The following is a 41,073-nucleotide window of genomic DNA, read 5'->3' as shown; positions in this document are numbered from 1 at the left end:
CCGACATGACGGAAGCCGGTGACCTCGTCGAGGTCACCGGCTTCTGCGGTGAGGGTGAGTGACGGGACTTGAACCAAATTTTGTTACCGAATTGACCTGCAAGGATGCCGGAGAAACGGGCATAACATCCCCGTTCGATGACGCTCAATGACGCTGGATGCTGTCGGATGAGGGTCCCTGTTCCCACGGGAACAGGGGGGGGCCGGGCCGTCCCAGCATGCAGGCACCTGAGTGCAGAGCGCCCTTACCGCGTATGGAATGGGAGCGGCGCCCCCGCCGTAGCGGAAGCGCCGCGAGACCCGTCGCCGGCAGCCTGGGAAGCGAGCCCGGCGACGGGTCGTCGGGGGTGCCCAGGCGTCGTGAGCCTGGACCCATGATCGGCCCCCACTTGGGGGGCGTCGACACCGGCTGTAGAAGTCCCGACGAGATACCCCGTACCGGTGCCACCCCGCCCGACGTGCGTTCGGTCGGGCCCCCGTATTCAAACATGTGTTCCCATCCCTCGGGGAGGGTGAGCCTCCGGTTCATGCCCGAGCCCAGCAAGATCAAACAAATTAGGGTCCGCCCTAATCCATTCTGATCTTGCCGTCGGGAGCGTGGACCCGTGCCACGCCCCACCTCACCCGACGACCGGGTCCTCGCCCGCCGCCGTCAGGTAGGGGAACAGATCCGCCGGGTACGCGAGCACCACAACCTCACCCAGCTCGAGGTGTGCGGTCGGTCGGGCATCGACGTCGCCAGCTACAGCCGCATCGAGCAGGGCCACGCCTCGCCCCTGCTCGACACCCTGATCCGCATCGCCGACGCCATCGGTGTCGACCTCGCCGAGCTCGTGCGCCCTCACGTGGAAGGCCCCGCCCATCCGCCACGGGGGGAGCGGACGAGCGGGGCCGGCTGAGGGGGCGGCAGTTACGCGGCCGCCACCAGAGTGCGGGTCACCAGCGCGCGGGCCTGGTCGGCGAGTTGCCCGTCCTCGAGCGTCATCCGCCCGGCCAGCACCCGCCGGTGCCCGTAGTAGGTGCCCTCGAGGTCGACGGCCCGGACCACGTCCAGCGACCAGGCGGTGGTGGGTACGTCTATGGTCCCCGGCTTGCGCACGGTCCGGGACCCGGCGCCCGTGCACGCCAGCCAGCAGCCCGAGCGCTGCTCGTGGGTCCCCTTCCACTCGCCGATAAACCCGTGCCGCGCACCGAGAGAGACAAGGTCGCCGGGCTCGTGGACGTTGCCCTCGACGGGGATCACGCCGAGCACCGCGGTGAGCCCGCCGTCCGTGGTGGTGTACGCCAGGACGCACTGCGAGCCGGTCTCCCAGTCGTGCAGCACCGGGAAGATGGTGACCCTGCCCTGGCCCTTGAGGTTCTGCGCCATCGTGCGTGTGCCTTCCTTCGGGTGGTGCGGGCTCCGTCCACACTCTACGGACGGAGCCCGCACCGGTCGGTCGGATCAGCCGCTGTAGTCGCGGCCGTCGTCGGAGTCGCCGGTCGGCGGGTTGGGCTCGCCGCCGTCGTCCTCGTCGCCGCCGACGGCCAGGGTGCTCGTGGTCCGGAGGGCATCCTTCAACGTCATGCCCCTCCTCCTTTACTGTCGTAGTGGCAGTTACTGCTGACCCGCCCCGGGGCTCGACCTGTCCAGGGATTCGCCCCCGGGGCGGGGGTGATGCAACCCGCCGCCCGGAGCAGCTGCTCCGGCGCGGGCGTTCAAAGGGACGGCGGGGCAGCAACGGAAGGGCCCGCAGCCGTAGGGGATGGGGCAGGCGTAGACCTCGACGCTGTAGCCGGTGGAGTCCACAGCGCGGCCGACGCTCATCCCGCCGAGCGCCGTGTGCAGCGAGGCGCCGCACCAGACGCACGCCCAGCCCTGCATCTGTGGGCGCGTCAGGTCGTCCAGTGACGGGATCGGACGGCCGGTCATCTGCTGGCCTCGACCAGTGCCCACACGCCGCGCCCGTCGGTCGTGAGCCCCGACTTCGTGGAGAGCCCGTCGACGATGCGCCAGCCCGGTCCGTGGCTGTGCAGCACGGTCAGCTGGTCCGGCCCTTCAGCGGTGATACGGATGCGGGTACCGGCAGTGGAGAGTTCCATCTCGATGGCCGGGGCGCCGCTCCCGAGGATGGCGATGTACAGCTCGTTCGCGACGGCCGGTGCGTCGGGGTGGGTCACGCGGCCGGCGGTCCACAGTCGGACGTGCGCGGCCTCAATGGCTTCCCCCTTGAAGGCTTTGCGCCACGTCTGTCCCGACTCGGGCATGCCTGTCCCCCAACCGCTCACGGTTTATGGATACGGCTAGTGCTTATCCGTATCTAGATTGTCGCGACGATTGGCGCTGGTCAAGCGGAAGGGGACAGTATGTGTATCCGGATTGACGTGATCGCGAGAGTGGGGGTGCCTCGGTGGCGCAGCCTGAGTACCTGCGGATCGCCGACGACCTGCGGCGCCGCATCACTGAGGGCGAGTGGGGGCCGGGCGACCAGATCCCCACGCTGCCCGAACTGCACACCGAGTACGGCGTGTCCGAGGCACCGGTGCGCGCAGCGCTGCGCATCCTCGCGAACGAGGGACTGATCGAGAGCAAGGCGCGGGCGGGTACCCGCGTGCGGCCGCGGCCGCCGGTCCACCGCCTGGCCGCCGACCGCTACCGCACCAAGCCCAACTCGACGCCGTCCACCCCGTACACCAGGGACCAGGGCATCGGCTGGTCCGAGTACCGGCTGGACAAGAAGTTCGAGCGGGTCGAGGCCGACGAGGAGCTGGCCGCGCTGTTCGAGTGCGAGGTGGGCGAGGAGCTCCTGGCCCGGCACTTCGTGTTCTACGACAACGACGAGCCCACCCAGATGTCGACGTCGTACGTGCGCTGGGCGGACGTCGCGGGCACCCCGGTCGCCGACCCCATCAACGAACCCTGGCCCGGCGGCACGCGCGCCCAGCTGGCGACGCTCGGCATCCGCGTCACCACCATCACCGAGTCGTTCACCGCGGCGATGCCCACAGAGCACGAGGCCGCCACCCTGCGCATAGGCGCGGGCGTGCCGGTGCTGCGGTACACCCGCCGGCACATCGCCGACACCGGCCGGGTCGTCGAGGTGGCTCACCCGATCGTGCGCCGCGGCGACAGCACGATCGTGGATTTCCGGATCGAACTGGACGACTGACCGGGCGCCATGACGGAACGGCCCCCACCGCCCGCGAGGGCGATGGGGGCCGTAGTGCGGTCAGCGGGCGAACAAGGAGATAGCCCCGGTGGCTGCGCCCGCTACACCGGCGAGGACGCCGATGGTGGGGAGCGGCCAGCGGGCCCGCTCGAGGGTGCGGATCCTGAGCTCGTGGTCGGAGATGTCAGCGCGGATGTCCTTGGTCTCGTCGAGGATGCCGTCGATCTTCGACTCGATGCGTCCGACCGTCTGAGCCAGGTCCCTCACCTCCTGATACATCTGGGCGCTGCTGATGTACACGCCCGGGTCCGGTGTCGTCACCTGCGGCTCACCGTCTCGGTGACGCCCGGGCCCTCCGTGCCGCCCGACGTGGCCACCGCGGTGAGCACCGTGAGCACGGACGCCCCGGCGCCGAGGGCCAGGCCCTCACCCCAGTTCGCGTGGATGATCCCGAGCGTGTCCAGCCCGAGGGAGCCGACGAGGACCTGCGCGAACGTCCGCACGCTGCGCTCGCCGGTGGCCTTCCAGAATGCCTTGGTGAACATGACCTACTCCTTCACTTCACGTCGAAGCCGTGCTTCTTACCGAGCCGCTTGGCCGAGTCGAGACCGGGGATCCCGTCGGCCGGCTGGCCCGGCTTGCGCCCGCGGTAGCCGCAGCGCTCCTGCCACGCGGAGGTGGCGTCCACCGTGTCCGTGCCGAAGTGCCCGTCGAGACGCCGCTTCGCGAGCAGCCCTTCGTCGACGAGGGCCGCCTCCCAGGTGCGCACTCCGGCGTAGGTGACGGGCGTGCCCTTCATCCCAGGGTTCGTGCGCGCGGCGTGCTGCAACTTGGACAGGTCGATGACCGGGCGCTTCGGCGGCGGCAGCGGCTGAGTGCTGCCGGGCGCCGGCCGTGCTCCGCCCAGGCGGACCCGGACCCGGTCCCGCATCGACGCCATGGTGAACCCGCGCGGGTCCACCTTCCCGGGCTGCCACTCCAGGTGCCCGAGCACCGACTGCTCGTTCCAGCCGTGGTAGCGGCACACGGCGGCCGCGGCCTTCTCGATCGCCTCGAGCTGGGCGGCCGGCCACGGGTCCTTGCCGTCGCCGAGGTTCTCGCACTCGAAGCCGTAGAAGTGCCGGTTGCCGTCGGTGTTCGCCTCGTCGTCGGCGGGGAACGTCTTCTCGGCGATGACGGCGCGCAGCACGTCGTCGTCGCCCAGGCCGGCGTGGTTCGCGCGGCCGTAGCCGACGAGGTGCACCTTGCCGTCCTTGGTGATGACGCCGTGGCACAGCGGTCCGGGCAGGCCGGCGTAGCCCTTGCGGCAGATGTCGACCGTCGCCTTGCTGCCCTTGGTCACGGTGTGATGGATCATCACCCCGTGCACCGGCCCCCACGGCCCCTTGCTGTTGCGGTTGTGGTCGCGCCAGTCGCCGACCTGCACGACCTCGAGGCCCTCCTGCAGGAGCGCGGCGAGGAAGCTGTTCGCGGACATGGGCGGCGCCATCAGTTCGCCTCCGATCCGGCGCGCGCGATCGCCGCGTTCGCCCAGAACATGACCTCTTCCAGCTTGGTGATCGCGACGCTCTTCTCGCGGCTGTCGGGGAGCAGCTCGTTGAGCTCGTCGGCCAGGAGCCGGCACTGCTGACGGACGCTGGTGTGGGCGTCGCGCTTGTCCTGCGTGGCGGCCGCGTGGAACGCGAACCGGTTCTCGATGTCTGCGGGTTGCACAGGTACCTCCCGGAAATGGGGAAGGCCCCGGCCGGGAGTGGCACGGGGCTGCGGGTGGTGCGGTGGGCTGGGTCAGAGGAATGCCAGGAACGCGGCCTTCTTGGCGCTGCCGGCGGGCGGCGTCACGGGGAGGGTGTTGAGGTTGTCGAACTCGGCGAAGTCGTTCGTGCCGTTGTTCCGCCGGGTCTCGAGGCGTAGCTCCACGGTGGTGCTGGCTGCGGCCCAGGCTGGGGTGGCGAGGGTGCGGCGGCTGGTCCAGGTGGTGCCGTCGGGGCTGGTCGCCCAGGTGACGGTGCCGCCGGCCTCGCTGATGCGGACGTAGGCGTGCGCGACCGGGTCATAGGTGATGGACACGGCGGTGCCGTCGAAGTAGTCGACGTTCGACTGGAATCTGATGGTGTTGGGGACGCGGTTGATCTGGACGCCGAGCTCGGTGCCCGCGACGGAGGACAGCAGCGACATCTGCGCGTACGCCTCGACGGTGGCGCCGCCCGCGGCGGGCGGGTAGATCCGCACGAACGCTGACGACCCGGCCAGCGTGTACGCGGCAGCCGACGCGTACGCCCCATAGTCCGGGTCGCACTGCACCCGGGCCCGGCCGCCCGTCTCCGAGTAGGTGCCGTAGTTGCCGGGCCACAAGGCGCCGTTGACCGTGTTGTCGTCGAAGTCGTCGACCAGGGTGGCGAGAGCAGGCATCGTCAGTACCCCTTGGCGTAGGCGACGACCCGCCACCGCTGGGCGGACGCGCTGTAGATGGCGCCGATGTAGTCGGTGGCACCGGAGGTGGTGGCGGACAGGGCGGTGATGTCCGTGCCGAACGCGAACCCGCCGGCGACGCCGGTCGTCAGGCTGAGGGTGCGGGCGGCGCCGGAGGCGACGACCTCCCACACCACCCGCTGCCCGTCGACCGGATTCGTCGGCACGCCGAGCGTCCGGTTCCCCGCCAGCGTGACCTTGAAGTGGCTGCCGCGGGAGGCGTCGGTGGCGATGGTCGCCGCGTCGGTGAGGGTGATCACCTGCGAGGGGGCGGTGATGCCCGGGGTGTGCAGCACGCTGATCGTGCCGGTGCCCGAGCCGACGATGCCCCGCCGGATGGTGGTGCCCGAGGGGTTGGCGGTGCCGGTGATGGCGGCGGTGTTGTCCGCGTAGATGCGGACGTTCTCCACGTGGTTGGGCTGGGAGGGCAGCGCGGTGTTGCCGTCGGCGTACAGCACCGCGCTGGCGCTGGCGTAGAACAGCCCGCAGCTGAGGATGCTGTTGTTGTAGGTGGGCGCGGCGAACGTGAACGCGGTCAGCCCGGTGACGCCGGCGCGCAGCTCGATGTAGTTGAGGCGGAAGGTGTTCCCGTTGCCCTGCTGGACGTCGATCAGCTTGTCGAACTGCTCGAGGTTGATGCCGCGCCAGTGTGTGTAGTTCACGGGGCCGACGCCGCTGAGGAGGATGCCGGTGCAGCCGGTGCCGTCGGCGATCGCCTCGCACATCTCGAGTTCGATCTGGTTCATGTTGCCGTTGGCGGTGGTCGACTCGATCTTGTAGGCGACGCCGTTGTTGCCGACCAGCTCGACGAAGCACCTCTCGAAAGTGAGGTCGCCGGGGTTGAAGTCGTTGTGCTCGGAGTACATGCGGACGCCGTTGCCGACGCCGCCGATCTCCACGTTTTCGAACACCGACCGGAACGGGCTGCCCAGGTTCAGGGCCCAGCCCGTGTGGCTGCCGTCCCACGGACCCGACACCTGGATGTTCCTGAAGGACGAGTTCCAGAACGACCGGTGCCCGGACGAGGCGCCGTTCGTGGTGGCCGAGGTGATGCCGTGGGTCGCGCCCTCGACGGTGATGCCCAGGTCGGACATGTAGACGCGGACCACCTTGGTCAGGTGGATCGCGGACGTCATGCCCGACGCCGCGTTCAGCATCGTGGCCCGGGCACCCTGCCCGCGCAGGATGATCCCGATCTCCACGTCGACGTCGTCCGTGCCCTCGATGCTGAGCGGCGCGGTCAGGTTGTAGTCCCCGACCGTCAGGAGGATCTCGCCACCGCCGTGGTCACGGGCGTCATTGAGCGCGGCCTGGATCTCCTCCTGGTCGGCGATGCCGTCGCACACGTACGTGGCCGCGGCCCGCACGTCGGCCGGTGCGGTGGCGGAGGCGACGACCCGCTGCACGGAGGTGTACCCGCCGCCCCCACCGCCGCCGCCCCCGCCGCCGTCGGCGTTGCGGGCGGCCATCCATGCCCGGCTCGTGCCGCCGGCGTCCGCCCACATCCCGGTGATCGAGTCGGGCCCGGAGAACGACGGGATGAAGCCGTTGCCGTCGGCGGTGATCGACGTGACGGGGTTGCTGCTCGCGTCGAGGAGGTCGGTGTACTGGGTGCCGCCGTCGGCGTCGGACCAGAACGTGATCACGGCGCCGGGGGCGACACCCCACAGACCATCGGACGGCTGGACGACGTAGTCGGCGAGGGTCGCGCCGAACAGGTACCTCATGTCACACCGCCCAAGTCATCGTCGTGGTGTACACGATCTGGCCGACGTTGACGCCGGGGTGCGTGTTGAGCCACAGCTGCCCGGCTCTCTCGTGGTTGCCGGGGTACAGCGTGACCATCCCGATCCGGTGGCCCGACAGGTACACCGGCTCGTGCATCTGCAAGTACGGGTGCCGGTGGGTCGACGGGATCAGCAGGGGCAGCCGGGAGTCCGAGGCCGCGGCGAGGTTGCTGACCTTGCGCTCGAAGTACGCGGTACGCAGGACGACCACGTCTCCGCGCCGCTCGAGGACGGACGAGCCCGTCGCCGTCCAGGAGCTGAGCGTGACGTCGACGCTAGCCGTGGCGGCCGTCCGGTAGATGACGACCCAGGCGGCACCGTCCCACATGCGGACCAGGCCGGTGTCCGTCTCGAGGCACATCTCACCGATGGCCGGCGCCGGGTTCCGGGTGGCCGACGTGCACGCCCGTACGCGGCTGCCGACCCACAGCTCCCGCCGCGTCACCGTCACCGACGCCGCGCCGTTGAGGACGGTGACTTCCGCGAGAGGGATCTCGTAGACGCCGGTGTCCCCGGTCGACTGCGTCAGCGCGGGCACGCCCGCGCCCGGCGCGCCGGTCTTGACGACGGCGCGTACGGTCCAGTCGGAGCGATCCAGGCGCAGCACGACCCGGTCGGTGCGGGTCTGCCCGGACGCGTTGGCGGAGATGGCCAGGGTGACGGCGCTGGTACCGGACGTCCAGGCGTGCCCGCGTACGGACGCGTAGACGTTCGCGCGGATCGTGACGTTGAGGCCGACGCCGGCGGCGACGACGGCCGCATCCGACGGGCTGCCGTCCACGCCGTCGTCGGAGAACCGGGCGGCGATCTTCTCGTACTCGACGTCCGTGACGGCACGCGAGTTGTGGGCCGGGGACGGCCAGGAGCTCTGAGCCATCACCACCTCCAGGTGCGGGGCGCGGTGTTGGGGAACATCAGGTGCCTCTCGTTTCGAGTCGGCCCAGGCGGCGGCCGAGCGTGCGGATGAGCCGCACGACCTGCGGGTCGGTGGTGGCGTCCTGCGAGCCGATGACCGAGGCGACCTGCTCGCCCTCGTCGGGGGTGGCGTGCAGGCTGATGGCGCGGACGACGTCGGTGACCTGCAGCCCGTGCGGGAGGGCGACGGCCACGCGATCACCGAGGTGGTAGTCCCGGCCGGCCCGGAGCTCGTCGGTGTCGACGGTGACGGTGGCAAGACTGACCGGGGCTGCGCCGTCAGCGACGCTCGCGGTGCCGGCGGCGGTGAGCTCGCCGGTGTCGTCGTCCTCGGCGCCGCCGTCGACGTACGCCTCGACGCGCCACCACTCGGCGGCCGCCGCCGCATCCGCTACCTCGACGAACGTGCGGACCGAGGAGCCCTCTTGCTCGGTGCCGGCGACCAGGGCGTGCGTTCCGGTCGGCGCCGACCGGGTGAAGGACACGCCGCGGAGGTTGCCCAGGCCGGTGGAGAAGCGCGCGACCTTGGTGAGGTCCCGGGGTGTGTAGCAGCCGAACTTGATCTGGTTGCCGTCCTGCCTGGTGCGGAAGCCGATGCCTCCACCACTGGCGGCGGCGAGGCGGCAGACGTCCAGCACCGGCTCGAACCGCGTGCGCAGCGAGGTGGTGGTGCCCGCGCCAGCGACGGTGTCGAGGACCAGGTTCGGTACCCGGCGTGCGGCGAGCGCGCCCGGGCCGGCGTTCTGGTCGACGAGGGTGCGGATCAGGACCTCGGCATTGACGGTGTCGAACACTGCCCACGTGTCGCCGAGCTGCAGGTCCCACGTGGTGGCCGGGTTCGGCCAGGTGATGCGGCCGGCGATCGTCGCCAGGTCGTCCGAGAAGTTGACGGTGACCTCGCCGACGCCGCCGCTCTCGACGTCCCAGCTGTAGTCGGTCGGTACCTCCATCGGCCCGGCGCACCAGATCTGCTTGTCGCGGATGACGACCATGCGGTTGCCGGGCTGCAGCTGCGCCATGACCTCCGGCCAGGCCGGCAAGGTGACGCTGCCTGCTGCGGGTTCGTTGAACTTGAGGGTGACGTCGAGGCTGGACCAGCCGGTGAGCGGGTCGCCCTGGACGACGAGGTCGCGGTCGGTGATGAGCAGACTGATGGCCATCGCTCACGCCGTCTCGTGGCGGGGGAAGTACACGAGGTCGACCGAGGAGCCAGCCGAGCTGCCGTCGAGCTGGAAGCTGACCGGGTTGTCGCCGGGGGCGAGCCCCCAGAGGCTGGCCGTCGGCCAGTTGAGACCGCCGATCCAGTTGTCACCGTTCTCGAACCGCACGGACGGCGGATCGGTACGGATCGTGACCTGCTCACCCGCCAGCAGCGCACCGTGCCCGATCCCATCGGCGTCCGGGTCCAGCGCGAAGGCCTCGCCCGTCCCGGTGTGCGTGGCGGTGATCAGGGAGGTCGGCCCGGTCACCACCCACGTCGGCCACACCACGGTGTCGCCCGGGTTGGTGATGACGGTGTCACCGAGGACCTGACTCGAGGACACCGTCGGGTACGGGGTGAAGAAGCTGGACAGGCTGCCGGCCTCGCGGTGCTCGGACCGCGGGACCGGGTCCGTCCAGTACGGGTCCTCACACCACAGCGAGATAACCGCGGCGTCACAGTCCCTGCCCCAGCCCTGCTTGTCCTGCCCGTCGAAGCCGTCCTCGTAGAACACCTCGATCTGCCGGCGCGTGCCGTCCGGCCGGGCGATCTCCAGCACCCCCGGAACCCGCCGCCCGTCCGGGCCCACCCGCAGCGTCCGGGTGAACGCCGTCGCCAGCGCCCGCCACCGCTGCAGGAACTCCGTGTGATCGGAGCCCTGCACGAAGATCGGCCAGACGATGGTGCGGGGCTGTGGCTGGGCGTGCCGCAGCCGCGCACCGCCGCGCGGGTGCGGGTCCGTGGCCAGCTCGTACTTCACCGCGCCGAGACCCGACACTCCCTCAGCGAGGGTCCACCAGCCGCTGCCGACGTCGGTGAGCGGCCACACCGTCCCGGTCGGGTCGGTGTACTGGGCGGTCGCGTAGCCGATCTCCGGCAGCGGGACGGGTGTCCCGCCCGGAGGCGGGGTGTCCGGCGGGATGACGAAGGGTGCTGTGATCAGGGGCATCTAGCGCGGCCTCCCCACCCGGGCCCGGGCCTCCTGCACGCGCTGGACCCGCTCGAGGTCCCTCACCGTGAAGTCGGCCGTACGGGCGTTGATCTGGTACGTGACTCCGCCGCCCTGCGCGGCCGCGACCCCGACGGCGGCGGCGCCCTCGAGGGCCCGGTACTGGGACGGGGTGAACACAGCCTCCGGCGTGGACAGCCCGTTGTAGGCCCAGCCCGGCGGCATCCATCCGCCCTGGTCGTACTTCCCGGGCTGGAAGCCGTACCAGTGGGTGAACATGCGGTCGTTGTAGCCGCGGGCCCGCGTGCCGACGACGACACCGTCCCCGCCGCGCGACTCGATGTTGACCTTGCCGATCGTGCCGGCGGTGTGCCCGACACCCGAGTTGGTGATGCCGATCCGGTAGGCGCTGTCGCCGTTGAGGACCCACCCGGGCGGGGCCGTCTTCCCCGAGAAGGCACCGGTCGCCCAGCGGCGGTGCGGCTTCTGCCCGCGAATCACGGACTCCACCGCACTCACCAGGCCGCTGCAGTCCCAGCTGGGGTTGCCGTTGCCGCCCCACTGGTACGGTAGGCCGGCCTGGGTGCGCACCCACTTGAGGCCTGCCTGGATGCGGGGCCCGCCGATCCCGCCGGCCCCCTTGTCGTCGGCCTCCTTGCTGTATCCGAACAGCGCGTCGAGGATCTTGTCCGGCATGCGGCGGAGCATCTTCCCGAACCCGGTGTCCGCCCCGGGGAACTTCTTCAGCAGCGGGTCGACGACATGCTTCACGCCCGCGCGGGCGCTCTTCTCGAGCCCGTCGGTGAGCCAGCTCGCGCCCTTCTTCACCGTGTTCCAGATCTCGGATCCGGCGCCCGCCGCGGCGGAGGCCTTGTCCTTGATCCAGCCGAAGATGCCGCCCGAAGCGAACTTCTGCACGAGCCCGCCGGTGGCGTAGCGCAGGGAACGGTCCACGCCGGTGCGGGGGTTGCCGCCCAGCACCGGGGCCAGGGCCTCGCGCACCTTTGCCGCGCCGCCCGACTTGGCGATGTAGTTCATCGTCGACACGAACCGCGAGCCGACGCCGCGGGTGAACTCCGGCCGGAAGATGGACTCTCCGCCGGACAGCTCGAGGGCCCCGCCCGTCGGGGAGTAGAACTTGTGCGGGTCGCGGCCCGGGGTGTAGCCGGGCAGCACGCCGCCGGAGGCGAACCCCTTGGGGTGGAACTCCTTCAGCTCGGGCGCACCGAACGCCTTCGCGATCTTGTTCCAGACGCCGACGATGCCCTTGTTGTAGACCGTCTTGATGACGAAGCTGATGGGCTTCTTCGCGATGCTTTGGATCTTGTCCCAGGCCGTCTTGATGCCGGCGCGGGCGGAGTCGAACGCGTCGACGACCTTGTTCTTCAGGGTGGTCGCCCAGCCGGGCACGGTCACCGTGAAGAAGTTCTTGATGGGGACGAGGACGTTCTTCTTGATGCCGCCCCAGATGTTGGCCCAGCCCTGGAGTACCTGCTTGAAAGCGCCGACGACCTTGTTCTTCAGGATCACGGCCCAGCCGGGCACGGTGACCGTGAAGAAGTTCTTGATGGGGACGAGGACGTTCTTCTTGATCCAGTCCCAGGCGACAGCCAAGCCCTTACGGACCGCAGCCCACGCGGCCAGGGTCTTGGCGCGCAGCCAGTTCCAGGCAGGGGTGAGCTTGCCGACGATCCAGGTGATGAGGCCGGCGATCGCGCCGACGAGGGAGCCGACCCAGCCGATCACCGTGGACAGTGCGGCGGACAGGACACCGACGAGGAAACCGGCGAGCTTGAGCAGCGGGGGCAGCAGCCAGGACAGGACCTGGATGGCGAGCTGCACCACCAGCCCGATGATTTTGATGAGCGGGGGGAGCAGTGGGAGCAGCGCGATCGTCAGCTGCACGGCGGCCTGGACCAGCTGCAGGATCGACGGCATCAGGTCCATCAGGACTCCGGCCGCCATCCGCAGCACGATCCCCAGCAGCTCACCGAAAAGGGGCAGCATCGGGGCGAGCGCCTCGACCACGATGATCAGCGAGTCGGCCAGCGGCGGCAGTACCTGCGCGAGGACGCCGGCGAGCATGCCGACGAAGTCCCCCAGGATGGGGGCGATGTCCGCGATGACGGGGGCGAGGTCCCCGGCGAGACCGGCGATCACCTCGGCCAGCGGCTGCACGATCGCGACCGCGGCCTCGGCGATCGACACGAACGCGTCGGCGAGGACGGGCAGTACGGGGATGAGCGCGTCGAGGACCTCGGTGATCAGCTGCACGCCGACCGGGATGAGCGGCGCCAGTCCCTCGACGAGGGTGACGGCCGCCTCGGCGATCCCCTCGAACGCCGGCAGCATCGTGAGCAGCGCCCCGCCGAGGGTCTCCAGCGCGTCGCCGATCACGGGCAGGAGCGGCTCGAGCGCCGCGAACACGGTCTCGACGAGCTGCATGCCGGTGTCGATCAGCGGGGTGAGGATCGGCATGAGCTGGGCGATGGCCGTGGTCAGCACGCTGGCCAGCAGCTCGGCGACCTGACCGATCAGCGTGACCAGCGGCTGCAGCATCGGCTCGAGCGCCTGGAAGATCTGCGTGACCATCTGGCCCAGGACGGTGAGGACCGGGGTGAGGGCCTGCACGATCGTCGTGAGTGGGCCGATCAGTATGTTCACCAGCTGCGTGACCACGGAGACGATCGGCGTCAGCGCTGGGGCGAGCGCGTTGATGACCCCGGCGATCAGGTCGGCGATGGGCTGCAGCAGTGGCATCACGGCCTGGACCAGCTGAACGATCGCCGCGCCGATGGTGGTGAGGACCGGGCCGAGGGCCTGCACGATCGGCATCAGCGCGGCGCCGAGCGTGGTGGCGAGCTGCTGCAGCAGCGGCCCGAACACCTGCGCCAGGAGGGCGATGGGCTGGGCGACCGCGTCGAGCAGCGGCACCAGTGCGGTGACGACCGACCCGATGACCGGGACGATCGCGGTGACGATGTCACCGACCGCCGTGAACAGGGACTTGAGCGTCGCCTGCATCTGGTCGGTGGCGAAGATCTTTTCGAGCTCGCCGAAGACTGCGGCCAGCGCGCCGAGGGCTTCCCCGCCGGCGTCGCTTGCCGCTTTGAACAGCTGGTTCAAGGTCCCGAGGATGTTGCCGACCAGCGTGCCGAGCTGGGACAGGATCCCCACGGCGGAGCTGATGGACTGCTCGAGGGTCCCGTCCGCGAAACCCTTCGCGATGCCGTCCGCGAACCGGGTGAGCGCCCCGGCCGCCTGCTGCGACAGGGCGTTGAAAGCGGGCTGGGCGGCGGCGCTGACCTGGCCGAGGATGGTGATGAGCTGCGCCGGCGCCTTCTCGAAGGCCTTCAGGTTCGCGGTGGCGCCCGCGAGGACCTGGTCGAGCAGCCCGGTGCGGGCCATCTCGGTGATGGCGCCCGCGGCGTTCTTCGCGATCTGGTTCCAGACCCCGGCGGTCTCCGTGAGGTTCTTCTTCAGGACGGGGATGGTGGCGTTGCCCAGGGTGGTGACCGTGTCATCCAGGCCCTTGAACAGCTCGTTCTGGACGGAGAGCTTCATGTCCCGCCAGGCCGGGGCCAGCCCCTGGATAGCGGTGACGAACGACCGCGCGTTCGGGGCGAGCTTGGCCATGGCCTCGTCGAACGCGCTCGCCTGCCCGGCGGCCGCGGCCTGCGCGTCGGCGACCGCCCGGGCGGCGTCCGCCACCGCCCGCTCCGCGTCGGCGACCTGCCGGGCACCGTCCGACCGCGCGTCCGCCACACCCTGCTGCGCGTCAGCCAGCGCCCGCTGCGCATCCGCGATGTCCTGCGCCGCGTCAACCTCGGTACGCCGCTGCTCCTCCCGCGCCCGGGCCAGAGCCCGCGCACGGTCAGCGACCTTGCGTTCCGCGTCGGCGATCCGCTCCTGCGCGTCGAGGACCTTCTTGCTGCCGTCGACGCCGGCCTTGTTGGCCTTGGCCGCGTCCTCGGCGAGCCGCTCGGTTTCCTGCCGCTGGTCGGCCACCGCCTGCGCGGCCTGGTCGTACGCCAGCTGCAGCTTCGCGATGTCCTCGGCACGGGTGCCGGGCTTGGCCTGCGCCGCGCGCAAGGCCTTCTCGGCGTCGGCCAGTCCAAGGGCCGCCTCCCGCTCCTCCAACCGGGAGTTGGCGAGCTTGGAGTTGAGGTCCTCGAGGTCCCGCGCTGCTTCGCGGCGGGCTTCGTTGAGGTCGGCCTGGACGTCGCGCGCGTCCTCCTGCGCCTCCCGCAACTCGCGGACGGCGTCGGACACCTTGCGCTTGGCGTCGGCCTGGTCGCGGGCCGCGTCCTGCACGGTCCGGGTCAGGCTCCGCTCGGCGTCCTCCACCGACCGCAGCGCGTCCTGCACCCGCTCCTCGGCCTGCACCCGTGCATCCGCCAGCGACCGCTGCGCGTTGGCGAGCCCACGCTGCGCGGCCTCGACCGCGCGGGTCGCCGACGCCGTCGACGACGCCGACTTGCTGCTGTCGGCGAACGCACCCTTCAGCGCGTCACCCACGCCGGACAGGCCGAGCTTGAGCGCGCCGGCGGCGGCCCCCGCCGTGGTCAGGGCAGGGGCCAGCAGCGCGGCCGCGGCGGCCGCGCCGTTCAGGTTGGCGGTGATCCCGAGACCGGCCAGCACCCCGAGGGTCTTCAGGCCGGCGCCGGCGGACCGGCCCACCGCCCGGCCGAAGGACTTACCGAAGCCGTCGCCGGCCTGCTGGCCGGCCCGCTGCGTCTGCGCGTTGACGCGGCGGCTCCAGTCGCCCTCGAACTCCGGGCGGATGCTGACGTATCCGCGGCCGACGAGCACTCCGGAAGCAGCCACCAACCCACCTCCAATCAGGGGTTGGTGGCGCGGCCTCCGAAGACCCTCGCCAGCTCGGCGGCGCCACTGCCGTGACGCCCGCCGAAGCGGATGGTTCTCGTGTTCTTGCGCTTCTCGACGCCCGGGCGGGGGATCGGCTCCGGGGGCCGAATCCTTTTCGTCTTCTTCGGGTCGCCGTGCAGCTTGATCAGCGCGTAGGTCTGCTCACGCAGCGAGTCGATGAGCGTCGCCGCGAGCTGCCGGTCCGGCGTCCAGTAGTCCTCTTCCGCCGTGGACCCGCGCACCGCCCGGGCGGTCGCCGAGTCCCACGGCAGGTACTTGAGGAATGTCTTCAGCTCCAGCCAGGACATCTCGCCCCGGAACAGCTCGCCGAGAGTGCGGCCGGGCCAGTAGTGCGGGATGTCCCAGGCGACTGCCTCCCCGTGCTCCCTCAGGAACTGGAGGAGGCCCCGGCTTCCCCCGGCTCCAGCCCGGACCGCTTCTGCCAGTCGAGGGCCAGGACCTCGAGGTCACCGATCTGGATGCCGACGCCGTACAGCTCCTTCACCTTGTCCTTGCCGAGGACCTCCGCGAGGACGCCGATGGTGTCGTTGAGGTCGCCGACCTTCTCCTGCAGCTCCCACGGCAGGGCCCGCATCGGCGGCAGGGTGAACTCCACGCCGAACAGCTCGTAGTCCGTGGGCTCGGGGAGTGCGTCGCGCTTCTGCTGGACGAGCGCGTCCAGGGACACGACCTCCCGGCCGGTGTCCTTCTTCTTGCTGCTGGTGCTCACGGTGATGCTCCTGATCTGGCGGGTGGTAGCGGGTTGGAGACCCCGGCAGGCGCGACCCGCATGGCACGCCTGCCGGGGGGTTCAGATGGGGCGTGCGCCGGTCAGGCGGCGAGCGCCCAGGCGGGGTCGTTGGACAGCCAGGTGGCGATCTCGGGCGCGGTCGACGCGTACGCGGAGACGGTCATCTCCAGGCCGACGGCGGCGGACCGGCCGAGGCTGATGGCGCCGCGGTCGGTGATCTCACCGCGCGGGATGACCAGGCGGTTCTTGATGTTGCCGTCGATCCACTCGAGACCGATGGCGCGCTCGTCGGGGCCGGGGGCGGCCGGGATGTCCAGGCGCCACACGGTGTCCTCGGTGACCTCGGTGATCGTCGCGCCGGGGAAGTAGGCGGTGACGGTCGCCGCCTTGAGCTCCATGGCGGTGAACCCGAGCGTCATGTCGACGCTGGTGAGGACGCGCCGCACCGGGGAGAGGGACTGCCAGGCGTTGATGTCCTCGACGTCGGTGGTGTACTCCATCGACACGCCATCGTCGGAGAGGTAGCCGAGGTCCACCCAGCTCGCGCCCCACGCGGCGGACAGGTCGGCGGGGCCGGTGGTCCCCACGGGGGCCAGGAAGATCGAGCCGTTGAGTGCGACCCGCACGTTGTCTGAATCGTTGGCCACGGGATGCCTCCAGGGCATGCGAAGGACCCGTGCGACCGACGGCCGACGGGTGCGGTGAAAAGGGAGGGGTGCGGGTTAGGGGGTGGCGGGCAGGGCGCGCAGGCGGGCCTGCATCACCAGCACGTACCGGGGAATCGGGGCGGTCTCCGCGTCGGGCTGATGCGGCAGCCAGATCAGGGACACGTCGTTGACGGAGTAGATCTGCGCGCCGTCGACCGTGGTGCCCTCGGCGGCGAGCCAGTGCGCGCGGGCCAGCTGGGCGAGGTCGAGGGCCTGACCCTTGGTGGCGGCCAGGACGTCATGGTCGAGGGTGACGTCCTCGGTGACGTGCCGCTGGACGATGGCGCCGCCGCCGCGGGTCACCGACACCACCCCGCCAGCCAGCTTGGTCTCGAGGTCATCGGGCCACTCGGTGCCGACATGCACCGTCGGGGCGAGCGCGGACCGCAGCACGGTGACCGCGACGAACTCGGCGTCCGGGAAGAGGATGACGGGCTGGCTCATCGCCGCCGTCGTCCCACCTTCGCCGGCAGTGTCTCCTCGAGGGAGACCGCCTCAGGCTCCTCGGCGGCCGGCTCCTCGAGCGGCGCGGCCGCGGCCGCGGGCGGTTCGGCGGGCGGCTGCTCGACGACGGCCGCGACCCGCCCGTCACGGCGCAGCCGCCGCAGCTGGTCGTCGTCGACGTCGAGCTCGCTGCCCGGCGGGCGGCCGTCGTACCAGTGGGCGAGGACGATGGTGGTCATCAGGCTGTGCTCCTCAGGGAGTCGAGCGCCCGGCCGAGCGGGCGGTACTTGGGGGAGTGACCGCCCTGCGGCCGCGCCCCGACGGACCGGAACCGGCCCGAGGAATCCCGGGCCCGTCCGGCCGTCTGACCGGTCCCGAACTCGACCTGCAGCGTCCATGGGGCGGTGGCGCCGAACTCGGCCCGCCACCCGTTGGAGTTGAGGTGGGCGCCGGAGTAGATCGACTGCTTGTACTCGCCGCGCCTCATGACGCCCGGCTTGTACGTCGGACCGGAGTACTCAGGCGCGAACCCGCGCGCGAAGTTCGCGCCGCGCTGCGCCGCGTCCAGGAGCATGGTGTGCATCTCCTGGCTGCGGGCGATCTCGTCGTAGAAGTCGCGGTTGGGCACGTAACGGAACTGGGCTCTCGGCATGTCAGTCGACCTCCTTGAGCTGCGCCTCGATGTGCCGTACGGCGGTGGGGGTTGGCCAGCGGCCGACCTTGCCGGTGACCTCGAGGACCTGGCCGTCGAACTCGACGCGGTCGGTGTCCCGCAGGTCGGGCATGGTGCCCGGCGCGGAGATCAGCAGCCAGCCGGTGACGGTGATCTGACGATCGTCGGTGTCCTCGGTGCTGCCGCCGGACGACTGGACGTTGACCTGGTCGACGGGGATCCGCTCGGCGGCCGCCCCGTAGTCCGGCCGGCTGTTGCCGTACCGGTCGGTGGTGGTGGCCGGCCGGACGATGACCACCGACTGCTCGTACAGGACGCTCACGACTGCCTCACCGACAGCACGGTCCGCTTGAAGTCCCGCAGGGTCCGGCGGTGGTCGGCGGTGAGGCTGCCGGTGCCGAACGTCTCCACCGTGTACGTCACGCTGGTCGCGCCCGCCGACTCCGACCGCAGACGCCTGGGGTTGGCCAGGGTCGCGGCCGCCAGGTCCAGGCACACCCCGACCAGCTCGTCGGGCAGCTCACCGTCCGGGTAGCCGTGGCTGTAGGTGACGCGCACCCGGTCTGCCCAGATACCCAGCGGCCGCGCCCAGGGCCAGCCCATCGTGCGGCCGAGGTCGTACAGCGGTTCACCGCGGCGGAGCTCGGAGCCCTGCCGGATGAAGTCGCGGTTCTCCACGGCCGGCACCTCGGTGCCGGTCCCGTCGGGGATCTCCACCACGGTCAGCGGGTGGTCGTCGTCGATGACGACGGGCCGCTGGGGGAGGGCCAGGACCCGCTCGCCTCCCTCAAGGACGACCGTGTCGCCCTCGACGAAGGTGAGGGTCTGCCGGGTCTCCCGGCGGATGGCCGCCGACGCGATCCGCAGCGCGAGCTCCGCGGACTCTGTGGGCACCGCGACCCCGGGCACGTAGGCCTGCAACTGCTCGGGGGTGGCGAGGGAGGGGAGTGCCATGATGCGGCCCCCCTTCCGCTACGCGTCCGCGATCTTGGTGAGCTGCTTGACCAGCGTCGACCGCGGGTTGTCCTTGGCCTCCTCGAGGTCCAGCGCTGCGACGGCCCGCTCCGGGTCGTCGCCGACCCAGGTGAGGACGTCGGCCACGGACGCGTCGATGTCCAGGTCGTCCGCGGGGTCCTGGTCGCCGGTCGGCGGCTCCTGCTCCTGCTGCTCGCCGCCGTCGCTGCCGGTGTCCGGCTGCTCGTCCTCGATGACGGTCACCCGCTTCCGGGCGGTCCGGGAGAGGAGCTCCGCCAGGCTGCCGGTGACGACCTGCCCGGCCTCGAGGCTGAGGGGCTGATGCCCGTGGAACATCTTGAAGTTCTCGTTCACCACAACACTGGGCACGAGACCTCCCCTTTCGTCTGGGCCCGGGGCCCGACCGGTTGGCCGGGCCCCGCGCGGGGTCAGTTCGCGCTGTGCTCGAGGACGACGGCCCGCTTGAACTGGGCCGGGTCACCGTTGGCGAGCGAGTCGGACGGGACGCCGTAGTCGCCGACCCACGACCAGGTCGTGGACACCGTCTGCTGGAACCGGTCCTGCGGCGGGCGGACGATGCGGGCGACGTCGACGCCCGGCGCCACGTTGATCATGCCGATCTCGGGGACGTCGCTGACGCCGGTCTCGGCGAGCAGCCCGGCGATGTCCTCGAACGGTGCGGCGACCAGGGCGCCGGCACCCATGACGATCGGCCGGTGCACGGTCGCCGCCAGGTCCTCGTGACCGGCGGTGGCCGCGGTGAGGTACGGGACCTCCTCGTTGCGGACCCAGACGATGCCGCCGAACACGCCGATGGCGAGGTCGCGGTAGGTGTCGGAGTCCGCGCGGCCGCGGTACAGGTTCTGGAACTCGGTGTCCTCGAACAGCTGCGACTCCGTGACGGAGTCGATGTGGGCGATGTAGTTGGAGCCCTCCGCCGGCGGCACGCTCATGCGGCGCAGGCGGGCGACGGCCGCCCGGAAGTGGGAGAACTTGGCGAGGTCGCCGGTACCGATGTCGTACGCCGAGTCGTTGCCCGTGCCGGCCCGCACGATGTACGGGGCCTGCGAGGAGATCACGTAGTCGCCAGTGACGTCGGCGCGGGCGGTGCCCAGCGTCAGCGTGTTGGTCGAGGTGTTCACGCCGGTCACCGTGTTGGCGACGCCCTCGACGGTGATGGGCAGCGGGTTCGACGCGCTGACCGCAGTGGGCACCCCGTTGACCAGGACGTGCGTGAACCCGTCGGTGGACGCGACGACCATGGAGGAGTCGCTGGTTCCGTCGGTCTTCACGAACGTACGGCCGCCGGCGTAGCTCTTGTACAGCTTGTTGCGGGCCAGCCGGTTCAGGGTCTGGCCGGCGTGGATGCCGAGGCGGCCGACGTCGTTGAGGTACTTCGACGCCTGCGTCATCTTCGACTGCAGCAGGTCGGTGTCGATGGACTTGCCGTACTGGTCCATCACCACTTCCCACTGCTCGATGCTGTAGGAGCCGGTCGACGCGTCGGAGCCGGTGGTGGGGGTCGGGTCCGGCGTCATGAGCCCGTTACGGGTCATGATCCGCTTCGAGCCCTTGGCGCCCTGCCACGGCTCGACGTCCGCGACCTGAGCGAACAGCAGCTCCGGCAGGAGGGACTCGCGGAACATGCCGTCGAGGAGCCCGTTCTGCATGACGGCCTGGATGGCCGGGGGAAGAGTGGTGCGGATGTCGTGCCGGTCGAGCCGGAACCACGACCGCGCACCACGCGCGAGGGTGTTCTGCATGGTTACTCCATGGTGATGTCGACGGACACAAGGTCCGGATGCTGCTCAGCCACAGCCTCGAGGCCGAGCAGCGCGGTTTGAGTAATGGCCGATACCGCCGCGCACACTCGGCCATCCAGGACGTGGCCCTCGTGGCCGTCGACCTCGATCACGGTGCGGCCGTTGCCCAGCCGGGCACGGACGCGGATCATCCGCGCAGACGGACGCCGTATTTGGCGAGCTCGTCCTTGAGGGTCGACCGGTCGGCGTTGCGGTAGTCGGTGGGTGCCGGGCTGGGGCGCACGCCCTGGCTGGGGTCCGGCTTGGGGCCCTTCTTGCCCGGCCCGGGATCGGCGGACGGGTCCGCGCGCCGCAGGTGCGGCTTGCGGTCAAGGATGTCCGCGAGGTCGGTCTTGATGGCCTCGACGTCGACGTCGCCGTCCGGCGTCGCGTAGCCGCTCATCTTCGCCTGCAGGTGGACGACCGCGTCGTCCACGTCAGCGAACCCGGAGGCCAGGGCCTTGACCTCGGCCTGCACCGCGCGGGCGGTGGCCTTTGCGACCGCCTCCTGCGCACGCTGCGCCTGCGCCTGGGCCCGCTCGAGCTCGCTCTTGTCGCGGTCCTCGAACTCCTGCACCTTCGCCGCGAGTTCGTCGGCGCGCCGCTTCTCGGCGGCCGCCGCCCTCTTGGCTTCGGCGCGCTCGCGCTTCATCGCGTCGAGGGCCTTCTTACCGGCGTCGCCGAGCTTGTCGGCGCCGTCCGGGTCGTCGCCCGGGTCCGGGTCCGCCGACGGATCGGCGGGCGGATCGGCGGGCGGGTCGGCCGGCGGGTCCGCGGGCGGATCGGCCGGGTCAGGGTCGTCGTGCCTGTTCAGCCGGAACCAGTCCGTGCCGTGCGCACCGGACAGCCAGGCGTGGCGGGTTGCCTTCATGTGGGTCTCCCATTGCGGGGGAATCGGCGGCCATGCGTTGCGCACGGCCGGAGGGGTGGTGGGCGGCTACACGACGTAGCCGTGGCGGCGAAGCAGCCGCAGCTCCTCGTCGCGGTCGCCGTCCGCGACGCGGAAGATTTCGTCCGGCATGAGCCGGGGGGCGCGGGCGCCGCGCAGCCGGACCAGCTGCGTGCGGCCCGTACTGGTGCGGCGGGTCCACTCCGACACCACGCGGACGTCGCCGCCGGTGCGGGGCGCGGTCAGCCGGGTGGGGTCGCCGGTGATGAGCCGGGCGCCGGCGATGCCGCGGCGGCTGATGCCCTCGTTGGTGACCTGCACGTCGCGGCCGCCGATCGTCGCGGTGGACATGCCGCGGCGGGCGTTGACGACCTGCCCGATGTCACCGCCCTGCCGGATCGCCCGAGCACCAGCGACGGTGAACACCCGCTGCTGCTGCTCCTTGTCGAGCTGGTCGAACAGGTCCCTCGGGCCCGGGACGTCGGGCCACTCTTCCTCGCGGAGCGGCAAGGTCTGGCAGTCGCAGCGCGGGTGCCGCAGGAATCCCTCGCTGTGCCGGTACATCTGCCCGGCGAGGATGATGCACCGCGAGCAGGCGGGCAGCCGCACCACCCGCACGTACGCCACGCACTGCGGGTGCGCGGTCATCGCGACCTGGTCCGACTGGCGGGCGGTGTCCGCGATGGCCGTCGACGCGTACATCGTCATGTCGACGAGTCCGCCGATCATCGCCTCCTCAGGCGGGAGCCCGGCCGCCAGGCGGCGCCGCACACCGATCGCCGGCAGGTACAGCAGCGACTCCAGCGGACCACCGCCGGGCGCGAACCCGGGGAACGCGGACGGCACCAGCCGCGGCAGGAGCTGCGCCTGCACCAGCGTCATCCCGCCCTGGGCTGCCATCTGCGCCGCGATGTAGGCCTGCGCTGCCTCGGCAACGCCCAGCTGCCCGGCGAGGGCCGCGTCCGCGATGGCAGCGCCTGCCTCCTCGAGGAGCTCGTCCTCGATGCTCTGCGCCGACAGCGTCGCCCAGATCGCCTGGATCTGCTCGACGACCGCGCGGATGATCTCCTCGACCTGCCGGTACCGGGCCTGCCCGAGCTCGGGCGGGGTGGGCTCAGGCGGCGTTGCCACGGTCGGTCTCCGCCGGCTCCTCGTCCTCTGGCGGCGCCGGTGGCTCCGGGTCCGGCTTCCCGCCGAACAGCGGGCTCACGTCCCCGGTCGCCAGGCGTCGCATCGCCTGCCGGGTGTCGGCCTCGTCCTGCTCCTCCATGCGCGCGATCTGTGCCTGGCTGTAGCCGAGGTCCTCGCGGGTCTGCCGCAGCGGCACGATCTTCGCCTGGAACTTCTTCACCGCGGCGTCGGCGGCCTGCGCCACCGTCGGCGTGGACGCGTCCCGCCAGATCGTTTCCAGCGCCCGCGCGTCGTCGGAGGCCTCGCCGTCGCGGACCAGCAGCACCAGCCGCATGACCCGTTCCCACGATCCTCCCCAGGACCTCTGCTTGCGCTCCGCGCGCTTCACCAGCCGGGCCTCACTCGAGCGGATCGCGTCCGCGCTGGCGGGGTTGGCGGTGGAGTGACCGAGGAAGTGCGGCGGCAGACCGGCCAGCGACGCCACCAGTTGCGCGAGCTGGCTGATCGTCGAGTGGAAGTTCTTCAGGTCCGCCTCGGGGAACTGGGTGACGTCGACGCCGTCGTCCTTCTTGTTCTTCTCCGTCGCCCAGATCCGGCCGGCGATCCGCGACCAGGCGGAGATCTTCCGGCCGTGCTCGTCGGTGAAGTCCTCCTCACCGAACCCGTACGCCACCCGCCGCGGCGTGGCGTGGTACTCCGCGGACACCATCATGTCCGTGGCGATCTTGCACGCTGCGTCCGACAGCGGGATCACGTCCGCCAGCTCAGAGACGCCGTCGCGCTTCTTCAACCGGGTCCGGTTCGACAGCACCTCGACCGGCGGCACACCCAGCCCGTGGTCATCTCGCGGGTACTCGGGATCCTCGACCCACGTGCCGTCCTGCTTCACCCACCAGATCGTCGCGTCCGGCAGGTACAGAGTGGCGTGCTCGACCTCGTCCTTGCCCTCGCCGACGCACCACCGCTTCACCGCGGCCGCCACCTGCCGAGTCCGTGGATCGTGCTCGGCGTACATGTCGAGCGCCGACTCCACGGTCACGATCGGCGTGGTCGGATCCTTCTCGTTCGGCCCGACCACCACGTACGACCGCTGCATGATCAGCGCGTCGAGGTGGCCCATCTGCGACTGCTCGTCGAGGTCGTTGGCCTGCCAGATCCGCCACAGCTCCTCGTCCGCCTCGGCCTCGCCGGGGAAACGAAACCCCGTGACGTCCAGGCGCTCCTCGACAGAGTCGACGACCAGGCGCGGCCAGTTGACGACGACCTGCCGCACGGAGTCCTGCAGCTCGCGCTGCAACTCCGGCGCCATGTACGACAAGGGCTGTTTGCCCTCGTAGTACCGGTCCAGCGTCTCGAGCTCGCCCTTGCAGTTCTCGTGGCAGGCGATCAGATGCTCGAGCCACTCCAGCTCGGTGCGCTCCATGGCTCACCTCACCTTCTACCGCAGGACGATCATCCTGGACGGCTTCCTCTTCGGCTTGACGCCAGCAGCGATCGCGTCGCGGTGGGCTTCCCACGACAGGCAGCCGGCCATCGCGCCGTCCATGGACAAGGGCGACTGGTGCCGTTCCTTCTCGATCACCCACAGCGGCTTGCCCTGCTCGTCGAGCATCTTCAGCTGCTTCTTGCGGGCGTTGGCCACGTGCCGGGCGTACGCCTCATGCCCGGAGTGCGTCAGCGCCCCGGTCTTCATCGCGCCCTCGTAGGCGCGCAGCGAGTAGGCCATGGCCTTGAGGCGGTTGGTCCACCACTTCGTGATCTGTTTCTCGCCCCACCGGCCCTGCCACGTGGTGATCAGGCCCTCCCAGTACGGCGGGTCGACGTAGGCGCGGACCACGTCCCAGGTGTCGAAGGCCTCGATCATCGCGGCGTCGACCTCGTCGGCCGGGCATTCCCACTGCTGGTCCGGGTCGTCGCCCTCGTTGGCGCCGGGCGGCGCCTCCCAGATGCCGAGCGGCCACTGGAACCCCGTCGCCAGATGGGTGGCGATGAGCGCGGTGGCGTCGCGGAACTGGGCGCCGTCGAAGCCGATCGTGATCCGCTCGCCCTTCTCCGGCAGCGGCTGGTCCGGCCGGGCGAGCTCCGCCCACCGTGCGACGGAGAATGCCTGGCGGCCGGCCTGCACGCGCCGGTTCAGCCATACCCGCTCCCAGTACGCGCGGTCCGTGTCGGGCGCGTTGTACAGGGAGACGATCGCGTCGACCTGGCCCTCGAAGTCCGGCCACGCCGCGATGCTCGGACCCGACGCCTCACGGACCGCGGCGCGGATCTGCTCGTCGTCCGAGAGGTCCTCGTCCGGCCGCGGGTCCGCCTGGCGGTGGAAGAAGAACAGGGTCCGGTCCTTCGACTTCCCCGACGCGACCAGCTCGGCGAACTCGTGCGTGCCCTGAGCCACGCTGCCCTCGCCGGGCGTGTACGTCGTGGTCGTCTCCAGCGACCACGGGTCGAACAGCATGATCTTCGGGATGTTCGCGAGCATCGTCTGGTGCGCCTCACGGTGCCGGGGCAGCGTGAAGCGGTGCGTCTCGTCGAAGTGCTGGAACGTCGTACGGGCACCGTCACGCGCGTCCGGTGAGGACGCGAGCGGCACCGCCCGGCCCAGGCCGTCCCACCGCATGATGCGGTCCAGGCCCGGATCGAACAGATCCGCGTCCGGCCCCTCCGTGACCATCACGTACAGAGCGGCGTACGCCAGCTCCTCCGTCTGCTCCTCGGTGTACGCAACCATCGGGATGTACGGGTCCGACACCGGCACACCGACCGGCTCCCCGTCCGCGTCGAAACCGTCACACCTGACCGGCCCCTCCGGGTGCAGCTCGGCGAACGCCACCGCGGCCGCGAGCTCCGTCTTGGCCGTGCCCTTCCGGACCGACAACCCCACCCGCTTGAACCGCCGCTTCCCCGCGCGCGGGTGCCCCTGCGGGTACACCTCATACCAGCGGTAGATCAGCGCCCGCTTCTCCGGGTCCAGCACATACGGCCGGCCACGCAACGCGCCCGGCCCATGGATCGCCCGCTCCTCGAGCAGATCGCACACCTGAGGGCCCAGAGTCGGCCACGGCTCATCGTCCGGCCTGGGCACCATCAGGACGCCCACGGCCTACTCCACCACGTGCAGGGTGGCCCGCGGATCATCCGGCCTCTGCCGCCGCCCGCCGGACGTCGACCGCCGCCGCGCACGCGGAGCGACAGCGCTGCCCTCATCCGGGTCGGAGATCTTCCACCGCAGCCGCAACAGCGACAGCGGCGTCAGCCCCAGCCGGTCACCCAGCTGCCGCGCCTCCTTGGCCGCGTCCAGGTCACCGACCTCCGCCCGGCTCTTCCACCGGACGTACTGCGCCACCTCACGCGTCCACCGCAGCTGCTCCCACATCACGGCCTGAGGCGTCTTCCACAGCTCCCGCCACAGCGCACCCTCGGTCTGCTGCTGCGCCTCGAGCTGCTTGGTCAGGATCAGCGCAGCCTCGCGCGCGGCGTCGGCCTTCTTCTCGGCGGCCACCTTCGCCCGGCCCTTGAGGTCCGGCTCGAGGAGAGCGAGCTCGAGGTCATCGGCCTTGCGCTGCGCCAGGTCGCGGCGGGCGGTGAGGACGACGTCGTCGGGGAGCGGCCATTTCGGTGTGCGGCCCTTGCGCCCTTCGTGGGGCAGGGGCGTCATGGCGACGGTGGCGTTGCGCCGGCGTCGCGTTCCGTCCGGCTTCGGGGCCGGTCCCATTCCACCCATGAGGAGGTGTCCTTCCGGAGCCGTTGCGGCGGGGAAGTGGCCCCGGCGTTGCGCGGGGGCCGGCGGTGCGTGGGGGTGGTTCGACGCGTCGAACGGGGACCCCCAGACCCGTACAGATCAGCGTTGCCCTCCCCCGCGGTCTCGAGCGCGCGCACGCGCGCGGGTACGCCCCCACCCCCGCGCGGGCGGGGGCACCCCGTTTGACCTGCGGAAACGCGGCCTTGCGCCGCGAATGCCCAGGTCAGAGGCGGGACCGGCTGCGCCGGCGGTGAGGTGCTGACGAGATCACGAACGATGTTGATCAGTTCGCTGGCTTGATGGCTCGAGGCGCGAGCCTGAGGCGGACCGCGGAGGCTGCCATGTCCCTGCCGGCCGTGCCCAGAGGGGGCGGCACAGGGGAGGGGCGGGCGTGCCGTGGTCAGGCCTGGTCGGCGGCCCAGCCTCCGGGCTGATGCGCTGCTGTCTCACGGCTGTGGCACGGACCGCACAGGCCTCGGCCGTGGCGTGGGTCGTCGGGGTCCTGGCCGGAGGCCGCCAGGGCGCGGCGGTCCTTGGGCCAGTGGTCGGCGTGCCGGGAGGGCTGGCCGCAGGGGTCGTCATGGCCGTGGCTGGTGTCGGCGCAGGTGCAGTTGGGGTCGCGTGCGAGGACCGCGGCGCGGAAGCGTCTGCGGTGGCTGGTGCCGTATCCGCGTTGGGTGGCGGTGCCGCGCCTGGCCTCGGCCTGGGCGCGGCAGCTGGTGCAGCGTCCGCCGTTGGTGTACTCGGGGCAGCCTGGTGTGGTGCAGATGGACAGTGCGCGGCGCGGCATGTGCTGCCTCCTGTCCGTCCTGTGGTGGCTACCGGGTGGGTGGGAGGGGGCCGGTGTACCCGTCGGGGATGTGGGTGACGGTGACGCGGCGCCGGCGGGCGGCGAGGTAGACCGGTGTCCAGAGGCCGACGGTGCAGATCAGCATCGTCCAGTGGAAGCCGATCGCGATCCATCCCATGCGCTGCCGGGTCTTGATCTTCGCCATGTGTGTTCCTCCCTGCGTCGGTGACGCGGGGAGCCTAGGCGTGGTGAAGGCGGCGCGCGCGTGGTGTGACGTTCCTGTGACGAAGCTGCACCCGGAAGAGCTACGGCGGCCGCTGTGCTCAGTCGTCGTCGGTGGGTGAGTCGGTGTAGCCGGAGTTCTCGATGGCCTGGGCAGCCGTGAGCATGCCGAGTCGGGTGATCCAGTCGAGGGCTTCCGAGCGGGCGCTGGCGAGGGTGACGGTGCCGTCCGCCTTGATGACCTTCGTGAGGACGAGGGCGTCGGTGACCATGTCGCCGTCTTCGAGGTCCGCCTCGACGCCCAGGTTGTCGATGAGCTGGCCGATCTTCTGGCTGGCCATCAGCGGCTCGCGGGTTCGCTGTGTGCGGCGGCGAGGTGCTCGTCGACGATGCTGCGGTCGACCTTGAGGACGATCTCGCCGGGGCCGGCCTTCGCGCCCGGGTCGAGACGCATCATGAGCTCGAGGGGCTCGCCGCAGCCGGGGCAGGTGATGGTGGCCTTGCCGAGTGCGGCCATCGTCAGATGCCGAAGGCGGACAGCTTGAGTTCGGCGTTGTCGACGTCGACCTGAAGGGTGGAGCCGTAGTCGCCGGTGGGGAAGGGGCCGATGTAGCGGGAGGCCTCGGCTGCCAGGGTCACGGTCTTGGGGGTGAGGGCCTGGCCGTCGACGACGCCGGGGAGGCGGAGGGTGACGGTGCGGGGCGTGGACGCGCTGGCGTTGCGGACCAGGAGGAACACGCGGCCGTTGTTCTGGACGCTGTGGTGGTTGACCGGGTCGCCGTTGGTCTCGGCGGGGGCGGCGACGCCGGCGCGGGTGAGCTGGGTGACGGTGAGGGCTACGCGCGGCATCGCGGTCTCCTTCGCGGGTGGGGTGGGTTAGCTGGCGAGGCGCCGGACAGCGGCAGTGTTCTGGCGGGCGCGGCGTTCGGCGGCGGCGACCTGGCGCTGGGTGTAGATGCGGCGGCCGCGCTCGTCGCGCCGAGGGTTGGTGAGGTGGCCGCGGCGTTCCCAGGAGTAGATGGTCTGCAGGGCGCGGCCGGTGAAGGCGGCGATCTCGCGGATCGTGAACCAGAACTCGCCGTCGGCCTCGCGCGGGCCGGGGTCGTGGGGCATGTGCTCACCCCCTGAAACGGCGAAACCCCCGCGGTGGGCGGGGGTTGGCGTGGTGCTGGGCACAAGTGTGCTGCTGGCACCGGATTATGCAGTGCTGATCGTTTCCGTGTCCAGCAGCGGCGCCGGTACGTACTGTGTGGCGGGTGGATCCTGAGCTTCAAGGCGCGGCGATCGGGGCTGCTGCTACGGCCGTTGGCGCTGTGATCGGGTATGTGGGTGCGCGCGCCCAGGGTAGGGCGGCGCTCGAGGCTGTGCGGATGCAGGTGCGAGGCCAGCGCTTCGACGCGCGCTGGCAGATGCGGCGCGACGCCTACGCGAGCTTCTTCGCCGCCGTACAGCAGGTGCAGACCGCAACGGCGCATGCGTATGGGGTGCTGCTCGTCCGGAGGCGGGAAGGGCTGCCGCTTGTTCCTGAGGGCGATCTGGCCGAGGTTTCGGCAGAGCTTGCCGAGGCGCTGAAGGGGCTGTCATTCCAGCAGTCGCTGTTGCGGTTGTCCGTCACGGGCGTTGAGCGGCACACAGCGGACAGTCTGGTGTCGGAGGTGAGGAATGTGGTTGCGTGCCTGAATCTGTGGTGGGGTGCGCTGCAGCGTGGTGAGGGTGCATCGGGGACGCTGGCCAGATATCTGACGCGCTCCGCAGAGTTGGAGGACACCGTTGAGCATGTGCTGGGGGTGGCGAAGGGCTATCTCGACGGCAGTCCCGACGTTGATGCGCCGCGTCGGCCCTCGCTGCTTCAGCGGTTCCGGTCGTGGCGCATCGATCGTGCGACGCGGCACCTGACTTGACCGTACGAGGTCAGTCGTTGTCGGTGCCGAGGGCGGTTTCGACGTGTTTGATCTTCCCGGTGGTGGACAGCTCGGCGCGGATGGGGTTGTCGCCGGGGACGCCGGCCTTCTTCGCGGCGTCGACGAACGCGGCGAGCTCGTCGAGGGTGAGGTCCTTGTCTTCGCCGGTGAACGTCAGCATGGCGGGCATGCGTTCATGATGCCGTGCGAGGGCCCCACCTTCCCAGAGGGCGGACGGGGCCCTCGTGCTGCTCATGCCTCCATCATCCCCTCGGCAGCTGCCATTCCACCGGCTCATCCAAGTCGCCCGGCGCGTACAGCACTCGCTCCGGCCGGCCCTCCTTCGGCACCTCGAACGGCACGTTCCCTCGCACGCAGTCCCCGCCGCGCACCCGCGCCTCTACCGGGTACTCCGGCGCCGGCAGCTCCGCGCCGCTGATGCTCGTCGCGTCCACTCGCACGCCGTCCTCGTACGCCAGCGACCACGGCGCCGGCGACACCGAGAACGCTTCGCTGCCCGCGTTGCACACCTTCACTTCGACCTGCGCCCACTTCTCGCCGTCCTGCAGCAGGCCAGGGACGTCGGTCGTGATGCCCTTGTCCTTGAAGGCGATCACGGTGACGGCGAACTGGTAGCCGCTGGTCTCGATGTCGAGGGTGTCGCCGATCTTGTACGTTTCGCGGCTGGGCGTCGGGCTGGGGCTGGCGGAGGTGGCGGCAGCCGTGGGTGTGCTCGTCGCTTTGGAGACGGTGGGCTTGCCGTCGCTGTCGGACGAGCAGCCGACGGCGGCTCCGGCGAGAAGTAGGAGAGCTGCAGGCAGGGTGATGGTGTAGCGCATGGTCCCCCCTCTGGGACTGATCCTGTTGTACGGCCGCATCATGCGCGTCCGTGGGCGTGATGCGTGGGTGGTGTGTCGGAGTTGTGACATGTGTGCCGCGGCCGCGGCCGCCAGCGCTGGCCGGTACGGGGCCGGGGTCAGCCGCGGCGGAAGAAGCCGCGCCGCGCGGGCGCGGGCTCGGTGATGCCCGCCTGCTCACGCGTCGCGCGGTCGGCCTGCTCGGTGTACTGCCGGCGCTGTTCGGGGGTCCAGTCGGCTACCTGGCTGGGCAGCGTCTTCAGGGTGCGGCGCAGCTTGGCGGTCTCGCTGTTGCGGCCGAAACGCTTCATGATGGCGTCTCCTGTCTCGTGATCGGGATGGGTGGACCGGGGCGGGCCGCGCTCTTCTTGGCGGTTGGGAGCGGCCCGCCCCGGGGTCTAGTGGCCACGGAGGTCGTGGTGGCGGTGGTGGTCGTCGAGGTCGAAGATCCGGTAGCCGCCGGTCTCCGTGCGCTCGACGCGCACCCCGTGTTGGTTGGTTGGTTGTCCCTGGTCAACGGCCCCAACAGGGGCGGGGGGAGGGGTGCGGGGGAGGGGCGGGATGTCGTCCCGGTGTACGCCCACCCCCGTGCGGGAGCCGTTGCGGACCGCGCGGCGGACCCGGATATCGAGGGCCTCGAGGACCGCGCGGGCGGTGTCGGTGGACAGGCCCCGGGCGGTGGCGAAGTCGGCGAGGAAGACGTGTGGTTCGGCGAGGCGGTGGAGCGTCTCGCCGACGGTCTCCCGCTGCTCGTCGCTCGGCTCGTCGGGGTCGTCGTCCTGGTCGTGGCCGCGGCGTCGGCGGAGCCAGGAGCGGGCCTTCTGGCAGCCGATGGTGCCGAGCACGCCGACGACGACGTAGGCGGTCTCGGGCAGGACGGCGACGATCCCCCACATGGCGAGCAGCAGCACGCCGGCGAGGACCAGGCGGGCGGCCCGCTCCGAGCCGGGGCCCGGCTCCCCCGTCGACGTCTCCTCTGGCTCGCTGTCCTGCGGCTTGGTGGTGTCGGTGTCGCTCATCCGAAGGCCGCCGTGAAGCCGGTGCCGAGGAGGTTGACGGTGGAGCCGAGGGGGATGGCTGCGACGCCGGCGACGTTCCCGGACAGGGCCACGGCTGCTCCGGCGAACGCGCCGAGGAAGAGCTTCCAGTTGGGGACGCGCGGCGCCCACTTCCACAGGGCGAACAGCACTGCGGACAGCAGCAGGACGATGACGTACCCGCCGGCGGTGAGGACGAGTTGCTGGCTGCGGGTGACGTCGGGTGCGGTGCCTCCGACGCCCCAGACGAGGGCGGTGTAGCCGGAGACGTTGGCGGTCCACACAGCGGTCCAGGCGGCGACCCCGAGGGCGGAGACGGATCCGATGGCGGCCAGGGAGGCGAGCATCCCGTACAGCAGGGACAGCACGAACGGGACCAGGCCGCCGGGCCGGTGCTTCTCGGCGAACCACCAGCGGATCAGGAAGACCAGGATGACGGCGACGCCGACAGCGACGCCACCGAGGTTGATGGCCATGTAGGGCATGGGGGTCCTTCAGCGGAGGACGGCCATGACGGCCGCGGTGAGGATGCAGAGGTACAGGACGGTGCAGCCGACCGGCGCGAGGTAGAGGCTGCGCCGGTCAACGGGCGCGATCCGGCAGAGGCCGATGACCGCGGCGAGAGCGGCGAGGGGGCAGAGCAGCGACATGGGTCAGCTGGCCTTTCCGGCGAGGGCGTCGCGCAGCGCCGTGGCCTTCTTCTGGCCGATGTGCAGCTCCGCCTTGAGGGTCTGGATGGACGCGGGCCGGCCGAACGTCTCGCGGTGGGCGGCGTCGACCTCGCGGGCCCGGGCGAGGAGGTCGCCGGGGTCGGGTGCGCTGGCCCTACCCGCCGGGTGGGGTACGGGGTCGACCCGGGCCGGGGTGGGGTCGGGTACGGCCGGGGTGGGGTCCACCTCGGGTCGGGTAGAGGGCTCAGCCGCAGCGGCGGGCTGCTCCTCGTCGGCCAGCCAGCGGGCGAAGCTGTGGTCGTCCTCGATGACGGGGTCGGGGTCGGGTACGCGGGCGTGTACCTCGGTGCGGGTAGGGCGCGGGTAGACGAGGGCGGCGGGTACGGCGCAGGCGTGCTCGCGGCGTACCTCGGGTTCGGTGACGACGTCGAGGTGCAGGCCAGGCACCGAGTAGGCGTCCGGGTCGGGTACGGGCAGGGGTGGGGTGGCCGGATCGGGTACGGCTGCGAGGCTGGGCCGCTCGGGCGCGGCGGGTACGGCCGCCGGGGTCTGTCCGGGGGTGGCGAGTATGGGCGTACTCGGGGTCTTGGGTAGGGCGCGCAGGGCTACCCCGACGAGGGTCTCGGTGACGGGTACGCCGTACTCGGTGCACAGCGAGGCGAGTTCGGCGGGGGTGGCGTCGGGGCGCGCGGCGTGGACGAAGAGGATCACGTCGATGGGGTCCATGCGGCGGAGCTCGGCCCCGGTGACGCCGAGTGGGGTAGCCGGGTAGGGCTCGGGTGCGGGCTCGTCTACCCAGGGGGAGTCGACGGGTACGGTGCGCAGGCCGGCGGCGTTGCGGCGGGCGGCGAGGAGTCGCATCAGGTGATGGCGCTGCTCGGGGTTGGTGGCGGCGCCGGAGCGGGCGACGGCGGCTTTGAGAGCGGCGCGGCCCCAGGGGGAGAGCCAGCGTCGGGAGGCGAGGCGTACGGCGCGGGCGGTGGCGCGGTCGCGGGAGACCTGGGCGGCGGTGCGGCCGCGGACGGCGAGGCCGAGGTAGGACAGGAGCCGCTCGCGGAGCTCGTGGCCGATCTGGGCGGGTAGTCCGGTGGAGAGGGCCTCGGGGCGGGTGATGCGGATCTCGAGGCCCATGGCGAGGTGCCAGAGCAGGCCGGCCATGGCGGGGCCGATGACGGCGCGGACGGTGCCGCCCCAGAATCCGGACTCGCTGTAGGCGGGGATGATCTGGATGCTGGTGATGCACCAGACGAGGACGCCGGGCACGCCCGGGGTGCCGGCCGCGCTGTCGGTGGCGGTGGCGCGCTTGTTGGCGCGGGCCATGACGGCGCAGGCGAGGAGGGCGATCTCCCCGGCGGCGAACATGGCCAGGCGTTCCTTGCTGTCGGCCATGCCGAGGCGGTGCTCGGCGAACTTCCAGGAGGTGTCGCCGGAGTAGGCGGTGCAGACGAGCGCGCCGAGCCCGGCGACGAACACGGGTCCGCTGGTGCGGCGGATGATCAGGGTGCAGGCGCCGGCGGTGAGGGCGGCGAGGATGCCCGCGGCGGCGACGAGCGGCCAGTGGCCGGTCAGCAATGCGGTGGGCTGGTCCAGGGGCACGGTGAGCTCCAGGGCAGTGGAGTTGAGGCGGGGCCCCTCATGTGGGGCCCCGCGGCCGGTGGGTTCGGTCAGCGCCGGCAGCGCCAGGCGTAGAGGGCGAACACGGTGGAGACGAGGAAGGGGCCGGGCTGCGCGGTGGCCAGGGCGACCACGGCGCAGACGGTGAAGCCCCAGCGGGCGAGGGGTCGGCGGAAGATGTCGCGGATGCCGTTCATCGGGCGGGCACCGCGATCTGCAGCGTCGTCTCGGTGTCCGGGTCGAGGAGCTTGACGACGGGGATGGTGAGGGTGGTGTCGTCCGGGAGCGGCACCCTCGACCCGGCCGGCGTCGCCTCGAGCGCGGGCGCAGCCTCGGTGGTGAGGGAGACCTCGGCGCCGTTCTGGCGGGTGCCCCAGCCGGTGCGGGCGCAGGTCGCCATGCCCCACCAGCGCATCACCCTGAGCGCGGTCCACGAGACGAGGACGGCCAGCGGGGTGAGGAACCAGGTGACCGCGCGGTGGCGCATGCGTTCGTCGGAGCGGATGACGCCGAGGTAGCGCAGGCCTTGCGCGGCACCGATCAGCAAGGGCACCAGGAGGAAGGAGGCCGGGGGCAGGTTGCCGTAGACGATGGGTTCGACGGCCAGGAGCCAGCCGAGGACCGTGGTCGACAGGGCGACCTGGAACCAGCGGAGGAGGTGCGCCCAGTAGGCCCAGCCGGTGACGGGCAGGTAGCGCATGCGCCACACCGAGCGGATCGTCGAGCCGCGCATCCACCGCATGTACATCCGGGCGAAGTGGCTCGCCTTCTCCGGCAGGGCGGTGAACACGATCGCGGACGGCTGCTGGACGGTGCGGCCGCGTAGCAGGGCATAGAGGGTGAGGAGGCTGTCGTCGGAGAACATGACGCGGCGGCCCATGAACCACTCGTTGAGGTAGGAGTCGAGGTTGTCGCGGACGACCGGCGCTCGGTATGCCGCGAGGGGGCCGCTGTTGACGAGGACGGCGCCCATGGACGACAGGGCGCTGCGGTCGGTGAGCTGGCCGGTGGTGAACCACAGGTCCGCCACCCTCGTGAGGAGGTTGGTGCGGTGGTTCGTGGCGAGGACGATCCCGGCGACGGACTGCACCCGCCGGTTCGCGAACGGCAGGAGGATCTCCTCGATGGCGTTCGGTGCGAGGCAGGAGTCGGAGTCGACCGTGACGTACACGTCCGCGCACGGGCTCGCCTCGACGCCGGTGGCCTGCGCGTGGCGCTTGCCGCGGTTCGGGGTGCGCTGCCAGGTGGTGGTGATGCCGGCCTGGCGGGCGGCGCGCAGCCACCACGCCCGCACCTGGGCGTAGTCGCTGCTGGTGGAGCCGTCGTCGACGACGTGCACCGAGTTGGGCCGCCGGGTCTGATTGAGGAACGACTCGAGGCCGAGGCGCAGGTAGCCCTCGTCTTCGTTGTAGACGGGCAGGAGGACGGCGACGTGGAGGGCGTCGAGCTGGCGGCGGGCGCGCGGTGAGATCCGGCGGGGCCGCTCGCAGTGGTACATGATCGTCTGCGTGAGGAGCAGCAGGAAGGTGATGATCCACACGGCGGCCAAGCGTGAGCCGGTGTCGTCGCCGTAGTTGGCGGCCTGGATGCCGTGGTGTGCGGCCCACACGGCGGCGGCGACGAGGGTGATCGCGGCGGCGAGGACGGTGCCGGAGCGGTGGACGTGCGCGGTGAGCGGCTGGCGGGTCGTCATCGCTCCCCCGCCCCGCCGTCGTCGCCCTGGCGCTGGGCGGGGATGTGGGCCTGGCCGGCGGTGAGGCCGGGCCGGAACGCGAACCGGCAGGCGACCGCGCCGACGATCACGATGGCGACGGCGACGGCGAGGAGCCACCAGCCGGTGACGACGGCGCCGCCGATGGCGAGAGCGCCGGCCGTTCCGGTACGGGCGAGTGCAGCGTTGTCGGACACAGTGTTCCTTCGAAGTCTGGTGAGGTGCCCGCCCTCGGGCGCCCGGGCGGGGGACCGGGCGCCCGAGGGGCGGACGTGCAGCGGGTGTCAGGCGCCGGGCTCCTGGCCGTGGACGCGGTCCTCGTGGGACAGCTGGTCACGGCGGGCCTGGGCGTCGGTGAAGTCGGAGGCCGCGCGGGCGAGGAGCACGCGGGCCGGTACGCGGCCGTCGTCGGCGACGGGGGCCGTCTCCCGGAGGTCGCCCATCCCGTCCGCGGCCTGCCGCAGCTGGGCGGCGTAGACGCGGCGGAGGAGCGAGCCGGTGATCTCCGGCGCCTTGGCGCGGAGGGCGCGCAGCAGCGGCGGGTCCATGGTGGTCGCCTGCAGCAGCGCGTGCCGTCCGATCGTAGTGATGGACCCGCCGGGCCGGATCCGGTCGAGCTTGTCGGCCATCTCACGCAGCAGCTGCTGCACCAGGCGGTCGTGGGCGAGGGCGCTGCGGCCGCAGCGGGGGCCGGCCATCAGCCGAGCTCCCCGGCATCGTTGGGCTCGCCACAGGGCTGACCCTCGGGCTGGGGGAGAGCGACGGCCTCGGTCCAGGTCTTGCCCTGAGCGATCGCCGCGTCCGCCTGCTCGGTGGTGACGTAGCCGGTGACGGGGAGGTCGACGAGCATCTCCCGCAGCCTGGACGCGGCCCAGGTCGGGCCGTGGTCCTCGTCCAGGATGTTAGAGATGACGGTCTTCACGAGCACGACGCGGCCGGCGAGGAGGCGGTCGTGGACCTGAGCGCCGCCGGTGGTGGCCGGGTGTGGCAGGTCGATCGCTTCGAGGATGGCCAGCAGGAGGTCGCGGGTGGGGCTGCTGTCGGCGCAGCGGGGGCCGGGCATCAGCCGAGGTCCCGGGCTGCGGCGCGCAGGCGCAGGGCGTACTCGCCGCGGGTGATGGCGTCGAGCGGCGGCATGGCGCGGTAGGCGCGGTCCATGCTGTCGCGGGCGACGACCTCGGGCAGGGTGCGCAGGATGGTGTCGGCGGCGATGTCGAGGGCGCGCTCGCAGGCCAGACGGGTGACCGGGTGGGTCGCGTCGAGCTCGAGCATGCGGGCGGTGACGATCAGGACCTGCGCGCCGTACGACGGCTGTTCGAGGAGGACACGCAGGGCTACGTCGATGTCGGGCGGCTGGGTAAGGTCCATGCCGGGCCTGCCTTCTGTGATCGCTTCACGGGTAGGTCCGGCCCCCGTCCCGGAGCGCCAACTCAGCGGGCCGGGGGCCTTTGTGCATCACGGTCGGAGGCAACTCCGCGCCGTTGTGTAGGAACGCTACACGCGTGTAGGGTGACTACACAAGCGGCAGCGCGGATCCGCCTCCCCAGTCCCGGAGAGGAACGGACAATGACAGACCGGGCTAAGGAGGTGCAGCGCGTGCTCGATGCCATCGACGCCCTCGCAGCGAACGAACCGCCGGCCTCGCGCGCCAGGCAGCTGACGGAGCTGCTGGGCGAAGTGCAGGCGAGGGTGCGGCAGGAGAGGAAACAGGCTGTGCGGGAGATGCACGACTCCGGCCTGACCTACCGGCAGATCGCCGCCGAACTGGGCATCAGCTTCGGCCGCGTCCGACAGATCCTCGCCGAAGACACCGAGCCCACCGAGGGGACAGCAGATGGATGAGCTGGTGCAGTGGCTGCGGGCGCAGCTCGAGGAGGACGAGCGGATCGCGCAGGCCGCCTCACCCGGGCCCTGGTCCACCAAGTGGAATGCCCAGGAGTACGCACTCGTCGCGCCCTCCCGTAACTACCCGATCGCCGAGTGGACCTACGCGGTCGCCACCTGCGAGCCCGAGGCCAGCACGCAGCGCGCCGAATGCGACACCGCCGACGCAGACTTCATCGCCCAGTATGATCCGGCGCGGGTGCTGGCCGAGATCGGCGCCAAGCGAGAGTTGCTGCGCCGGTATGAGCACCTCAAGCACGACGTGATGCCCGACGACCTGACCGGTGTGTGGGCCTTCGAGGTGGTGCTGCGCGCTCACGCCGTCGTGTACGCGGCCCGGCCCGGCTACAAGGAGTCGTGGCGGCCGTAGTGACCGCAGAACGAGAGGGTCCCTGCCGACTACCGGCAGGGACCCTCTCGCGTCTGGTCCATCCCCGCGTGCGCCCACCCGCCCACTCCCGCACGCTGGGCGGTATGGCTGTACCGCCCGTGGTGATCTACCCGCCCGACGAGGACGGAGGCCGGCGTGTCCGCATCGACGGGTCGATCCGCGGCCGGGCGTACGACGTCCAGGACGTGGCGCGGTTCATGCAGGAGGCCGGCCTGCAGGAGTTCGATGAGATGGACGTTGTCCGCAGCCTGCTGATCCAGTGGCGCGGTGGCGGGCCGGAGGTCTGGGGTCACTGATCGGGTGGGCTCGCCGCCTGGCCGCTGCTAGCCAGACGCACGACCGCCCCGGCCCGGCATCAGCGCGGGGCGGGGCGGAAGGCGGTGCGCCGGGTAGCAAGTCCGGTGCGCGGCAGCCGATCGGCCGGTCGCCCGCGAAGGCGCCGTACTGCCAGGTTCAGGATGGCAGATCCGGCTGGAGTGCGGGCGTCATCCGAGGCCGGGGAGGCCCTTCGTGCGGAGTGCGTCCAGGGCCACGGTCTCGAGGGCGCCGGTCCCGTGGTGCATCACCGTGACGTGGGTGTCGGGTACGTGATCCTCGGTCGGTACGACGGTCACCGTGGTGTCGTAGAGCCGGACCTGGGCGCCGACCTCGGGGCGCGTCTTCAGCCGGGTGGCTTCGTCGTGGAGGCGCTGCATCTCGGTGATGATCTCGCTCGCCTTCTCCGTGCTGATGGGGTCGCCGTTCCAGTAGTAGTGGACGGGCCCGGCTATGTACGTCGGTGTGGAGTCGACGCGGGTGCCGGGGGTGATCTTCTCGCCGCACTGGCGGCACTCGTACCAGGAGTCCTGGTGCTCGTCGCGGCAGTCGCCGCACCAGTACGGCTCGCCCCACACAGTGGTGAGGGTGGGGTAGGAGTCGGGGCCATCGGTGTAGCGGTGGGTGTGGCCGTGGCTGTCGGTGGTGCGCCAGTCCGGGTCGGGCACATGCCGGCTGCCGTGGATCCACTCGCCGTCCTGCTCGAAGGTCAGCTCTCCCTCGGCGAGGTTCAGGGTGTGGGTGGTCAACGGGACTCCTCGGATTCGCAGGTGTGGAGACGCATGACGAGCTGTCCGGTCCATGTGCGCAGCTCCTCGGTGGCGCCGGTGCAGTTCTTCGTGAGGCAGACGGTGCGTGGCGGTCGCAGCGGGCGTTCGTGGGTGAGGCCGAGCTCGCGCTCGAGGCGGTAGATCTTCGCGTGGTCGGGGCGGGGAGGCAGCGGGGTGGGGCGGCGCCAGATGCGGGTGAGCCAGGCGGGCAGCGTGGGCATGGGTGCTTCCGGGGTCAGGCGGTGGTGTGGTCGAGGGAGGCGACGGCGATGCGGGCGGCGAGGGCGAGCTCGTCCCGGGTGAACATGGCCTCGCAGCTGGTGCAGTCGATGTACAGCTGGTGGTCGGTCTCGACGAGGGCCAGGTCCTCGCAGCGCGGGCACGGCTGGGAGATGGGCCGGCGCTGCGGGCGGAGCCGGGTGACGGCGCGGACGGTGCGCATCAGCTCGGCGAGCTCGTCGCGCATGTCGCCTGCCCAGGGCTGGCGTGAGGCGTAGCCGAGGACGCGGGGGCGGGATAGCCAGGCGGAGAGGGCGGTGGGGGTGAGGGTGGCGGGTGGGTTCCAGCGGCGTTCGTCGGCGATGGTGCGGGCCCAGGGGATGAGGACGCCGGCGATGGGGACGGGGCCGTGCTGGTCGGCGGGGGCCTGGCCGTACGGGTCGCGGGTGGTGTCGGTCCAGGAGGCGGGACCGAGGAGGTTGAGGACGTCGTCGCGGCCGGGCAGGGGTGCGGTGCGGTAGGCGGTGCGGCCGCCTGAGGATGCGCCGGTGGTCTCGCGGTGGCGTGAGCCCTCGAGAACGATGATCTGCCGGGGAAGTTCGTTCTGCAGCCAGCGGGCCATGAGGTGGACGCACGGGATGCAGATCGTGTGCCCGCCTGCCTGCTCGTTGTCGCGGAGGTCGCGGTGGCAGGTGGCCGCGGCGCAGGGCTGGGCGGGGGTGGTGGTGTGGGTGGTGGCCATCGTGCCTCCTGTGGTGCGCGGGGTACGGTGAGTGCCACCTGAGGGGCGTGCGCCGGGAGTCTGGGGAGACAGGAAGCGCGCGCCCCTTCGTCATGTGTTCAGTCGTCGGCGAAGATCAGCGCGGTGACGCCGAGCCAGGTGAGGACGGCTGCGACGGCGCCGACGAGCGCGGCGAGTTGGCCGTCCGTGGTGAGGCCGTAGGTGACGCCTCCGGAGATGGCGCCGAGGAGGACACCGAGGATGAAGGTCGGCATGGCTACCACCTGATGGCTGGGGGTTCGATGGGCGGGTGAACGGGCTGAGGGATGGTGAGGCGTCCGTAGCCGTCGCCGATGCCGTGGTCCTCGAGGACCTGCTGCACCCGCTGGAAGTCGTGGCGGACGTGGGGTTCCCACGCGTCGAGGTCCTTGGCCAGGCGGCGCAGGCGCCGGTCCAGCTCCCGGTCGTGGCCGGCGGTGAGCGCGTCGAACAGGGAGCGCAGCCCGTCGGTGAGCGGCACCTCGACGGTGGTGGTGAGCGCGGTCTTGCCGTACTGGTGCGGCCAGGTGAGGACGGCGGTGTCGGCCGGGTCCGGCTGGCCGAAGTCCATGCTGACGAGCGGGCCGGAGGTGTAGCCGAGGTGCTCCCACTCGGTGCCGTCGTCGGACCGGATCCACACCTGCTGCGCGCCGTCGGGCAGCGGGCTGGCAGGGAACCGGTTCACCACGTAGTACTGCTCGGTGATCGTCTGCCGGTACGCCACCGTGGCCGCCTCCGACTCCTCTGCAGCGGTCACCGCTTCCTCCTCGAGGACGGTCCGTACGGGGATTCCCAGGCCTTCCGCTCCCGGCGGCCGCCGCGGCGGCTCGAGGACGCGCGGTGCCCGGCGGCGCGCAGCGCGTCGTCGAGCTGCCGTACGACGGCGGCCGCCGCGCGAGCCATCGGCTCGAGCGCCCGCGTGAACGCGGCGAAGACCTGCCCCAGGCGCTGCGCGAGCTCGGCCGCGGCTGCTTGGGCGGCGGCGGTGACGAGGTGATGGTGCTCGGTGGGCTGGCCCGTCTCGACGGCGTGCACCGCAGCCGCCGCGTCGTCCGGGGTGAGGCCGTGCTCGTCGACCAGGCGCCGCGCCACCACCTCGCGGGCGGCCATGCGCCCCCCGATGAACGGCACGGTGGGCACCGACGGCACCGGGGCGGGCACGGGCTCGGGGCGGCAGCGCATGGCGTCCGGGCCGACGCTGTGGTCTGAGAGCGCGTGGTCGATCTGGTTGAGGATCTCGTCGCTGCTGGACAAGGTCATGCCTCCTTCGGGGCGGACTCGTCCGCGGCCTGCGGGGCGCTGGCCTGGACTGCCGTGTCGGGGTGGACGAGGTCGGGGGTGGCGGGCGTGGAGTCGTCCACCGGGTGCGGGCGGGCGGACTCGCAGCGGCCGGCGTAGGTGTGGGCTTCGGCGCAGGCCGGGCCGCACTGGCGGAACAGGAGCCGGGTGTGCTGGCGGATGCGGGCGTACTTGTCGTCGGTG

The 41,073-nt window shown here is 71.4% G+C and carries 61 protein-coding genes (1 of these 61 running past the window's edge); 6 read left to right on the top strand and 55 right to left on the bottom strand.

Annotation, left to right across the window (positions count from 1 at the left end; translation table 11 throughout):
• Positions 1 to 604: 604 nt before the first annotated feature.
• A complete protein-coding gene (locus tag ACFOSY_RS08080) occupies positions 605 to 898 on the top strand; it encodes a helix-turn-helix domain-containing protein (protein WP_394306052.1) in 294 nt (97 codons plus the stop codon).
• A gap of 11 nt (positions 899 to 909) precedes the next feature.
• Here the strand turns inward: ACFOSY_RS08080 and ACFOSY_RS08075 are convergent, their stop codons facing one another.
• The 3 genes from ACFOSY_RS08075 to ACFOSY_RS08065 all read right to left on the bottom strand — a co-directional run bounded on the left by ACFOSY_RS08075 (position 910) and on the right by ACFOSY_RS08065 (position 2,246).
• Positions 910 to 1,368, bottom strand: coding sequence for a hypothetical protein (locus ACFOSY_RS08075; protein ID WP_394306051.1), 459 nt, complete (start codon positions 1,366 to 1,368; stop codon positions 910 to 912).
• A gap of 75 nt (positions 1,369 to 1,443) precedes the next feature.
• A complete protein-coding gene (locus ACFOSY_RS08070) occupies positions 1,444 to 1,566 on the bottom strand; it encodes a hypothetical protein (RefSeq protein ID WP_394306050.1) in 123 nt (40 codons plus the stop codon).
• A 341-nt stretch (positions 1,567 to 1,907) separates the two neighbouring features.
• On the bottom strand, positions 1,908 to 2,246 hold the full coding sequence (locus ACFOSY_RS08065; RefSeq protein WP_394306049.1) for a hypothetical protein: 339 nt from the start codon (positions 2,244 to 2,246) through the stop codon (positions 1,908 to 1,910).
• A gap of 143 nt (positions 2,247 to 2,389) precedes the next feature.
• On the opposite strand from ACFOSY_RS08065, the gene ACFOSY_RS08060 reads away from it, so the two are divergent.
• The gene (locus tag ACFOSY_RS08060; RefSeq protein ID WP_394306048.1) at positions 2,390 to 3,148 is read left to right on the top strand and encodes a GntR family transcriptional regulator; all 759 of its coding nucleotides are present in this window, start codon (positions 2,390 to 2,392) and stop codon (positions 3,146 to 3,148) included.
• A gap of 60 nt (positions 3,149 to 3,208) precedes the next feature.
• Here ACFOSY_RS08060 and ACFOSY_RS08055 read toward each other — a convergent pair whose 3' ends face one another.
• From ACFOSY_RS08055 to ACFOSY_RS07900, 32 genes are all read right to left on the bottom strand, one after another.
• Positions 3,209 to 3,469, bottom strand: a complete 261-nt coding sequence (locus ACFOSY_RS08055; protein WP_394306047.1) for a hypothetical protein — start codon at positions 3,467 to 3,469, stop codon at positions 3,209 to 3,211.
• Positions 3,466 to 3,693, bottom strand: coding sequence for a holin (locus ACFOSY_RS08050; protein WP_394306046.1), 228 nt, complete (start codon positions 3,691 to 3,693; stop codon positions 3,466 to 3,468). Before ACFOSY_RS08050 ends, ACFOSY_RS08055 begins: the two co-directional genes overlap by 4 nt.
• 11 nt (positions 3,694 to 3,704) lie before the next feature.
• Positions 3,705 to 4,637, bottom strand: a complete 933-nt coding sequence (locus ACFOSY_RS08045; RefSeq protein WP_394306045.1) for a peptidoglycan recognition protein family protein — start codon at positions 4,635 to 4,637, stop codon at positions 3,705 to 3,707.
• A complete protein-coding gene (locus ACFOSY_RS08040; protein WP_394306044.1) occupies positions 4,637 to 4,861 on the bottom strand; it encodes an Acb2/Tad1 domain-containing protein in 225 nt (74 codons plus the stop codon). The genes ACFOSY_RS08045 and ACFOSY_RS08040 overlap by 1 nt, the downstream gene beginning before the upstream one ends.
• 72 nt (positions 4,862 to 4,933) lie before the next feature.
• Positions 4,934 to 5,557 carry a hypothetical protein gene (locus ACFOSY_RS08035; protein WP_394306043.1) on the bottom strand — a complete coding sequence of 208 codons (624 nt, stop codon included), beginning with the start codon at positions 5,555 to 5,557 and terminating at the stop codon, positions 4,934 to 4,936.
• 2 nt (positions 5,558 to 5,559) lie between these two features.
• The gene (locus tag ACFOSY_RS08030; protein ID WP_394306042.1) at positions 5,560 to 7,344 is read right to left on the bottom strand and encodes a hypothetical protein; all 1,785 of its coding nucleotides are present in this window, start codon (positions 7,342 to 7,344) and stop codon (positions 5,560 to 5,562) included.
• A gap of 1 nt (position 7,345) precedes the next feature.
• Positions 7,346 to 8,281, bottom strand: a complete 936-nt coding sequence (locus tag ACFOSY_RS08025; protein WP_394306041.1) for a hypothetical protein — start codon at positions 8,279 to 8,281, stop codon at positions 7,346 to 7,348.
• Between the two features lie 37 nt (positions 8,282 to 8,318).
• On the bottom strand, positions 8,319 to 9,479 hold the full coding sequence (locus ACFOSY_RS08020; protein WP_394306040.1) for a siphovirus ReqiPepy6 Gp37-like family protein: 1,161 nt from the start codon (positions 9,477 to 9,479) through the stop codon (positions 8,319 to 8,321).
• Positions 9,480 to 9,482: 3 nt separating this feature from the next.
• Complete coding sequence (locus tag ACFOSY_RS08015) at positions 9,483 to 10,469, bottom strand: phage tail protein (protein WP_394306039.1); 987 nt, start codon at positions 10,467 to 10,469, stop codon at positions 9,483 to 9,485.
• Positions 10,470 to 15,296, bottom strand: coding sequence for a hypothetical protein (locus tag ACFOSY_RS08010; protein WP_394306038.1), 4,827 nt, complete (start codon positions 15,294 to 15,296; stop codon positions 10,470 to 10,472). It lies immediately after the preceding gene.
• 14 nt (positions 15,297 to 15,310) lie between these two features.
• Positions 15,311 to 15,646 carry a hypothetical protein gene (locus ACFOSY_RS08005; RefSeq protein ID WP_394306037.1) on the bottom strand — a complete coding sequence of 112 codons (336 nt, stop codon included), beginning with the start codon at positions 15,644 to 15,646 and terminating at the stop codon, positions 15,311 to 15,313.
• A gap of 80 nt (positions 15,647 to 15,726) precedes the next feature.
• Positions 15,727 to 16,068 (bottom strand): hypothetical protein, encoded by a 342-nt coding sequence (locus ACFOSY_RS08000; RefSeq protein WP_394306036.1) that lies wholly within the window; start codon positions 16,066 to 16,068, stop codon positions 15,727 to 15,729.
• Between the two features lie 101 nt (positions 16,069 to 16,169).
• Complete coding sequence (locus tag ACFOSY_RS07995) at positions 16,170 to 16,736, bottom strand: phage tail tube protein (RefSeq protein WP_394306035.1); 567 nt, start codon at positions 16,734 to 16,736, stop codon at positions 16,170 to 16,172.
• 75 nt (positions 16,737 to 16,811) lie between these two features.
• Entirely contained in the window at positions 16,812 to 17,240 is a 429-nt protein-coding gene (locus ACFOSY_RS07990; RefSeq protein WP_394306034.1) for a hypothetical protein, read from the bottom strand.
• Positions 17,237 to 17,479, bottom strand: a complete 243-nt coding sequence (locus ACFOSY_RS07985) for a hypothetical protein (RefSeq protein WP_394306033.1) — start codon at positions 17,477 to 17,479, stop codon at positions 17,237 to 17,239. Before ACFOSY_RS07985 ends, ACFOSY_RS07990 begins: the two co-directional genes overlap by 4 nt.
• Positions 17,479 to 17,892: a hypothetical protein gene (locus ACFOSY_RS07980; protein WP_394306032.1), complete on the bottom strand. Its 414-nt coding sequence runs from the start codon at positions 17,890 to 17,892 to the stop codon at positions 17,479 to 17,481. Before ACFOSY_RS07980 ends, ACFOSY_RS07985 begins: the two co-directional genes overlap by 1 nt.
• A gap of 1 nt (position 17,893) precedes the next feature.
• Complete coding sequence (locus ACFOSY_RS07975) at positions 17,894 to 18,235, bottom strand: hypothetical protein (RefSeq protein ID WP_394306031.1); 342 nt, start codon at positions 18,233 to 18,235, stop codon at positions 17,894 to 17,896.
• Positions 18,232 to 18,867 (bottom strand): hypothetical protein, encoded by a 636-nt coding sequence (locus ACFOSY_RS07970; protein ID WP_394306030.1) that lies wholly within the window; start codon positions 18,865 to 18,867, stop codon positions 18,232 to 18,234. Before ACFOSY_RS07970 ends, ACFOSY_RS07975 begins: the two co-directional genes overlap by 4 nt.
• 18 nt (positions 18,868 to 18,885) lie before the next feature.
• Positions 18,886 to 19,257: a hypothetical protein gene (locus ACFOSY_RS07965; RefSeq protein WP_394306029.1), complete on the bottom strand. Its 372-nt coding sequence runs from the start codon at positions 19,255 to 19,257 to the stop codon at positions 18,886 to 18,888.
• A 59-nt stretch (positions 19,258 to 19,316) separates the two neighbouring features.
• Complete coding sequence (locus tag ACFOSY_RS07960) at positions 19,317 to 20,651, bottom strand: hypothetical protein (RefSeq protein ID WP_394306028.1); 1,335 nt, start codon at positions 20,649 to 20,651, stop codon at positions 19,317 to 19,319.
• Between the two features lie 2 nt (positions 20,652 to 20,653).
• Positions 20,654 to 20,803: a ribosomal-processing cysteine protease Prp gene (locus ACFOSY_RS07955; RefSeq protein ID WP_394306027.1), complete on the bottom strand. Its 150-nt coding sequence runs from the start codon at positions 20,801 to 20,803 to the stop codon at positions 20,654 to 20,656.
• A 35-nt stretch (positions 20,804 to 20,838) separates the two neighbouring features.
• Entirely contained in the window at positions 20,839 to 21,561 is a 723-nt protein-coding gene (locus ACFOSY_RS07950; RefSeq protein ID WP_394306026.1) for a hypothetical protein, read from the bottom strand.
• Between the two features lie 66 nt (positions 21,562 to 21,627).
• Complete coding sequence (locus tag ACFOSY_RS07945; RefSeq protein ID WP_394306025.1) at positions 21,628 to 22,710, bottom strand: hypothetical protein; 1,083 nt, start codon at positions 22,708 to 22,710, stop codon at positions 21,628 to 21,630.
• Positions 22,694 to 24,133, bottom strand: a complete 1,440-nt coding sequence (locus ACFOSY_RS07940; protein ID WP_394306024.1) for a phage portal protein — start codon at positions 24,131 to 24,133, stop codon at positions 22,694 to 22,696. The genes ACFOSY_RS07945 and ACFOSY_RS07940 overlap by 17 nt, the downstream gene beginning before the upstream one ends.
• 15 nt (positions 24,134 to 24,148) lie before the next feature.
• Positions 24,149 to 25,807: a terminase gene (locus tag ACFOSY_RS07935; protein ID WP_394306023.1), complete on the bottom strand. Its 1,659-nt coding sequence runs from the start codon at positions 25,805 to 25,807 to the stop codon at positions 24,149 to 24,151.
• A gap of 3 nt (positions 25,808 to 25,810) precedes the next feature.
• On the bottom strand, positions 25,811 to 26,431 hold the full coding sequence (locus ACFOSY_RS07930) for a hypothetical protein (protein WP_394306022.1): 621 nt from the start codon (positions 26,429 to 26,431) through the stop codon (positions 25,811 to 25,813).
• Between the two features lie 418 nt (positions 26,432 to 26,849).
• Positions 26,850 to 27,239: a holin gene (locus ACFOSY_RS07925; RefSeq protein WP_394306021.1), complete on the bottom strand. Its 390-nt coding sequence runs from the start codon at positions 27,237 to 27,239 to the stop codon at positions 26,850 to 26,852.
• A gap of 28 nt (positions 27,240 to 27,267) precedes the next feature.
• On the bottom strand, positions 27,268 to 27,444 hold the full coding sequence (locus ACFOSY_RS07920) for a hypothetical protein (protein WP_394306020.1): 177 nt from the start codon (positions 27,442 to 27,444) through the stop codon (positions 27,268 to 27,270).
• 118 nt (positions 27,445 to 27,562) lie between these two features.
• Entirely contained in the window at positions 27,563 to 27,802 is a 240-nt protein-coding gene (locus tag ACFOSY_RS07915; protein ID WP_394306019.1) for a hypothetical protein, read from the bottom strand.
• Positions 27,802 to 27,978, bottom strand: a complete 177-nt coding sequence (locus ACFOSY_RS07910) for a hypothetical protein (protein WP_394306018.1) — start codon at positions 27,976 to 27,978, stop codon at positions 27,802 to 27,804. Before ACFOSY_RS07910 ends, ACFOSY_RS07915 begins: the two co-directional genes overlap by 1 nt.
• A gap of 2 nt (positions 27,979 to 27,980) precedes the next feature.
• Positions 27,981 to 28,310 (bottom strand): hypothetical protein, encoded by a 330-nt coding sequence (locus ACFOSY_RS07905; protein ID WP_394306017.1) that lies wholly within the window; start codon positions 28,308 to 28,310, stop codon positions 27,981 to 27,983.
• A gap of 27 nt (positions 28,311 to 28,337) precedes the next feature.
• Positions 28,338 to 28,574, bottom strand: coding sequence for a MerR family transcriptional regulator (locus ACFOSY_RS07900; protein WP_394306016.1), 237 nt, complete (start codon positions 28,572 to 28,574; stop codon positions 28,338 to 28,340).
• 143 nt (positions 28,575 to 28,717) lie between these two features.
• On the opposite strand from ACFOSY_RS07900, the gene ACFOSY_RS07895 reads away from it, so the two are divergent.
• Positions 28,718 to 29,362 carry a hypothetical protein gene (locus ACFOSY_RS07895; RefSeq protein ID WP_394306015.1) on the top strand — a complete coding sequence of 215 codons (645 nt, stop codon included), beginning with the start codon at positions 28,718 to 28,720 and terminating at the stop codon, positions 29,360 to 29,362.
• A 10-nt stretch (positions 29,363 to 29,372) separates the two neighbouring features.
• Here ACFOSY_RS07895 and ACFOSY_RS07890 read toward each other — a convergent pair whose 3' ends face one another.
• The 13 genes from ACFOSY_RS07890 to ACFOSY_RS07830 form a co-directional block, all read right to left on the bottom strand.
• A complete protein-coding gene (locus tag ACFOSY_RS07890) occupies positions 29,373 to 29,552 on the bottom strand; it encodes a hypothetical protein (protein WP_394306014.1) in 180 nt (59 codons plus the stop codon).
• A gap of 73 nt (positions 29,553 to 29,625) precedes the next feature.
• Entirely contained in the window at positions 29,626 to 30,201 is a 576-nt protein-coding gene (locus ACFOSY_RS07885; protein WP_394306013.1) for a DUF4352 domain-containing protein, read from the bottom strand.
• A 137-nt stretch (positions 30,202 to 30,338) separates the two neighbouring features.
• Positions 30,339 to 30,530 (bottom strand): hypothetical protein, encoded by a 192-nt coding sequence (locus ACFOSY_RS07880; protein WP_394306012.1) that lies wholly within the window; start codon positions 30,528 to 30,530, stop codon positions 30,339 to 30,341.
• Positions 30,531 to 30,617: 87 nt separating this feature from the next.
• The gene (locus tag ACFOSY_RS07875) at positions 30,618 to 31,238 is read right to left on the bottom strand and encodes a hypothetical protein (RefSeq protein ID WP_394306011.1); all 621 of its coding nucleotides are present in this window, start codon (positions 31,236 to 31,238) and stop codon (positions 30,618 to 30,620) included.
• Positions 31,235 to 31,741 carry a hypothetical protein gene (locus ACFOSY_RS07870; protein ID WP_394306010.1) on the bottom strand — a complete coding sequence of 169 codons (507 nt, stop codon included), beginning with the start codon at positions 31,739 to 31,741 and terminating at the stop codon, positions 31,235 to 31,237. Before ACFOSY_RS07870 ends, ACFOSY_RS07875 begins: the two co-directional genes overlap by 4 nt.
• Before the next feature lie 9 nt (positions 31,742 to 31,750).
• Complete coding sequence (locus tag ACFOSY_RS07865; protein WP_394306009.1) at positions 31,751 to 31,906, bottom strand: hypothetical protein; 156 nt, start codon at positions 31,904 to 31,906, stop codon at positions 31,751 to 31,753.
• Positions 31,907 to 31,909: 3 nt separating this feature from the next.
• On the bottom strand, positions 31,910 to 33,523 hold the full coding sequence (locus ACFOSY_RS07860) for a hypothetical protein (protein ID WP_394306008.1): 1,614 nt from the start codon (positions 33,521 to 33,523) through the stop codon (positions 31,910 to 31,912).
• A gap of 68 nt (positions 33,524 to 33,591) precedes the next feature.
• The gene (locus tag ACFOSY_RS07855; RefSeq protein ID WP_394306007.1) at positions 33,592 to 33,738 is read right to left on the bottom strand and encodes a hypothetical protein; all 147 of its coding nucleotides are present in this window, start codon (positions 33,736 to 33,738) and stop codon (positions 33,592 to 33,594) included.
• Positions 33,735 to 35,234, bottom strand: coding sequence for a glycosyltransferase family 2 protein (locus ACFOSY_RS07850; protein WP_394306006.1), 1,500 nt, complete (start codon positions 35,232 to 35,234; stop codon positions 33,735 to 33,737). Before ACFOSY_RS07850 ends, ACFOSY_RS07855 begins: the two co-directional genes overlap by 4 nt.
• Positions 35,231 to 35,449 (bottom strand): hypothetical protein, encoded by a 219-nt coding sequence (locus tag ACFOSY_RS07845; protein WP_394306005.1) that lies wholly within the window; start codon positions 35,447 to 35,449, stop codon positions 35,231 to 35,233. Before ACFOSY_RS07845 ends, ACFOSY_RS07850 begins: the two co-directional genes overlap by 4 nt.
• 87 nt (positions 35,450 to 35,536) lie before the next feature.
• The gene (locus ACFOSY_RS07840; protein ID WP_394306004.1) at positions 35,537 to 35,950 is read right to left on the bottom strand and encodes a hypothetical protein; all 414 of its coding nucleotides are present in this window, start codon (positions 35,948 to 35,950) and stop codon (positions 35,537 to 35,539) included.
• Positions 35,950 to 36,315 (bottom strand): hypothetical protein, encoded by a 366-nt coding sequence (locus ACFOSY_RS07835; protein ID WP_394306003.1) that lies wholly within the window; start codon positions 36,313 to 36,315, stop codon positions 35,950 to 35,952. The genes ACFOSY_RS07840 and ACFOSY_RS07835 overlap by 1 nt, the downstream gene beginning before the upstream one ends.
• Positions 36,315 to 36,620, bottom strand: a complete 306-nt coding sequence (locus tag ACFOSY_RS07830) for a hypothetical protein (protein WP_394306002.1) — start codon at positions 36,618 to 36,620, stop codon at positions 36,315 to 36,317. Before ACFOSY_RS07830 ends, ACFOSY_RS07835 begins: the two co-directional genes overlap by 1 nt.
• A gap of 228 nt (positions 36,621 to 36,848) precedes the next feature.
• On the opposite strand from ACFOSY_RS07830, the gene ACFOSY_RS07825 reads away from it, so the two are divergent.
• The 3 genes from ACFOSY_RS07825 to ACFOSY_RS07815 all read left to right on the top strand — a co-directional run bounded on the left by ACFOSY_RS07825 (position 36,849) and on the right by ACFOSY_RS07815 (position 37,823).
• Positions 36,849 to 37,094: a sigma factor-like helix-turn-helix DNA-binding protein gene (locus ACFOSY_RS07825; RefSeq protein ID WP_394306001.1), complete on the top strand. Its 246-nt coding sequence runs from the start codon at positions 36,849 to 36,851 to the stop codon at positions 37,092 to 37,094.
• Positions 37,087 to 37,506, top strand: a complete 420-nt coding sequence (locus tag ACFOSY_RS07820; protein WP_394306000.1) for a DUF6221 family protein — start codon at positions 37,087 to 37,089, stop codon at positions 37,504 to 37,506. Before ACFOSY_RS07825 ends, ACFOSY_RS07820 begins: the two co-directional genes overlap by 8 nt.
• A 104-nt stretch (positions 37,507 to 37,610) precedes the next feature.
• Positions 37,611 to 37,823, top strand: coding sequence for a hypothetical protein (locus ACFOSY_RS07815; RefSeq protein WP_394305999.1), 213 nt, complete (start codon positions 37,611 to 37,613; stop codon positions 37,821 to 37,823).
• Between the two features lie 189 nt (positions 37,824 to 38,012).
• On the opposite strand, the gene ACFOSY_RS07810 is transcribed toward ACFOSY_RS07815, so the two are convergent.
• The 7 genes from ACFOSY_RS07810 to ACFOSY_RS07780 all read right to left on the bottom strand — a co-directional run.
• A complete protein-coding gene (locus ACFOSY_RS07810) occupies positions 38,013 to 38,591 on the bottom strand; it encodes a hypothetical protein (protein ID WP_394305998.1) in 579 nt (192 codons plus the stop codon).
• Positions 38,588 to 38,833 (bottom strand): hypothetical protein, encoded by a 246-nt coding sequence (locus ACFOSY_RS07805; protein ID WP_394305997.1) that lies wholly within the window; start codon positions 38,831 to 38,833, stop codon positions 38,588 to 38,590. Before ACFOSY_RS07805 ends, ACFOSY_RS07810 begins: the two co-directional genes overlap by 4 nt.
• Before the next feature lie 14 nt (positions 38,834 to 38,847).
• Positions 38,848 to 39,573, bottom strand: coding sequence for a hypothetical protein (locus ACFOSY_RS07800; protein WP_394305996.1), 726 nt, complete (start codon positions 39,571 to 39,573; stop codon positions 38,848 to 38,850).
• A gap of 98 nt (positions 39,574 to 39,671) precedes the next feature.
• Positions 39,672 to 39,827, bottom strand: a complete 156-nt coding sequence (locus ACFOSY_RS07795; protein ID WP_394305995.1) for a hypothetical protein — start codon at positions 39,825 to 39,827, stop codon at positions 39,672 to 39,674.
• A 2-nt stretch (positions 39,828 to 39,829) separates the two neighbouring features.
• A complete protein-coding gene (locus ACFOSY_RS07790; protein WP_394305994.1) occupies positions 39,830 to 40,348 on the bottom strand; it encodes a hypothetical protein in 519 nt (172 codons plus the stop codon).
• Positions 40,345 to 40,851, bottom strand: a complete 507-nt coding sequence (locus tag ACFOSY_RS07785; RefSeq protein ID WP_394305993.1) for a hypothetical protein — start codon at positions 40,849 to 40,851, stop codon at positions 40,345 to 40,347. The genes ACFOSY_RS07790 and ACFOSY_RS07785 overlap by 4 nt, the downstream gene beginning before the upstream one ends.
• Positions 40,848 to 41,073: the 3' portion of a hypothetical protein gene (locus tag ACFOSY_RS07780; protein ID WP_394305992.1), read on the bottom strand. The gene runs 572 nt beyond the window's last position; 226 of the gene's 798 nt are visible here — the last part of the coding sequence; its start codon lies off the right edge, out of view; the stop codon is at positions 40,848 to 40,850. Before ACFOSY_RS07780 ends, ACFOSY_RS07785 begins: the two co-directional genes overlap by 4 nt.

The sequence above is a fragment of the Streptomyces lusitanus genome, assembly GCF_042647945.1.
Classification (GTDB): Bacteria; Actinomycetota; Actinomycetes; order Streptomycetales; family Streptomycetaceae; genus Streptomyces; species Streptomyces pseudogriseolus.
Note: the sequence above shows the minus strand (reverse complement) of the source record. Positions and strands in the feature narration are given on the sequence as shown.

Coding starts and splice junctions, on each gene's coding strand:
- ACFOSY_RS07950 (WP_394306026.1), bottom strand. CDS start 21,561: ATGAAGGCAACCCGCCACGCCTGGCTGTCCGGTGCGCACGGCACGGAC.
- ACFOSY_RS07820 (WP_394306000.1), top strand. CDS start 37,087: ATGGATGAGCTGGTGCAGTGGCTGCGGGCGCAGCTCGAGGAGGACGAG.
- ACFOSY_RS07865 (WP_394306009.1), bottom strand. CDS start 31,906: ATGTCGCTGCTCTGCCCCCTCGCCGCTCTCGCCGCGGTCATCGGCCTC.
- ACFOSY_RS07970 (WP_394306030.1), bottom strand. CDS start 18,867: ATGGCACTCCCCTCCCTCGCCACCCCCGAGCAGTTGCAGGCCTACGTG.
- ACFOSY_RS08025 (WP_394306041.1), bottom strand. CDS start 8,281: ATGGCTCAGAGCTCCTGGCCGTCCCCGGCCCACAACTCGCGTGCCGTC.
- ACFOSY_RS07880 (WP_394306012.1), bottom strand. CDS start 30,530: ATGAAGCGTTTCGGCCGCAACAGCGAGACCGCCAAGCTGCGCCGCACC.
- ACFOSY_RS08005 (WP_394306037.1), bottom strand. CDS start 15,646: ATGTCCTGGCTGGAGCTGAAGACATTCCTCAAGTACCTGCCGTGGGAC.
- ACFOSY_RS07800 (WP_394305996.1), bottom strand. CDS start 39,573: ATGGCCACCACCCACACCACCACCCCCGCCCAGCCCTGCGCCGCGGCC.
- ACFOSY_RS08050 (WP_394306046.1), bottom strand. CDS start 3,693: ATGTTCACCAAGGCATTCTGGAAGGCCACCGGCGAGCGCAGCGTGCGG.
- ACFOSY_RS07885 (WP_394306013.1), bottom strand. CDS start 30,201: ATGCGCTACACCATCACCCTGCCTGCAGCTCTCCTACTTCTCGCCGGA.
- ACFOSY_RS07985 (WP_394306033.1), bottom strand. CDS start 17,479: ATGACCACCATCGTCCTCGCCCACTGGTACGACGGCCGCCCGCCGGGC.
- ACFOSY_RS08035 (WP_394306043.1), bottom strand. CDS start 5,557: ATGCCTGCTCTCGCCACCCTGGTCGACGACTTCGACGACAACACGGTC.
- ACFOSY_RS07890 (WP_394306014.1), bottom strand. CDS start 29,552: ATGCCCGCCATGCTGACGTTCACCGGCGAAGACAAGGACCTCACCCTC.
- ACFOSY_RS07850 (WP_394306006.1), bottom strand. CDS start 35,234: ATGACGACCCGCCAGCCGCTCACCGCGCACGTCCACCGCTCCGGCACC.
- ACFOSY_RS07920 (WP_394306020.1), bottom strand. CDS start 27,444: ATGGCGAAGATCAAGACCCGGCAGCGCATGGGATGGATCGCGATCGGC.
- ACFOSY_RS08070 (WP_394306050.1), bottom strand. CDS start 1,566: ATGACGTTGAAGGATGCCCTCCGGACCACGAGCACCCTGGCCGTCGGC.
- ACFOSY_RS07925 (WP_394306021.1), bottom strand. CDS start 27,239: ATGCCGCGCCGCGCACTGTCCATCTGCACCACACCAGGCTGCCCCGAG.
- ACFOSY_RS07815 (WP_394305999.1), top strand. CDS start 37,611: ATGGCTGTACCGCCCGTGGTGATCTACCCGCCCGACGAGGACGGAGGC.
- ACFOSY_RS07915 (WP_394306019.1), bottom strand. CDS start 27,802: ATGGCCAGCCAGAAGATCGGCCAGCTCATCGACAACCTGGGCGTCGAG.
- ACFOSY_RS08030 (WP_394306042.1), bottom strand. CDS start 7,344: ATGAGGTACCTGTTCGGCGCGACCCTCGCCGACTACGTCGTCCAGCCG.
- ACFOSY_RS08015 (WP_394306039.1), bottom strand. CDS start 10,469: ATGCCCCTGATCACAGCACCCTTCGTCATCCCGCCGGACACCCCGCCT.
- ACFOSY_RS07870 (WP_394306010.1), bottom strand. CDS start 31,741: ATGCCCTACATGGCCATCAACCTCGGTGGCGTCGCTGTCGGCGTCGCC.
- ACFOSY_RS07960 (WP_394306028.1), bottom strand. CDS start 20,651: ATGCAGAACACCCTCGCGCGTGGTGCGCGGTCGTGGTTCCGGCTCGAC.
- ACFOSY_RS07840 (WP_394306004.1), bottom strand. CDS start 35,950: ATGGCCGGCCCCCGCTGCGGCCGCAGCGCCCTCGCCCACGACCGCCTG.
- ACFOSY_RS07830 (WP_394306002.1), bottom strand. CDS start 36,620: ATGGACCTTACCCAGCCGCCCGACATCGACGTAGCCCTGCGTGTCCTC.
- ACFOSY_RS07905 (WP_394306017.1), bottom strand. CDS start 28,310: ATGCCGCGCGTAGCCCTCACCGTCACCCAGCTCACCCGCGCCGGCGTC.
- ACFOSY_RS07795 (WP_394305995.1), bottom strand. CDS start 39,827: ATGCCGACCTTCATCCTCGGTGTCCTCCTCGGCGCCATCTCCGGAGGC.
- ACFOSY_RS07930 (WP_394306022.1), bottom strand. CDS start 26,431: ATGGGTGGAATGGGACCGGCCCCGAAGCCGGACGGAACGCGACGCCGG.
- ACFOSY_RS08020 (WP_394306040.1), bottom strand. CDS start 9,479: ATGGCCATCAGTCTGCTCATCACCGACCGCGACCTCGTCGTCCAGGGC.
- ACFOSY_RS07835 (WP_394306003.1), bottom strand. CDS start 36,315: ATGCCCGGCCCCCGCTGCGCCGACAGCAGCCCCACCCGCGACCTCCTG.
- ACFOSY_RS07910 (WP_394306018.1), bottom strand. CDS start 27,978: ATGGCCGCACTCGGCAAGGCCACCATCACCTGCCCCGGCTGCGGCGAG.
- ACFOSY_RS07875 (WP_394306011.1), bottom strand. CDS start 31,238: ATGAGCGACACCGACACCACCAAGCCGCAGGACAGCGAGCCAGAGGAG.
- ACFOSY_RS08075 (WP_394306051.1), bottom strand. CDS start 1,368: ATGGCGCAGAACCTCAAGGGCCAGGGCAGGGTCACCATCTTCCCGGTG.
- ACFOSY_RS07940 (WP_394306024.1), bottom strand. CDS start 24,133: ATGGAGCGCACCGAGCTGGAGTGGCTCGAGCATCTGATCGCCTGCCAC.
- ACFOSY_RS07990 (WP_394306034.1), bottom strand. CDS start 17,240: ATGAGCCAGCCCGTCATCCTCTTCCCGGACGCCGAGTTCGTCGCGGTC.
- ACFOSY_RS07980 (WP_394306032.1), bottom strand. CDS start 17,892: ATGCCGAGAGCCCAGTTCCGTTACGTGCCCAACCGCGACTTCTACGAC.
- ACFOSY_RS07900 (WP_394306016.1), bottom strand. CDS start 28,574: ATGCCCCACGACCCCGGCCCGCGCGAGGCCGACGGCGAGTTCTGGTTC.
- ACFOSY_RS07785 (WP_394305993.1), bottom strand. CDS start 40,851: ATGACCTTGTCCAGCAGCGACGAGATCCTCAACCAGATCGACCACGCG.
- ACFOSY_RS07855 (WP_394306007.1), bottom strand. CDS start 33,738: ATGAACGGCATCCGCGACATCTTCCGCCGACCCCTCGCCCGCTGGGGC.
- ACFOSY_RS08065 (WP_394306049.1), bottom strand. CDS start 2,246: ATGCCCGAGTCGGGACAGACGTGGCGCAAAGCCTTCAAGGGGGAAGCC.
- ACFOSY_RS07805 (WP_394305997.1), bottom strand. CDS start 38,833: ATGCCCACGCTGCCCGCCTGGCTCACCCGCATCTGGCGCCGCCCCACC.
- ACFOSY_RS08045 (WP_394306045.1), bottom strand. CDS start 4,637: ATGGCGCCGCCCATGTCCGCGAACAGCTTCCTCGCCGCGCTCCTGCAG.